At 35.5% G+C, this 57671-nt stretch carries 55 protein-coding genes and 1 pseudogene (1 of these 56 running past the window's edge); 10 read left to right on the top strand and 46 right to left on the bottom strand.

All coding sequences use genetic code 11. The features are described from left to right. Positions 1-45, bottom strand: partial view of a polysaccharide deacetylase family protein gene (locus DBX25_RS08810; protein WP_108670420.1) — the 5' portion only. It extends 1059 nt beyond the left edge of the window; the window shows 45 of its 1104 coding nt (coding positions 1-45); it begins with the start codon at positions 43-45; its stop codon lies beyond the left edge, outside the window. 302 nt (positions 46-347) lie between these two features. Between DBX25_RS08810 and DBX25_RS08805 the strand changes: the two genes are divergently transcribed. Beyond that, positions 348-692, top strand: a complete 345-nt coding sequence (locus tag DBX25_RS08805) for a hypothetical protein (RefSeq protein WP_240620219.1) — start codon at positions 348-350, stop codon at positions 690-692. 268 nt (positions 693-960) lie between these two features. Here DBX25_RS08805 and DBX25_RS08800 read toward each other — a convergent pair whose 3' ends face one another. The 4 genes from DBX25_RS08800 to DBX25_RS08785 form a co-directional block, all read right to left on the bottom strand. Beyond that, on the bottom strand, positions 961-1338 hold the full coding sequence (locus DBX25_RS08800) for a YhfM domain-containing protein (RefSeq protein ID WP_108670419.1): 378 nt from the start codon (positions 1336-1338) through the stop codon (positions 961-963). A gap of 121 nt (positions 1339-1459) precedes the next feature. Beyond that, on the bottom strand, positions 1460-1852 hold the full coding sequence (locus DBX25_RS08795; RefSeq protein WP_108670418.1) for a YhfM domain-containing protein: 393 nt from the start codon (positions 1850-1852) through the stop codon (positions 1460-1462). Positions 1853-1879: 27 nt separating this feature from the next. Then, positions 1880-2149 carry a hypothetical protein gene (locus tag DBX25_RS08790; RefSeq protein ID WP_108670417.1) on the bottom strand — a complete coding sequence of 90 codons (270 nt, stop codon included), beginning with the start codon at positions 2147-2149 and terminating at the stop codon, positions 1880-1882. Positions 2150-2501: 352 nt separating this feature from the next. Continuing rightward, on the bottom strand, positions 2502-3044 hold the full coding sequence (locus DBX25_RS08785; protein ID WP_108670416.1) for a CDI toxin immunity protein: 543 nt from the start codon (positions 3042-3044) through the stop codon (positions 2502-2504). 261 nt (positions 3045-3305) lie between these two features. Here DBX25_RS08785 and DBX25_RS08780 point away from each other — a divergent pair, with 261 nt between their 5' ends. Next, positions 3306-4541, top strand: coding sequence for an IS110 family RNA-guided transposase (locus tag DBX25_RS08780; RefSeq protein ID WP_108670415.1), 1236 nt, complete (start codon positions 3306-3308; stop codon positions 4539-4541). A 292-nt stretch (positions 4542-4833) separates the two neighbouring features. On the opposite strand, the gene DBX25_RS08775 is transcribed toward DBX25_RS08780, so the two are convergent. The 18 genes from DBX25_RS08775 to DBX25_RS08685 form a co-directional block, all read right to left on the bottom strand. Next, positions 4834-5823, bottom strand: a complete 990-nt coding sequence (locus DBX25_RS08775; protein WP_240620218.1) for a DUF4871 domain-containing protein — start codon at positions 5821-5823, stop codon at positions 4834-4836. 34 nt (positions 5824-5857) lie between these two features. Then, entirely contained in the window at positions 5858-6391 is a 534-nt protein-coding gene (locus tag DBX25_RS08770; RefSeq protein WP_240620229.1) for a sigma-70 family RNA polymerase sigma factor, read from the bottom strand. A gap of 210 nt (positions 6392-6601) precedes the next feature. Then, positions 6602-7225 carry an alpha/beta family hydrolase gene (locus DBX25_RS08765; RefSeq protein WP_240620217.1) on the bottom strand — a complete coding sequence of 208 codons (624 nt, stop codon included), beginning with the start codon at positions 7223-7225 and terminating at the stop codon, positions 6602-6604. Positions 7226-7423: 198 nt separating this feature from the next. Continuing rightward, complete coding sequence (locus DBX25_RS08760; RefSeq protein WP_108670413.1) at positions 7424-7786, bottom strand: DUF4181 domain-containing protein; 363 nt, start codon at positions 7784-7786, stop codon at positions 7424-7426. Between the two features lie 255 nt (positions 7787-8041). Further along, positions 8042-8173, bottom strand: a complete 132-nt coding sequence (locus DBX25_RS21630) for a hypothetical protein (RefSeq protein WP_276309599.1) — start codon at positions 8171-8173, stop codon at positions 8042-8044. Positions 8174-8360: 187 nt separating this feature from the next. Then, positions 8361-8630, bottom strand: a complete 270-nt coding sequence (locus DBX25_RS08755; protein WP_108670412.1) for a hypothetical protein — start codon at positions 8628-8630, stop codon at positions 8361-8363. Positions 8631-8837: 207 nt separating this feature from the next. After that, complete coding sequence (locus DBX25_RS08750; RefSeq protein ID WP_108670411.1) at positions 8838-9269, bottom strand: hypothetical protein; 432 nt, start codon at positions 9267-9269, stop codon at positions 8838-8840. Between the two features lie 691 nt (positions 9270-9960). Beyond that, entirely contained in the window at positions 9961-10140 is a 180-nt protein-coding gene (locus DBX25_RS08740; protein ID WP_108670409.1) for a hypothetical protein, read from the bottom strand. 139 nt (positions 10141-10279) lie between these two features. Continuing rightward, positions 10280-10717 (bottom strand): Imm26 family immunity protein, encoded by a 438-nt coding sequence (locus DBX25_RS08735; RefSeq protein WP_108670408.1) that lies wholly within the window; start codon positions 10715-10717, stop codon positions 10280-10282. 102 nt (positions 10718-10819) lie between these two features. Continuing rightward, a complete protein-coding gene (locus tag DBX25_RS08730) occupies positions 10820-11125 on the bottom strand; it encodes an immunity 53 family protein (protein WP_108670407.1) in 306 nt (101 codons plus the stop codon). A gap of 88 nt (positions 11126-11213) precedes the next feature. Then, positions 11214-11558 carry an immunity protein Imm33 domain-containing protein gene (locus DBX25_RS08725; protein ID WP_108670406.1) on the bottom strand — a complete coding sequence of 115 codons (345 nt, stop codon included), beginning with the start codon at positions 11556-11558 and terminating at the stop codon, positions 11214-11216. A 181-nt stretch (positions 11559-11739) separates the two neighbouring features. Beyond that, entirely contained in the window at positions 11740-12183 is a 444-nt protein-coding gene (locus DBX25_RS08720; RefSeq protein WP_108670405.1) for an NUDIX domain-containing protein, read from the bottom strand. A gap of 133 nt (positions 12184-12316) precedes the next feature. Next, positions 12317-12865 carry a histidine phosphatase family protein gene (locus DBX25_RS08715; protein WP_338066675.1) on the bottom strand — a complete coding sequence of 183 codons (549 nt, stop codon included), beginning with the start codon at positions 12863-12865 and terminating at the stop codon, positions 12317-12319. A gap of 56 nt (positions 12866-12921) precedes the next feature. Beyond that, positions 12922-13350 (bottom strand): NUDIX hydrolase, encoded by a 429-nt coding sequence (locus DBX25_RS08710; RefSeq protein ID WP_108670403.1) that lies wholly within the window; start codon positions 13348-13350, stop codon positions 12922-12924. 159 nt (positions 13351-13509) lie between these two features. Next, on the bottom strand, positions 13510-14052 hold the full coding sequence (locus DBX25_RS08705) for a ribonuclease FAU-1 family protein (RefSeq protein WP_108670402.1): 543 nt from the start codon (positions 14050-14052) through the stop codon (positions 13510-13512). Between the two features lie 211 nt (positions 14053-14263). Continuing rightward, entirely contained in the window at positions 14264-16075 is a 1812-nt protein-coding gene (gene ltrA / locus DBX25_RS08700; RefSeq protein WP_476704049.1) for a group II intron reverse transcriptase/maturase, read from the bottom strand. A gap of 827 nt (positions 16076-16902) precedes the next feature. Beyond that, positions 16903-17280, bottom strand: a complete 378-nt coding sequence (locus DBX25_RS08695) for a YciI family protein (protein ID WP_240620216.1) — start codon at positions 17278-17280, stop codon at positions 16903-16905. 357 nt (positions 17281-17637) lie between these two features. Further along, a complete protein-coding gene (locus DBX25_RS08685; RefSeq protein WP_108670399.1) occupies positions 17638-18117 on the bottom strand; it encodes a hypothetical protein in 480 nt (159 codons plus the stop codon). A gap of 244 nt (positions 18118-18361) precedes the next feature. Between DBX25_RS08685 and DBX25_RS08680 the strand changes: the two genes are divergently transcribed. Both DBX25_RS08680 and DBX25_RS08675 read left to right on the top strand, forming a co-directional pair. Next, positions 18362-19579, top strand: a complete 1218-nt coding sequence (locus DBX25_RS08680; protein ID WP_108670398.1) for a methyltransferase domain-containing protein — start codon at positions 18362-18364, stop codon at positions 19577-19579. 118 nt (positions 19580-19697) lie between these two features. After that, the gene (locus DBX25_RS08675) at positions 19698-20993 is read left to right on the top strand and encodes an MFS transporter (RefSeq protein ID WP_108670397.1); all 1296 of its coding nucleotides are present in this window, start codon (positions 19698-19700) and stop codon (positions 20991-20993) included. A gap of 190 nt (positions 20994-21183) precedes the next feature. Here the strand turns inward: DBX25_RS08675 and DBX25_RS08670 are convergent, their stop codons facing one another. The 19 genes and pseudogenes from DBX25_RS08670 to DBX25_RS08580 all read right to left on the bottom strand — a co-directional run bounded on the left by DBX25_RS08670 (position 21184) and on the right by DBX25_RS08580 (position 45521). Further along, entirely contained in the window at positions 21184-22023 is an 840-nt protein-coding gene (locus DBX25_RS08670; RefSeq protein WP_108670396.1) for a tyrosine-type recombinase/integrase, read from the bottom strand. 83 nt (positions 22024-22106) lie between these two features. After that, positions 22107-22334 (bottom strand): annotated as a pseudogene (locus tag DBX25_RS08665) (aminoglycoside phosphotransferase family protein); the annotation flags it as partial. 148 nt (positions 22335-22482) lie between these two features. After that, positions 22483-23547: an S-methyl-5-thioribose-1-phosphate isomerase gene (mtnA, locus tag DBX25_RS08660; protein ID WP_205685200.1), complete on the bottom strand. Its 1065-nt coding sequence runs from the start codon at positions 23545-23547 to the stop codon at positions 22483-22485. A gap of 12 nt (positions 23548-23559) precedes the next feature. After that, the gene (gene mtnK, locus DBX25_RS08655; protein ID WP_108670394.1) at positions 23560-24783 is read right to left on the bottom strand and encodes an S-methyl-5-thioribose kinase; all 1224 of its coding nucleotides are present in this window, start codon (positions 24781-24783) and stop codon (positions 23560-23562) included. Positions 24784-24817: 34 nt separating this feature from the next. Then, positions 24818-25822 carry an ABC transporter permease gene (locus DBX25_RS08650; RefSeq protein ID WP_108670393.1) on the bottom strand — a complete coding sequence of 335 codons (1005 nt, stop codon included), beginning with the start codon at positions 25820-25822 and terminating at the stop codon, positions 24818-24820. 1 nt (position 25823) lies between these two features. Further along, a complete protein-coding gene (locus DBX25_RS08645; RefSeq protein WP_108670567.1) occupies positions 25824-27308 on the bottom strand; it encodes a sugar ABC transporter ATP-binding protein in 1485 nt (494 codons plus the stop codon). 119 nt (positions 27309-27427) lie between these two features. Further along, positions 27428-28549 carry a sugar ABC transporter substrate-binding protein gene (locus DBX25_RS08640; protein WP_108670392.1) on the bottom strand — a complete coding sequence of 374 codons (1122 nt, stop codon included), beginning with the start codon at positions 28547-28549 and terminating at the stop codon, positions 27428-27430. A 367-nt stretch (positions 28550-28916) separates the two neighbouring features. Next, positions 28917-29705, bottom strand: coding sequence for a GNAT family N-acetyltransferase (locus tag DBX25_RS08635; protein ID WP_108670391.1), 789 nt, complete (start codon positions 29703-29705; stop codon positions 28917-28919). 196 nt (positions 29706-29901) lie between these two features. Next, positions 29902-31533, bottom strand: a complete 1632-nt coding sequence (locus tag DBX25_RS08630) for a sensor domain-containing diguanylate cyclase (protein WP_108670390.1) — start codon at positions 31531-31533, stop codon at positions 29902-29904. A gap of 162 nt (positions 31534-31695) precedes the next feature. Continuing rightward, positions 31696-32550, bottom strand: coding sequence for a dimethylarginine dimethylaminohydrolase family protein (locus tag DBX25_RS08625; RefSeq protein WP_108670389.1), 855 nt, complete (start codon positions 32548-32550; stop codon positions 31696-31698). Positions 32551-32584: 34 nt separating this feature from the next. Then, entirely contained in the window at positions 32585-33280 is a 696-nt protein-coding gene (locus DBX25_RS08620) for a YqcI/YcgG family protein (RefSeq protein WP_108670566.1), read from the bottom strand. Positions 33281-33460: 180 nt separating this feature from the next. Next, positions 33461-35599, bottom strand: a complete 2139-nt coding sequence (locus DBX25_RS08615; protein WP_108670388.1) for a YhgE/Pip family protein — start codon at positions 35597-35599, stop codon at positions 33461-33463. A gap of 647 nt (positions 35600-36246) precedes the next feature. After that, positions 36247-37584, bottom strand: a complete 1338-nt coding sequence (locus DBX25_RS08610) for a YjiH family protein (protein ID WP_108670387.1) — start codon at positions 37582-37584, stop codon at positions 36247-36249. Positions 37585-37606: 22 nt separating this feature from the next. Beyond that, the gene (locus DBX25_RS08605) at positions 37607-38593 is read right to left on the bottom strand and encodes an agmatinase family protein (RefSeq protein ID WP_205685196.1); all 987 of its coding nucleotides are present in this window, start codon (positions 38591-38593) and stop codon (positions 37607-37609) included. Further along, positions 38556-39863, bottom strand: a complete 1308-nt coding sequence (gene hutI / locus DBX25_RS08600) for an imidazolonepropionase (protein WP_108670386.1) — start codon at positions 39861-39863, stop codon at positions 38556-38558. Before hutI ends, DBX25_RS08605 begins: the two co-directional genes overlap by 38 nt. Before the next feature lie 21 nt (positions 39864-39884). Beyond that, complete coding sequence (hutU, locus tag DBX25_RS08595) at positions 39885-41552, bottom strand: urocanate hydratase (RefSeq protein WP_108670385.1); 1668 nt, start codon at positions 41550-41552, stop codon at positions 39885-39887. A 258-nt stretch (positions 41553-41810) separates the two neighbouring features. After that, positions 41811-43295: a helix-turn-helix domain-containing protein gene (locus DBX25_RS08590; RefSeq protein ID WP_108670384.1), complete on the bottom strand. Its 1485-nt coding sequence runs from the start codon at positions 43293-43295 to the stop codon at positions 41811-41813. 14 nt (positions 43296-43309) lie between these two features. Beyond that, positions 43310-44815: a histidine ammonia-lyase gene (hutH, locus tag DBX25_RS08585; protein WP_108670564.1), complete on the bottom strand. Its 1506-nt coding sequence runs from the start codon at positions 44813-44815 to the stop codon at positions 43310-43312. A gap of 226 nt (positions 44816-45041) precedes the next feature. Further along, positions 45042-45521, bottom strand: a complete 480-nt coding sequence (locus DBX25_RS08580) for a GNAT family N-acetyltransferase (RefSeq protein WP_108670383.1) — start codon at positions 45519-45521, stop codon at positions 45042-45044. A gap of 170 nt (positions 45522-45691) precedes the next feature. Here DBX25_RS08580 and DBX25_RS08575 point away from each other — a divergent pair, with 170 nt between their 5' ends. Next, entirely contained in the window at positions 45692-46114 is a 423-nt protein-coding gene (locus DBX25_RS08575) for a YkvA family protein (RefSeq protein WP_108670382.1), read from the top strand. A gap of 292 nt (positions 46115-46406) precedes the next feature. On the opposite strand, the gene DBX25_RS08570 is transcribed toward DBX25_RS08575, so the two are convergent. From DBX25_RS08570 to DBX25_RS08555, 4 genes are all read right to left on the bottom strand, one after another. Continuing rightward, positions 46407-46637 carry an excisionase family DNA-binding protein gene (locus DBX25_RS08570; protein ID WP_108670381.1) on the bottom strand — a complete coding sequence of 77 codons (231 nt, stop codon included), beginning with the start codon at positions 46635-46637 and terminating at the stop codon, positions 46407-46409. 75 nt (positions 46638-46712) lie between these two features. After that, positions 46713-47330 (bottom strand): histidine phosphatase family protein, encoded by a 618-nt coding sequence (locus DBX25_RS08565; protein ID WP_108670380.1) that lies wholly within the window; start codon positions 47328-47330, stop codon positions 46713-46715. 390 nt (positions 47331-47720) lie between these two features. Beyond that, entirely contained in the window at positions 47721-48260 is a 540-nt protein-coding gene (locus DBX25_RS08560) for an NADPH-dependent FMN reductase (protein WP_108670379.1), read from the bottom strand. 221 nt (positions 48261-48481) lie between these two features. Continuing rightward, positions 48482-48904, bottom strand: coding sequence for a DUF4395 domain-containing protein (locus DBX25_RS08555; RefSeq protein WP_108670378.1), 423 nt, complete (start codon positions 48902-48904; stop codon positions 48482-48484). 273 nt (positions 48905-49177) lie between these two features. Here DBX25_RS08555 and DBX25_RS08550 point away from each other — a divergent pair, with 273 nt between their 5' ends. The 5 genes from DBX25_RS08550 (at position 49178) to DBX25_RS08530 (ending at position 57571) form a co-directional block, all read left to right on the top strand. Beyond that, positions 49178-49981 (top strand): LysM peptidoglycan-binding domain-containing protein, encoded by an 804-nt coding sequence (locus DBX25_RS08550; protein ID WP_108670377.1) that lies wholly within the window; start codon positions 49178-49180, stop codon positions 49979-49981. Between the two features lie 231 nt (positions 49982-50212). Next, positions 50213-51103: an ABC transporter permease subunit gene (locus DBX25_RS08545; RefSeq protein WP_108670376.1), complete on the top strand. Its 891-nt coding sequence runs from the start codon at positions 50213-50215 to the stop codon at positions 51101-51103. After that, positions 51100-53766, top strand: coding sequence for a M1 family aminopeptidase (locus DBX25_RS08540; RefSeq protein ID WP_108670375.1), 2667 nt, complete (start codon positions 51100-51102; stop codon positions 53764-53766). The genes DBX25_RS08545 and DBX25_RS08540 overlap by 4 nt, the downstream gene beginning before the upstream one ends. 134 nt (positions 53767-53900) lie before the next feature. Beyond that, positions 53901-54788, top strand: coding sequence for an ABC transporter permease subunit (locus tag DBX25_RS08535; RefSeq protein WP_108670374.1), 888 nt, complete (start codon positions 53901-53903; stop codon positions 54786-54788). Beyond that, positions 54785-57571, top strand: coding sequence for a M1 family aminopeptidase (locus DBX25_RS08530; RefSeq protein ID WP_108670373.1), 2787 nt, complete (start codon positions 54785-54787; stop codon positions 57569-57571). The genes DBX25_RS08535 and DBX25_RS08530 overlap by 4 nt, the downstream gene beginning before the upstream one ends. Positions 57572-57671 lie beyond the last annotated feature (100 nt).

Below are 57671 nucleotides of genomic sequence, written 5' to 3'. Positions count from 1 at the left end.
ACAAGTTGTGATTATTTTTAATTTGGAAAAAGCCCCATTCCTCATAATATAAATGTCTCCTTTGTGGTGTTTTTCCAATTTAGGATTCCATTAATATTGTGAAAAAATTAAAGAAATATTTCCCAATACAGAAAAGAAACACTTCAAAATATATGATGTTTTCTTTATATAATGCCTCATTAGTGCAATAAAAAAAGTTTCCTAGATGACAGTTCCGATCTTCAACTCTAGCTCTCTTTACTTTTACATACTAAAAACCCGTTATGCAATAACCATTAATCGAAAGTGAATTGGTATTTTATGTTAAAATAAGTAATGAAGATACTTTTCAAGGGAGTGAAAAAAATATGCCAATGGAGCAGGAAACAATGGGTATGTTGATAGGCGGATTTTCAATCATAATGGGAATAACTTTCATTGTTGTAATACTATTGTTATTTTCGAAAAAACGGAAATCGTATAGAGCCGCTTATGGATTGGTGATAGGGTATTTAGTATTTTTTAGTTGGGCAGTTATCCGAGCATTAGACGCAATCAGTTTTGATGTAAGCCATTCAATGGCTTCTGAAGAAATATCTTTGCGTCTTGGTATCACAGGTGTTCTTTGGGCTATCAGTATGGCTTTTTTAGTGCTTGGATTAATAAAATTTTCGTTTTCTAAAAAAACGAATGTAGAAACATCACACAAATAATAAATGAAAATTCTAATAAGACATTGGTCAGAAACCCACGCCTTTTTTTTGTGCTATTTACTTTGCTAAATAAGGTTCAAATTTTATGCTAATTACATTGTTAATTGTAATGTTTTTTTAAGTTTTGTACTTCTGAACCGAACCCGTTAGTCTCAACGACAACTCCTTTTTCAACAATCCTGACCGTTAGTCAAACAAACAAAAAAACCGCCACAGCGATCACAATCTTTGACTCTTGCCTCCGTTAGCACAGTAAGAGTTTTTACAATTATCTAGGCTTGATTTCTAATAGTAATTCTTTAAGTTGTGTAGTTGACCTTTCTGATAATGTATAAATAGTATGAGTGTCTTTTGTATTCATAATTGTTCCTATTGTTCCATCTGATCTAGCGAGCCAGAGAAAATAAATTTCATCACCCAGATTTATCTTGTATTGTGGGTCTGCCATATCAACAATGCCAGGTTGTTTGTTTGCACCTTTGATTACATCTTTAATTATTTCAATTGACTTTTTGTCTGTCAAAACTACTTTTTCCGAACCATTTACTAAATCATATATCGTTACTTCTTCCAAGTTCTCATTAGAACAAGCAACCAATGATAGACAAACAAAAAGAATAAGCAATTTGAAATACAATTTTATCATTACATATCACCTCATTTATTGTAGACGTTCTATAATGATTTTAGTTTCTTATTTCACTAAACTCCCGTTTGTATAATAAGACAAATACTAAAATGAGTTCTTGATGTTCAATTTGCTTTGGTTATTTTAGTAGGAGTTCTAGAATTTTTTTCATTTGTTTTTCACTAATTTTGTAGTAATCACCCTGATCACTATCAAGAAGAGTAATATCCTTATCAAAATTTTCGATGACATATAAAACTTCCGTACTTTTATCTTTATAGGTTAGTTGAATTTTGTATGTTGGTTTAATTGCAAGTTTGTAAGCTGTATGCGTAATATGATTTGCCCTGTTAAGTATTCCTGTAATAATAGCTATTTTATCTTTGTCAGTGATAACTTTTCCTTCTTGAAATGGTTCGTCTTCCTTTTGAATTGTAATGCTCTCAATTCCCAAGAATCCATTATAAAACATTGTAAATCCTATAAAACATAAGAAAAAGATTACTATTAATACTGTGATCTTTTTTCTCATATTACCACTCCCATCAAATGACAGTATTCATACTTTTATATTTGAACTTGATTTAATGTGGACTATCATTAATGAAATGCCTGAGATAAACCCAACAAGTATGAAAAAAACGCCAGTAACTACAATAGGTCCTCCGTTATATCCATTTTCATTACCAAAATAACAAAGTAGGATTCCTAAAAACACCATTCCCATTGACACAATTTGAGATTTAATTTTCCCAAGAAGAAACGAGATAACATATGAGATCAATAAGGTAATCGGTATTGCTAAAAACAAGATTGAAGACAATGACATCGCTACACTCTCCTTTTGGATAATATTTACATATACAATAACATAATTTAGTTAAGTTATCTTTCTAAAAAATTTTACCGTTACAATAAAAAAGAGCTGCATAAGCTCGTAATCTTAAACTATCCTGCCCCTTAGTTAAATAACTGTCTAATACCCATACAAAAATGCTATTGCATTAGCTGCAATAACACCCAATAAAACTAAGATATATAAAAAAATAAAAATGCCTTCTCCTACGTTAATTTTCATATGTTTACCTCTTTTCTTGTAGCACTATGTAGGGACTACTAAAACAAAGTAGGTTTTCGTTCAACAAATGTTGCCATAATGACAGCATTAAACATTACAATGCTTATACCCACCCAATATTTATGGAATCATCATGGAAAAATTCAATTACAAATCTCTGGTTTGGGCAGAAAATATATAAATCTGTTCCCAGCCAAACAATTTCTTCAATTTTGCTTAACAATGTAGTATTTATTGTAGTTTTAATACAAGGATAACTATCATAACCCCAAAATATAAAGATAGATGTTGATGGATCAAACCCTTTAGACCGCAATATCTCAGGGATATTTTCAATATCCTGTATATTCAATTCAAGTTTATTAACAATGTCATTCTCCCATTCAATCCTGTTCCAAAATGCAATAGGAAAAGTTTCAGAGAAATCATTTATTATTAAATTACTTTTACTGAATTCTAATATTTCCATATCTAAGGAATTCTCATATACTTCTTCAAATAATTCTTTAACTTCATTATGCTTTTGTTTTCTAGATTGAAGAACTTCTTTTTCTTTTCGTTCAGCTAATAATTCGTTTAATCTATTCTGTCTCTCTTCTTTGTTCAAAGCAATATTCACCTTCTTTCTATACAATTTATTTTTCACTAATCTGCCCCTTCGTATTATAAGGTCACCAGATATTTCTGGTTGACCATTTTTTATTTGGTCTTATTATATCAGTGGCCAAGGTAGAACGTAACTGCCCCTGGGGCTTTGACCCCGTTGCTAAAACTGTTCGCCCCCTACTTGTAGAAACATGATTGAGGCTGGTTGGGACTTAGATCTCGTATAACAAGCGAAGCTGTGACACTACATGGAGGAATTAGGGGTTACTGGCTTATTACTAGTTTAGGAGGAGGATTTAGAATGAATCCAGTCGTTGGTCTGGATGTTTCGAAAGGAGAAAGTCAGGTTCAAGCATTTTTGGATAAAGGCAAACCATATCGTAAGAGTTTTAAAGTTTCTCATACTATTGAAGGTCTTGATTTACTTGTTGAGTTTCTAGAGGTCGTAAAGATAGAAACAGGTAAGAAACCACCTATCGTCCTAGAAGCAACGGGACATTATCATTCCTCTGTTGTTCAATACTTGGAGGACAGAGGATATTTATTAATCATCATTAATCCATTGATTTCTTATAAGGCGAAAAGTTCAAGTCTTCGGAAAGTAAAGACAGATGAGGTAGATGCTTACCATCTCTGCGAGCTGTTTTATAAAGAGGATCTTGAGCCGTATAAAAAGCGAGGAGTTCAACTTTTAAACCTTCGGAATCTTACTAGACAGCACGAGAATATAACGGGGGTAATGGTTCAAACAAAACTTCAATTTCAAGCAATTCTGGACCAGGTTTTCCCCGAATACAGAGGTGTTTTTGGTGACTTATATTCGGTAGTATCACTGTTAACTCTTTCAGAGTTTCCCTCATCTGAAGATATATTGGAGGCAAGTGAAGAAACAATAGCCGACAAAATCGCTGAATTATGTAAAAGTCGTTCACATCGATGGGCTAATGAAAAAGCTATTCAGCTCAAGGCTGCAGCAAACCGAAATCCGTTTGAAAAGACGGTTTATCAGAGTCATATTTTAAGTCTTGGTATGTATATAAACATCATTCTTCAATACAAAGAGCATCTATCCAAGTTGGAGTCTGAGATAGATGCTCTCGCTAAAGAAGTTGAAGAATATAATATTATCAAATCTATCCCTGGTATCGGAGAAAAGATCGCGGCAACGATTATTTCTGAAATTGGGGAGATTGATCGTTTTACTCATCCTAAAAAGCTTGTAGCTTTCGCTGGGGTTGATCCGAGTGTATTCGAATCTGGTAAGTTTACAGCCACCAAAAATCGAATCACAAAAAGAGGGTCTAGCAGGCTTCGTCACGCCTTATATATGGCTGTTCGTTGTGCTATACGTGACTGTCGAAAGAGCAAAACAAGTGATGAAATTATTCCTCGTAATAAGAAATTACGAGAGTACTATGATAAAAAACGTGAAGAAGGAAAACCCTTTAAAGTAGCTGTTATTGCATGTGTAAATAAGCTCTTACATTGGATATTTGCCCTTTTAAAGAACAGTTCGACTTTCCAAGATATAGATTAAAACCTATATCTAACTAAATAACACAAAACCTTCCAAAATCAGACTAACGGAAGGTTGTTTGGCATGCCCTTTTTTAGTATAGCATTAGATTTTTATATTTTTTATTGAAAAATATTGACAAACTATTAGCTGGTTTTAGCAACATAACAGTATTTAAATCTTTATTCAATAATATAGAGCGATAATTTAGATCATCCCCCCTTTAGCAAAAGAACAATTCTTCACAAACTATAAGAGTGCTCCTAAAGAAGGACGTTAACAATATTGTTAACGTCCTCCCTTACTTAATTTATTAGTCTTTTATGTTGTAGACTAATACATCGAATAATTTCCCATCTACATAAAGTAAAATCGCCCATTCTCCTGCCGTTGGAATGTTCACGCTTGAAGGTGCGTGGGCATCTGCTCCATTATTCTCTCCTCCAAGACCTATCGTCCAACTTGTGGTTAGTATTTGATGGACAGTTCCCGTTTCTCTGTGAAATCCAACGACCGTTAATTTAGTTTCCTTGCGATTTTCAATGCCCCAAAGGTGCCACATCCACTTTTGGTTGATGTTTATGCTTGGCATATCAGCACCAATAACACCTGATTTATGTTTATTCCCCAAGATATTGTTGTCTATATACACAGCTTTACGGTTCCAATCAATCTTTTCAAAGTCACTTGTTTGAACAAAATTAGGAATATTTTTTGGTAAAATTGTTTCTTTCCCAACTGACAATACTACATCACCATAAAATTTCTTATCAAAATAGACCTCATATTTCCAAAGTCCACCTTTTGGAAGAATTAACATTGTAGTAAACCTTCCTAAACTAGAATAACCAGAGGATGGTTCGGTAACCTTTTTTGAAGGTAATACATTTATACGCTCACCTGTATCTTTATGGGTTGCGTATATTTCTATTTCTTTTCCCTTATAGGCATCAAAAGGTTCCTTGAAACTAAAAATATAACCAAAAGGTTTACCGGCAGACAGATAAGGATCTTCGAAAACATAAAAAAGTACTTTACCATTTCTTGAGTAATCGTTTCTAATTTTCCATTCGCTTTCTAAAGTCTGCTTGGCTCCTTGCTTAACACCATCTTTTAAAGATAAGTTGGCTATTATATCTGTATAAAAGAGTAGAATAAATAAGGATGCTGCCAGCGTGGTGATTAAATAAATATATAAATTTGGTTTTCTAATCATATTTTTTTCTGAATCGTGAAGTGAAGCTCTAATCTTTTTTTTCTGTAAATCTGTAAAGTGTATACCTTTGTGAGTGGAAGAATTCATTGCGTTCCTTAAGTTACTGAGTTCTTTCTCCATTTTACTTCCACCTTTCCATCAATGCTTTTAATTTCATCCTTGCCCTATTCAGTCTAGTTTTTATTGTATTTCTATTTATCTTCAAGATTTCACTTATTTCTTCAATTGATAATTCCTCATAATAATATAGGGTTATAACTTCACGGTATTTAAGGGGTAGTACTAAAATACAAGTAGATAAAAATTCCTCTACGCTACTCTTCATTATGGACATTTCCGGTGACAATTCTGAAGATTTTATAAGTTTAAGTAGGTTAGAGTTCGAAACAACCCTTTTAAAAATCGAACTCTTTAATAAATCTTTACACTTGTTTATTGTGATCCTAAATATCCAAGCTTTAAAAGATACAATCTTATCAATGTTTTCATATTCTTTATAACAAGTAATAAATACATCCTGCACTATATCTTCTGCAAGATTCCAATCCTTTGTATAGTTATAGGAAAGCTTAGTTAACCTGTCACCATATTCATCCATAATTATTTCAAACCACACGTCTTTATTTTCCGGATTAATATTTTCCTTACCAAACACTCTACTCAAGCTTATTCCACCTCATTTCTCACTTAATGCTAAGACGACCGAATTATGTATTAGTTTCATTATTTTTATTTTAACAATAAAAAAGCTACTCATCTGAGTAGCCATAACATTTATTCCTTTTTTCACTAATCTGCCCCTTTTGTTAAAAAGGATATCAACAAAATAGGCCGTTAATCCTCCTAGATCAACGCCCCCGTTAATTTAAAACTCATTAATATCTGAAATTACACTTTTTAGTATTTCAATAGATTTTATTGGTTCTTTATCAAGTTCTAAACTGTGATTTCCACCATCAACCACTTTTAATATAAGATTTTGATTATTTTTCAATTTTTCAAAACGATCCTCAATAAAACAAAAACTATCTTTTTCCCCAAAAATACAAAGTCCTTTATTATCACTGTTAACCATTGTATTAAATACGTCATCATTTTGTAGTAATGGAGTCAACCATACTACTTTTGCAGTTTTCAACATTGTATTATCAAGCAGATAACTCAAAGCTTTTGTTCCAATTGATTTAGCCACAATATAATAATTACTGTATTTCTTGTCCTTGATTGCGTTGTCGATTGCAAGTTGTACATCTCTTGCGAAATCCCTTTCATTTAGAGCAGACATCTCTTGTCTACTAAATGTATAGTTAATATGTAATACATCAAAACATTTATTGTAAAATAACCCTGTTGCAAAGTGTAACAATGGAGCTTGTGATGTGTAACCCGCCCCAGGTAAGACAATAACTAAATTATTTGTTTCTTCTTTTTGTTCAATCAATCTAAAAGGAATACTTTTAGAACCTATAATTTCATTATTAATCATCATTTTCTCACTCCCTAAAATTTTATAGTTGTTATCTATTCTTTGCTATAAACCAATATTCCTTCTTCAAGAAAACTGCCCGATAGTTTAAGTGAATCATTTTACAATCTACAAATGAATCGACCAAAAATAAGGGAGAGGTCTGTTAAAAATTCATCCCCCATCAATTCTTTATAGTATTGTTAGCTACACTTGTATCTATTACAGAAGAATAATTAAGATTATTAACACTTGTATTACATTAATTAATGATAGGTAATAACGCTTTGTTTCTACTTCGTATTTCCATTCCATAAATGCTCGGAGACCAGCAAAAACAAGTAAAAAGATAAACAAAAAATAACTCTTTACGGAAATTCCAAGTGTTAATCCTACCATTATAAATGCAAACCATACTATCAAAAATGATCTTTCCAACCATTTATGAAGGTTATTAACTGGCTTATAATACCAGCCTATTTTTTCATTTATATTGAATTTCTTTTTAATCCATACCATGATGGCAATTGATCCTAATAGCAAGAAAATAATAAAAATGAATTTAATTGTATCTATGATTTTCACCTTCCCTCAGTGAAATTATCGCAGAGTATTATCATCCTGTATATTGGTAACTAGTGGCTTCTTCTAGACCCATTTTTAATAATTATATTCTTTCGTTTTGCCTTTATAAATCAAATTATTTTATTATTATTCACAAACATGCCCCTTTTTTAGATAAAAAAATTACCGCCCTATATGGCAGCACGATCTGGGACTTGCTCCCGTTAATCGAAGATGGATTTTAACGTTTTCGAATAACTTTATATACGATATATATTAATCCAAATAGTAAAAATGATTAGCTATCACCAATGATTCTTCAACTTCTTTAAAGTTATTATTCTTTGTAATGATTAAGAGTATGAATCCTACAATAACCATTACAATCCCAATTAGATATCTTCCCATTCGATGCCTCCAAAAAATGTTGGTAAAATAAATGCTAAATGAACTATTCTTCCCCTTTTTTTCAATAAAGACTTATACAAAAAAGGCGTTAATCCTTCTTGGATCAACGCAGCCGTTAGTTCAACAAGAAAATGAATATTGTTCTTTAACAGAACCTAATGTTTCAACAAGTCTTAATACAACTTTATTACCTAACAGAAGACAGAATACCCTCCACTAAAAAAGCAATCATTAGAATAGCTCCCATTAGAGTCATAAAAATCCCTGCTAAGAACGAACCAACAGTTCCAAGGTTATTACTGGTTAATTCAATTAAAAGAACAAACCATTTGGTATCAGCACGTTCACTTTTTATTACCTCAATAAGCCAACTTAAATGACCCCAAGACAGGACAATGAGTATAGGACCTAAGATTATAACAGAGACCCCTATTATTAATAAATCAAAATCTTTCATTTCATCACCTGAGAAAATTATTATGAATATCAAGTCAATTTCCAATGGAAAAATCAAACAATAAATGATTATATAGCTTTATTCTTCTTATCATTAACGACTTATAGCTCTAGAAAGTTTATTAAACTCTACCTGACCTTTTGTTTAATAAGAAAAAGCATCCCTATTCCAAGCAATGCCCTTTATAGTTAAAGTAGAGACGTATTTCTAATTCAATGATTTTCCACCCTTTGATTGATAAAATTTCAATGATTTTCCCATTTCAGTTCGTGGATAATAATCCACTTCGCAGTAGTAGCTTCCTTCCTTTGCCCCTTGGTAATTCTCAGGAAACATGATGCTATGGTTTTCAAAGTCCACCGAAGTATGTCCTCCTCTCGCACTTTCAAATATCCATATTTCACATTTCCCTTTATATTGTTCCGTTTTATTAGCCAACACGTTAGGTAAATCTAACAAAGAATGAACGAACAGAGACCCTGATAGAAGAATAAAAAAGACCACGGCAAGAATGGACTTGATTTCTATCTTATACGAATCTCCGTTTTTCTTTTTCAGTTTGTAAAAATACCAAAGATAAGCCGACATCCCCACAAGAATTACGAATGATAATATTAATAAATAGAAATACTCCGTCAATGTTACTCAATTCCTTTTTTAGAGTTTCTTTTTATACGTTTCCCAAACCAATGATGTTTCAATTCACTTGCTGCCAAATTAACCCACAATCTTCAACTTATCTGCCCTTTACTACTATAGAAGCACTTAATCATAAATCCATAATAAAGAGCGATAATCCTTTTGGATCACCGCCCAAGTTAAGTCCTCACCTTCAACATGGAATCCTTAAAGAAGTTGCCCATGTAAAATTCGTGACAAAATAAAAACAATTAACCCAATTATCATCAATTTTTTTTGTTTCGATTTGCTTTTCTTTTCATAACACTTCTTATTTTTCATGTCAATGATGTACATATTAATCACACTAATTATCATAACTAAGATTCCTAAGAATGCCATTAAATATAATAATAAATCCTTCATTCCATACTACTCCTGTACAAAGTTATATTAAGTTTCAAATCGCTTTTCTTTTTAAGATTGAAGACTTTTGATTTTAACTATTCTGCTTACTTTAGCTCAGTAAGGATTTCATCAAATAGGATTATCCCACATATCAAGTAGTTTATTATTTCTTTTTATTCCTTCGAGGATGTTTATTGCGTTGATGGTCAATCTCCCACCATGTAATGATCAGTGTTATCACTAACACTGAAACTAAAAGGATAGTCATTCTTCCATTCCTCCAAATAAGTAAATAGACCCCTTATTAATCTATATTTATTATCTTTTTGCCTTCTTCATCTATTTGGGAACTACCCCCACCGAAACTCCATCCCTTACTTTCCATAAATTCAATAAAAGCATCCAAAAATTCATCGTTTTTTAAATCGTCCCCGTTCTTTGCATAAATACTACCTTCTATATGAACTCCAATTGGTCGCTTCACTTCGAACCCCTCCAGCAACTTTTAATTACATTATTTTATCATTTCTTCTTTCACAAACCTGCCCCGTTAGTCAAACAAACAAAAAGACCGCAGCAGTCACCCTCATTAACTTCTGTCCCCATAGTGGAACAATGAAAAATTAAATTTTATCATCTCTGTGCCACTTATCATCACCCATAATCCTATCAATGATGTGATTATCCGCCCAAACTGACGCTACTTCTAATCCTTTACATTCCGATTTAGTTGCACTTCGAATTTCCCCTTTATGGTAAACGGAATATTCACCTGAAATACTATCAATGATACAAGTAGGAGGTGGATATGCTTCATCATCACTTTTAAAAGGGCGATTTTCTACAACTGTCCAATCTCCTGATTTTAGAACATATTCATATACACCAACAATAAATTGGTACTCCTCATCCTTTGGAATGTCTTCAATACTTTCCCCGATATATTTATAAATTCCTATGCCAGCATCTTTAAATATTCTACCGAAAGCATATTTGTCATTAGGCAAAGGTATAGCATATACATCCCCAATTTTGATTCGTTTACGTTTCTTTCCTGTCATTAAAATCACCACATTCTTAGAACATATTGAAAATAAGTTCTACGTTTCGGCTCAACTCTCCTTCTTCAGCTAACCTGACCGTTAGCAAAAATATGAATTTTATTATCTTTCAACCCATTCTTTAAAAATATCTAAAATTTCCTCTAAGTTTTTTGGACCACCATATCCAACAAAGTGAAAACTATCCTGTTTTTGATCATAGTTAGTCTTACAATAAACCCAGTCAGTTTCACTCCGTTCAATATCTATACTTTCAAAGGGTTTATCCTTTACATCAGTATCTTCCACACTAATCATTACACTCCATCCAGGATTATCTATTGTATTAATTCGTATTCCATATCCTTGTTCCCAATCATCATTACATTGTTCTAAATACCATTTTTGAATCCATTTTAATGTCCCCATTACACCCTCCGTAACAAATACATCCATTAACCTACTCGTAACATAGTAGAATAGTATCTTATTTAAACGTTGTAAATACTACCGATAACTATTTTAGAAGTTCTTCATCAAACCATACATCAACATAATCTCCAGCAATTAAAAACCTCCAACCTGGAGCCAGACCAAGATACTTCTTTATATCATCAACCCAATCATTTAAATGCACAGTATGTATAGGTAAAAAGAAATCTGGATCATCAATAAGTTCCTCACCAGCCCAGATAAACCAACCAGTTGTTCCTTCATCTGGAACTAATCTTAAACCATTAATAGGCATTAAATCCCCTTTAACATTATTCGAAATGCCCAATTTTAGATTTTCATCTGCTGGGTAAAAATCTGCTCCAAATTTTTCACATATTTGTTTTTGTTGAATAGTTGTATTTGTCATATAATAACCTCATATTTTCACGATTAAGGATTAATTCAACAAAAGAAATACTATTACCTTCTTAAACTAAACTGACCCTTTAGTCGAACAAACAAAAAGACCGCCGCAGCGATCACCCTCATTAACTCTTGCCCCGTAGTGAAAACCTTCACAATTTTACTGCTACAAAAAACAATATGTATTATTTTAATTGTTTTAGAAAATAATCTTTTGTGTCTGAGTGAGTAAGTATTTCTAGAACGTTTTCTCTTTCAAAGAATTTAATATCACTTATTTCATTATCAATTGGACTTAGTAAGTTCATATTGCCTAAAAACTCAACGAGGAACATGGTGGTTTCCTGTTTTTCATAGCCAATTTTCGATTTAATTTCATCAGGAAATTCAAAGCTAATTTTTTCATTAAATTCTTTTACAACTTTAAAATTTGTGGAACCTGTTTCTTCTTTTAGTTCTCGTAATAGTGAATCTTTTAAATCACTATCGCTCTCTTTTACTCCACCCTTAATAAAATCCCATTCTCCTTTGATACTTTGTTTCCCTACAATGGTATTTATTTTTGTTTTATGTACAATTAAAAACTTATTTTCTTGAAAAATAATTGCGCCCACAGCTCTTCTGATCATGTTACTAAACCTCCCAATGGAATATATCCTCTAACCAGACACTATAGTGACATATCAGCTTATTAAAAGAGCGATAACCCTTCTGGATATCGCTCACTATAGTGTAGTCCTCACTATCTGTCTTCACTTTTTTCTAATCTTGTTTCCATAACCTTGCATAAGTAACATTATCATTTTGAACTTTCAAAAGAAAAACATCGGGGTTAGATAGATTTTTCCAATCATCAAATCCAAATTTTTTATTGACATAATTTAATAATAAAGCCATTAAATTACCGTGTGTAACAATGATTGTATTTTCATTCTCACTTTTAAAAACCTCTTCTACAACCCCTATTATTCGTTTTGCTGCTTCTTGACTTGACTCTCCACCTTCAAATTTCAATTCAAAATCATTAAATGTATTCCTTAGCTTTTCATACCAATCAGAATAATTATTTGTGCTTAGTACACGTTCTGATAATAGGCTATTTAATTCAATCTCAACATTCAATAGATTTGCAAGTGGCTGTATAGATTGAATAGCACGCTTATACGGACTTGAAATAATACGATCTATTTTAGTGTCAAGAAAAAATTCTGCTAATTCTAAAGCTTGTATATCCCCTTTATTCGTAAGCTTTGCTTCGGATGGCTGTCCTTCAGCTTCACAGTGCCTTATAACATATATTTTTTTCATCATTCTTTCTCCACAAAGATAATTATCTTATTAAATTATATAATTGAATAGATACCAGCTTAATATTTATGAAGCAACAAATCTGCTCGTTTGATACTTTCCTTAGTCCAAGTTGGAGCTTTAGAGTGATTAATAACCTCTTCGGTACTCATCCAATAGATATTTGCTACTTCTTTGGGGCTATTTCTAAAAGGTACACCATTTTTATGTTCACAAAGTAAAACTATATCAATAACCTTACATCCATCATCAGCTAAAAATGATGAGCTATGAACATATTTCAAGTTATCCTTTACTTCGATACCAACTTCCTCAAGAATCTCTCGCTTAAGTGTATTTTCAATAATGTCGTATTTATTTCCCTCATCTTCAACTTGCCCACCTACTAAAGAAAGAGTCCCAGCAGCGTGTCCTAGTTCTGAACCTCGTTCTATAATTAGCCATTTCCCATCTTTTAAAATAGCTCCTTCAACATTTACAACAAACATTTGTATCCCCTCCTACTAAACATTGTTTTTTTATTTAATAATTATAGATTATATGGAAAAGTTTTGAATATTTTTTATGATTTATTGTTCTAAGTTCCCTTTACTCCAATAAAAAAGCCACCACATCAGGTGGATCTTTAACTCATGTCCTTTTAATATCTACTTCAGTAAATCAGATAAGCTTTCCTTGTGAGCGTTTGATAATTTTATTAAATCAAAATCCCCACTGCTTAATAGCCTTTTTATATCATTGAATTCGTTCCATGCCATATCGTAGAGACGTTTATCAATAATTCCCGTTGATAAAGCATCCTCAAGTTCCTCCGCATCTTTTTCGATTACTTCACCAGTCGGCAACAAAACAATATCTAAGAATAAGTCATACCACCAAGGAATCCCATTTTCTATTCCATTGCAAAAGCATATATCTATATACCATTGAACAATGTCACCATTAGCATCAAACATTGTCGTTACCGAATGATTTTTTTCCAAAGGAAATTGCTGAAGCCACATATATCCATCATCGACAATGCATACATTTTTCTCGCCATAATTAACAAATGAGGGTTTAGATACCTCAATGGTATGGAGTAAAGTTATATATCCCTTAAAATCCTCCGTATCAAGAAATGATTGGGCATATTGTCTTTGTAAAACTCGTTTCCATTCTGAACGATTCCCATATCTCCTTTTTAACATCGTTATCCCCCAATTACCTTTTTCCCTTATAATACCATTAGAAAGGAGGACAAGGATTTTTCTTCTTAATACAGATAGGTAAGGGTTTGAAGTTATCGCTCCCTTTTCCCCCCGTTCACACCGTACATGAGACTTTCACCTCATACGGCGTTCCAACTAAACCAATTTATTCTTTCTATGTATTAAGCAGACGAGTGCTGTATTTCCAATGTTAGATTATTTCATTTTGACATTTTAATCGAAGTTTATTTACTTTTTCTCTTTGCTTAGAGTTAAGCTTTAAAGTTGCTAGAAGAGTTTCAATTTTAACCTTGTCTTTTAGATGAATCAGTTGGTGAATAGCTTTATCCACAATAATTAAATTTGAATAGCTATCATCTTTTGAAAGGTGAAATGGGGTAATGTGATGACAATGCCATTCATTAATCCCTAACTCTACTCCTAAAATGGCACACTTACCATATTGGGCAATGAACTTACTGATCCTGTTGTCATTATATTCAATAGATCGATTTGGAATGTAGTTTCTCATGATGTAAGAAAGCATAGTTTTATCAATTGCCTTCAGACTATTGTGTATTCTTGCTCTACCTTCGGTAGTATAGTTACAAGTCTGTTGGGAAAAACAAAGTGTATTTTTCCAACGTTGAGCATGGATAGGCACAAAAACCATTCCTTGTATCCTGAATAGTTTAGTCTTGTAATCCTTGTACCTTTTCTGTAAGGTCTTAGTCATATCATGAAAAATTGCCTCTGTTCTAATATTCTTCAGTTGATTATATAACGTTCTGCGTAAATGAGAGTTTAACTCATTAAGATTAATTGTAATTTGAGTAGCGACAGAGTAATAATTTTGAATCCCCATAACTACAGTATTGAAATTCCAAACAGTCTGTATGCTCGGCTTTTTCTTGACTACTTTTATGGCTTCCTTAATCTTCTGGAATGCATTTTCTTTCGCCTTATTAGACATATCAGACCTAGCTACATAGCCAAATCTTGTTTTTCCTTTTCTAATGGCTTTTATTGAAAAACCAAGAAACTCGGAAGAGTTCTTCTTTAAGTTGATAACCCTAGATTTCTCTTCACTCGTTTCTAGATGTAATCTGTTTTTCAAAAAGTCTTTCACTGCATAATTTATTCTAATTGCCTGTGACCTTGTTCGGCACATTACTTTAAAATCGTCCGCATAGCGGACGATAAAGCATTCTTTTAAAGCTGTTTTCTTTAGGAACTGATACTTACTTCCATTGGTTGAGTATGTATATCTACTTTTAAACGTTTCCCATTGGTCACTGACCCACCAATCCATTTCATTTAATACAATGTTGGATAATAAGGGAGACAAAATTCCTCCTTGCGGGGTTCCTCTGCTTGGGATACCCTCTCCTTCTATTTCTGCTTTTAAAAGTCTAGATATAATAGAAAGAAGTGGTTTGTCTTTTATGCCAAGTGACCACATTTGTTTTAGTAACTTACTATGATTCACGTTGTCAAAGAATCCTTTTATATCTACATCGACACAATGGTAAAGTCCAGCTTGATTAATAAGAAATTCAAGCCTGGTTTTGGCATGATGAGTGCTGCGATTCGGTCTGAATCCATAACTATGTTTATGGAATTTAGCTTCACAAATTGGCTCTAAGATTTGAAGAATGCATTGTTGGAAGATTCTATCCCAAATTGTTGGAATCCCCAATGGTCTTGTTTTTCCTTTTCCTTTCGGAATGAAAGCACGCCTTACTGGTTGTGGTTCATACCATTTGAACATAGCTTGAACCTTTTCAATTACATCTTCCACTGACAAATATAGAATATCATCAATTTTTAATTTATCTGTGCCCGCAGTTTTGCTACCTGAATGTCTTTTAATGTTTCGGTAAGCAAGTCGTATATTATCATCAGAACTCATTAATTCCGTTAAGTCATAGAAGTGATAACCACTGACACTTTGAGCGTATAGTTTGTCAAAACAATCTTGCATACTATAATACTCATTGTGTCTCAGTTTCTTCCGTTTCAATAAGTCGGCAACTCCTTTCGGAGTTAAACCTCTTTTAGTCTCACGAGAACCTTATTAATCGTTAAAGAACTGTCTTACATGGTTGAATAAATCTTCATTTAGTCTAGTGGCTATCCCTCCATGTGGATTAGACATTTCATTGGTACTGTACCACCACTTTCACTGATACAAAGGCAAGTTATGCAATAACTACTATCATTAATGGTTTCCTTGCCACCGTTTCATCGGAAGTAAGTCCTCCACGTTATCAGCTTACAACGTTGAATTATATCTATTATAGAATGAACTTAGGTGCTTCCTTTAAGCCTGTTAGTATTCATACGCCTGTAACGTATCATGGATTTTCATATTAGCTATTTTTACTCATCCACATCTAACCTCACAATTTGGTGATATACACATTTCTATGTATCGCAGTTATAGACCCGTACATTCAGAAGTTCGTCAGCTTAACCTTTTATTGTAGGTTTATTCGCATTCTCACCGTATTCATTCAACACAAGCATCATGATTTACACCACCCCCGCGGGTAGGCTTTCGTCAGCCGAACTGGTACGGTAAATTCTCACGCCTTTTCACCGAGCTTATAACACTATCATTCTTACTAAATCCAGTGCCATTCGATTAAGAGAGAACCCTTCAAGGCGTTACCCTATCATTTGATTCTTCGATATAATCCTTCAGTTCCGAAAGGAACTGTCTAGCCTTTATCAGAGTAATGTGACCATCCTCCATTTAAGCTAGAAACATTTCGCACAGCTAACCTGCCCCGTTTGTTCAATAAGAAAAATGCATTCCTTGTTAAATGAATGCAAGGTTTCTATCTTCTATTCGCTCTTTTCGAAGTAATGGACTGGACGAATTTCTATCCTCCAGCCTAACTCCTCACCAGCATCTAACTGTGTGGTGGGATGTAAGGAAGCAATACGAATTGCTTCTTCCATATCATTTGCCTCAATTAGGAACACACTTCCTATCATCTCGTTGGTTTCGACTAATTGGTTGTTCATAACCTTAACCTTCCCATTCTCACGGCGTAAGGATTTGACTACCTTTTCCACACCGACGTCCATCATCACTTGACCGCTGTTATAAAATCGCTGGAGATGGGGGCTGCATTCGCTCATAATAGCTTCGATCTCACCATTGGTACGTTCATTCATTTTCTCTGGTTGAAAGTAACCTATACACAAAAATTTCATCATAAAATCTCCTTTAAATTGGATTATTATTTCATTGACGATTCTTGTCCATTGAGAATTTCTACGAGTATTAAATATTTCCTACTTGAATTATCCTGACCCTTCAGATAAATAAGAATTATACAGTTAGTAATTTCTATTTCTAACCTTTAATTTTTTATAAAGACGGTAATAGAAATCACAACACAATAAGTGAAGAATATCCACACAATCACGGGGAAAATCAAATACAATAAGTTCATTATATTTTGAAATGGAAATGGTAGTTTATCGCCCTTCATAGCAAAAGCATAATCATAAACAAAGCCAAGTGAAACAAAAAATATATATACAGCAAAAACACTTATACTCTTATATCTCTTAGCTATGCCGAGAATGGCACTCAACGTTAAACCCTTCTTCTTCACAATATTCTAAGAACGGCTCTTCCCATCCATTAAAGCCTTCCTCTGCATAATCATAAGGTAATGCATAATTTAGATTACATAACCAAGTATCTTCAGGTTCGTTCCACCTCTCAGTTATACCCCCGAAATTCTGAAGTAAAAGTACATGATCAGGGTGAAGAGACTTCGTATTATCTTTAAGGTAAACCGGTTCTTCACAAAGCCAACCCATTGAATCACCAACATACCCTGTCCAACCAAAGAGTTCATATGTTGTATTTTCATATTGGACCTTCGTTATCCTGGCCTTTTTCAATAAACTAGTTAGTAGTGGAAATGTATTTTCAAATTCTATAGAGCCTTGAAAATGTCTTTCACCAATTACCAATAGTTTTTTAGGTTCTCTAAAAAACCAAGTTATATTTGACAAAAAATCCTGTAGATCTTTAGTCATTGTACGACCTCCAAACATTTTACATGTCTATCCTCAATAGTAATTCAACTTTTTCCCTATCATTCCTTTTGCACTAAGAAAATAAAAAAAGTCACACTAACCCTAGGTAATAAAATCCATCTTAGCCTTTATCTCATACCCGTTACTACTAAATAGTTTTAATTAATATTTCTCATTTTTGTAGGATTTTTTAACTCGGAAAAAGAACTACTCCTTATAAATAATTTGTACTGGTGATGATACGATGAGAATCGGTAAATTTGGAGAAGCGAATAAATTAAGTATTGATACAATTAGACACTATATGGATTTAGGATTAATCGTGCCCGAAAAGAAGGGTGGGCAGTACTATTTTGATGGGCGATGTCAAAATGATTTAGAGCTTATTTTGGAATATAAAGCGATGGGTTTTAGTTTAAATGAGATTAAAATGATCTTTCTTTATAAAAAAATTGGGAAATTTACGGATTATGAAAAAGATACCTACTATCAATCTCTGTTTTTGGATAAATACGAGAAGTTGGAACAGGAAATAAATAATTTAGTAAAAAGTAAAGACAAACTAACGCAGAAATTGGAAGATATATCAGTAAAATCTGCGGAATCTAGCTCAATGATGGGGATTGATTTAAAAGTACTTGATATACTGAAATGCTTAAATTGTAGTGAATCACTCACCCTTCAAGCTGGGATGATCAGTAGGAATCAGATTCTGGAAGGAAAACTAACCTGCAATTGTGGAGAAGAGTATTCTATTGAATCGGGTATATTAAGTATCGGTAAACCATTCCAGTCTATCGCCGGAATTTCTTTTGAAAATAATATTCCCGAATATATTCATGAAACAGACCCAGGTTTTTTAGAAAATCTAAATATAGGACTTCACTGGGCAAAAAGAAAGCTTGGTCAAGTTGATTTGCATAATAAAGTACTACTTGAGTTAGGAACAGGAGCTGGATTCTTTTTGCGAAATATTTATCAAGAATTGCCAGAGGATTGCCTATATATTGCTGTTGATCGCAATTTGGAGCGGCATCGATTTTTAAAAAGTGTGCTTGAAAAGATTGATATCAAAAGAAGGGTTCTTTTTATTTGTACAGACTTTTTAGACATTCCTATACAGAATCATTCTGTCGATATGGTAATCGATCAATCGGGGACAAGCAATTATAGCTTTTCTCATGAGAAGTTTTTGCTTCTTCAAGTGGATTCCCTAGTTAAACCCGACGGATATTTATTGGGGTCCTATTTTGGTTTTGAAAATTTCAGTCACAAAAGCAAAATCGAACCCAAATATAGAGATAACTTTTCAATAAATAAAATTCAGAAAAACATTAGAGAGTTAAAGTACATTATCCTGGAGGACAGGACTTCTGAATCTATTGATAAAGGCGGAAGGTACGAGGATTTCTTTGTACAGGGTGAAGTGATATGTACCTATACGTGTTTTGGAAAAAGGTAGGGTAAACCCTATCTTTTGTATTTTCCCTCTAAAAATTTCATTGAATCTATATATTGATATTGGGTCCACCCTACGACTTAAACTTTATTTTAAAGAAGTGAAGCGAGGTGGATGATTCATGAACGTATTACAAATAAGTATTAGTGGGGAAAAGGACCGAAATGAAATAAAAAACCTATTCCTCTATTCTATAGGGAAGACCGTTTCGATATTTGGTACAGCTATTTATAATTTTGCGTTAGGTTTATATGTATTAAAGCTAACAGGGTCGGCGTTAAGTTTTGCAGTTACCCTCATATTAGGAATTATTCCAATGATTATTATTAATCCGTTTGCTGGAGTGATTGCTGATAAATTCAATAAGAAGACAATAGTTGTTTCGATGGACTTGGCTAACGGAGTGTTGTTAGTTTCTGTTTATGTGTTAAGTAATATATTTGGATTAAATCTATTTCTTATTTATGCTACTACCTTTCTGATGACATTGTTTACTACCTTCTTTGGGGTAGGGCTGGAAGCAGCTAAGCCTAACATTGTATCTGAAAAAATGTTGATGAATATTAATTCCATTAGTAAAATAATTGATTCAGTCTCCTCTATTATGGGTCCAATGCTAGGGGGAATTGTGTTTGCGATTTTCGATATTAGAACTTTTATTATCATAAATGGAATATCCTTTATCTTTTCCGGATTATCGGTGATGTTTATTAATTTCAAGCTTTTCAATTATCATTCAAATGAAGATTCTTCTGGTGGGAAAATTCATATTATTAGAGATATAAAGGATGGATTTCATTATTTGTTAGAAAGAAAGAGTATCATGAATTTGTTTATCCTTTTAATTTCATTAAATTTCTTTCTCGGTTTTGCTGTGACTATTCCATTACCATATATCATTAATACAGTTCTTGAGCTAGGTTCAAAGGAATTTGGTATTATCCAAGGGGCTTTCCCCGTAGGTATGATTTTAGGGGCTGTAATGGTAAAAAAAATCACTAAAAGAATATCCTATTCCTCTCTCTTAAAGTATTTAAGTTTTTCCTTATCGATTTTTATGATCATCACAGGATTCCCAGTCATGCTGGGAGGTTTTCCAATAGATCCTATTTTTTATATCGTTTTTTACAGCGCTGTCATGTTCTTTTTTGGGGCCATCGTGGCGTTAATCGATATACCGATTTCTTATTTCATGCAAAAGGAGATTCCAGATGAATATAGGGGTAGAGTAATCAGCATTGGTATTAGTATAGGGAAAACGATGCTTCCTCTGGCGATGCTTACTTCAGGAGTTCTGTTAAACTTAATTCCATCTTATATCATGCCAATTGCAGGTGGAATGCTATTCCTTCTATTCAATATACGTTCCTCGACTAAGTTAAACATTGAACTTACTTCAGAAAAAACAGGTACTTAATATGTATTTTCCAAAGGAAAAGTGCCAGGTACCTTCCAAATTTCTGATTGGTGGTGTCTGGTACTTAATCTTCATTTCTCAACCTCCTATATTCCTGTTCTATACAATACCTGATGTTTTCGTGTAAGGTTTGTTTGAACAAATCTCCGCTAGTACAATAAAAAATGCTGCCATTACAGCAATTGAGTAATTAAAAAAACTTTTTATACAATTCACGTCTCAGTTGTCCACTTAAATAAGCATACACTCTAGTTGTTTCGCTCTTTTCATGTCCTAATAAATTTTGTATTACTTCTAAAGGTGCTCCATTATTAATTAATGTAGTAGCGTAACTATGTCTTAATTGATGTGGATGAATACACTTATTGATTCCTGCTCTTTTTGAAATCTGTTTTATTACGTATCTCATTTGTGCAATGCTCATCCGATGTGGTGCCCTAATTGTAACAAACAGGGATTGTTGATCATCAGTTCTCTCTTCTAAGTACCTTTTTAACCAAATACTACATCTTGTGTTGAAATATACTTCTCTTTCTTTTTTCCCTTTTCCAAAAACAATAACAGACTGTTCTGAGAAATTAATTGACTGTCTATCTAAGGTTGCAACCTCTCCTATTCGACAACCAGTGGAATACATAAACTCAAATAGCGCTTTCTCAAAAGTAGTATCACAAGCTTCTCGTAGTAATTCAATTTCTTCTTCTGTTAAAAACTTAGGGATCCTAATATCAAGCTTAGGCTCTTTTATTACTGATACTGGATTGGTTACAACATAATTCTCATCTTGAGCCCATTTAAACAGAGATTTAAGAAATCGGATCCGATGGCAAAGACTAGAAGCTTTCAATTCAGTTGCCACTTTTCCAAGATATAGTTTAATAGATTGTGTTGTAAACTCAGTTATTTTTATATCACCAAAATAATTGATTAATAAGGATAATTGGACACTATACGCTTTTAATGTTTGAGTAGAATAGCCTTGAATTTGCTTATCTGCTTTATATAGACTCCAAGCTTCAGATACAATCATAATTAACTACTCCCTGTTCTTTTTACAGGCAGTATTCACATAATAACAAAATTTATACTAGTTAAATATTTTAATATTCACTTAGATCTACCTTTGATAAACTCCATTATGATAGCTTGTTTACCATCTATTTTAGTAACATCTATTATTTTTGGTACAGGAAGCCCAAACGAATAAGCATATTTTTGTTTATCGGCTTCAATTAAAGATACCGTTTCGGTCAAGTAGTCATTAAATATTTTATAGATCCTGTTTTTATAAAGAAATATTTTTGCTGTATTCCCTATTGCTATCGGAGTCCCTAAATTCATTAGTTTATCTCTCCTTCATTTTGACTAAATAACAACAACTGTAATATTTTATTCAACCTCTTTTTTTAGAAACCTTTGTTCAACTCCCTCATCTAAGTACAAAAAAGGATGGCCTGCAATCTCCAAGACCACCCTACATTCTATTAACCTAATTTTTGAACATCTTTGGCAAACTCTCTTCAAACGGAGCATACGCAATCCCATTTTCAGTAATGATTCCAGTGATTAAACTATGGTCAGTCACATCAAAGGCTGGGTTGTATGTTTTGACATCGTTGGGCGCTATTGGCTTTTCATACCATGTTGAAGTAATTTCCGTTGATGGACGCAGTTCGATGTGGATGTCGTCACCGGTCTTACACTCTAAATCTACTGTTGATAGTGGAGCACATACATAGAATGGGACGTTATAATGCTTTGCTAAAATGGCAACTCCCGATGTTCCAATCTTATTGGCAGAATCTCCATTCAACGCTACACGATCACATCCAACTAATACAGCCTGGATCTTCCCTTCCTTCATGACTATAGAAGCCATATTATCACAAATAAGCGTCACATCGACTCCCGCTTCTTGTAGTTCCCAAGCGGTAAGACGGGCACCTTGCAATAATGGTCTCGTTTCATCCGCATAGACCTTAAAGTCATAGCCTTTTTCTTGCCCAAGATAAATCGGAGCCAATGCAGTTCCATATTTAGCAGTCGCAATGGTTCCAGCATTACAGTGAGTCAATATCCCCCAACCAGGTTCAAGGACTGACAAAGCGTATTGTCCAATGGATTCACACACTTTTTCATCCTCGGCACGAATCAACTCCGATTCCTCACGTAAAGCTTCTTTTACGTCTGCTACATTTTTACCTTCTTCTTTTTTAAATCGATTATCCATACGGTCTAGAGCCCAAAATAGGTTCACAGCTGTAGGGCGGGATGACGCAAGATATTCCTTTACCTTTAAGAAATCTTGATATAATTCTTCATACGTAGAAGCAGAAGACTGTTTCGTTCCTAAGTATACTCCATAGGCCGCTGCAATCCCGATGGCTGGTGCACCACGAACCTTTAATAGATATATAGCATCCCAAATATCCTTCATTTCTTTTAGCTCAAGAAACTTCTTTTCATTCGGAAGTAAGGTTTGATCTAGTAAAACGAGCGTATCCCTCTCGTCATCTAGTCTTACGGATTGAATTACGTCAACAGGTTTTCCCATCATGATGCCTCCTTAGAATTGTTGCGAGAACTTACGGATTACCTTAGCAAAATCTTCTCCATCCTTTATGGAATCTCTCTCCAGAATATACGTTTTTCCGATAGATAAACAGATTTTTTCAGCTAGTGTTCTAGATTCAGCGTTTGTAATCGAAGTTATATCCTTAACGTGTGCTAAACCAATGATGCGACGACAAAGCTCTAAGCCTGCAACTGCTGCTGTATCTCGTAAGATGGAATCAAGGTAATATTCCTTAAATCCTTCAGATTTAGCAGTTCGGTCTAATACATTCTCATCAAACAATGTATTGAACTTCACTTTATATAAATCAACAACATCTATGATCGTATTTTCCAAATACTCTAACTGATCCATTTTCTCTTGGTCATCAGAAATCATAAACTTTGCATTCGCATGGGCAAAAATCAGATTAGCAATTACATTCCCTATGTCATAGCCCGCTGGACCATAGAATGCAAACTCAGGATCGATGACCTTAGTAGAATCTTCCTTGATAAAAATTGAACCTGTATGCAGATCGCCATGTAATAGAGACTGTGCATGGGTCATAAATTCAAATTTTAATTTTGCCGTTTCCAAGGCTAGAGCTTTATCTGCCCAAATCTGTTCTTTAACAAAATCAAGTGTACCTTCAAACACGTCATTTCGAGGGCAATCATAGAATGGCTCTGTATAAACGAGATCTTCAGTGATTTCACAAAGCTCTGGATTGATGAAGCTTTTTACTAATTCTTTCTTTTGCTTATGCTCCATGACAACATCACTTGTTAATAAAAGTGTTTTCGCCATAAATGTTGAAATATGATCAGCAAAAAGTGGGAACTTCTTATGCTTCAACAATGCCGTCCTCATAATTTCATGGTCAGATAAATCATCCATTACACAGCAATTCATGATTGGATCGTAGTGATAGACCTTGGGAACAAAGCCGGGAGCAATATCGAATTGCAGCTTAAGAATTTCACTCTCGATACGATTGCGATCCGGAGATAGTTTGAATTCATCAGAGATCCTAGCTACAGGTCCAGCTTGCTTAATGATGATAGATTTACCATTTTTTTCATCAATGACCTTAAACACATAGTTCAAGTTGCCGTCCCCAATTTCTTTACAGCTTAACTCCGCATCCTCTGCAAAAATATCGAGCTTCGTTGTCGCATATAAAATTGCATCTTCTTCTTTCATGGTAAAATACTCTTTTGTAAAAACTGACATCATCTATCCCTCCATGAATGTATCTGATTGTTCATTAATGTTTTTGTTTGTAATACGTTAAGGCTAGTGCAAAAGCTAAAACAGTTCCTTTCACAATATCCATCGCATAATACGGGACAGACATCATGACGAGTCCATTTTGAAGAATTCCGATCAACACAGCACCTACAAAAGTTCCAAACGCATTGGGCTTACCTGCTCCTAAAACGGAAAAACCAATAAACGCTGCCGCTACTGAATCCATTAAATAAGGTGCTCCTGCATTGATTTCAGCCGTCATTACACGAGAAGCAAGCACGATACCGCCTATGGCTGCAAAGAAAGCAGATAGCAAGTACGCAGCTACTTTATATTTATTGACTGGAATACCTGAAAGTCTTGCAGCTTCAATATTCCCACCGATTACATACATATATCTTCCATGCTTTGTATAGGTTAGGAACACATGCACGACTGCAACAACGAAAATCATGATGATAATAATCCAAGGTACTTGACCAATTTTTGAAAACATTTGGCTTATGACTCCGGTAGAGAAGGTTCCGTCTGGCATTACCATGTTTTGAGATACAGATGCACCTTTTGTATAGGTCAATGAAATACCTTGAATGATGAACATCATCGCTAACGTCATCAGCATATCCGGTATCTTCATTTTGACAATCATAAATGAATTAAGGGCACCTACAATCAGAGCAGCAACGATAGCAGAAAATATGGCTACAGCGGTGTTTTGGGAAAACCATACGAACATTGAAATGACAACAGCATTAGAAAGACTCGCTACTGAACCAACCGATAAATCAAAACCATTTACTGATAATGAAATCGTAATGCCAATTGCAATTATGGTTACAATCGAAATCGAACGAAGAATATTGACGATATTATTTCCTTGTATAAAAGATGGATTAGATAAAGCAAACACCGCTATCAAAACGATAATTGTAATAATCGTTCCGTATTTATATAGAAAATCAAACAAATCAAATGATTTTTTTTGTGGGATGTTGGTTGGTACAGGATTCGACACGTTCATCCTATTTACCTCCTGTTGAATAGAATAGAAGTTCTTCTTCTTTTGTTTCGCTAGTTACTAGTTCTTTTGAAACTTGTCCATCATATATGACATATACACGATCAGTAATCCCGATGATTTCTGAGAGTTCACAGGAAGCATACAAGATACCCTTTCTGCGTTCCGCAAGTCCTGCAATCAATTCGAAAATGTCCTTTTTGGCCCCAACATCCACCCCTTTAGTTGGTTCATCAAAAATATAGACGTCAGCATCGGCAACTAGCCATTTTCCTATCGCTACCTTTTGTTGATTTCCACCGGATAGGTTTTTCACCCGCGTTTCTTCAGATGGCGTTTTAATTCCAAGACTTCCAATGATTTCTTTCGCTTTTTTCTTTTCGCCTTTAAAATCTAGGAATCCAAATAGCCTTGTAAAAACCGTTAAGTTCGCAGCAGAAAGGTTTGAAGTCACCGTCTCTTCTACTAAAATGCCTTCTTTCCTTCTCTCTTCAGGAACTAAAGCGATCCCATGTCTCACTGCATCATGCGGGCCACTAATTTTTAATTTTTTCCCTCTTAATCGGATTTCACCTGATGAGATTTTGGAAGCACCAAATAATGCTTTACAAATTTCCGTCTTACCGGCCCCAACAAGACCAGCAAGTCCCACGATTTCACCTTCACGGACATTCATGCTAATCTGGTGTATTTTTTCTTCGTCATGTAAATCAATCACCTCATGAATGGTTTCTCCAGGTATTACGTTAGATTTCGGAAATTGCTCCTCTAACTTTTGACCAAGCATTTGTTCAACTACACGACTCGGATTGCTAATTGCTATTTTTTCTTTTATTACAAATTCACCATTTCTCATTACGGTAATGGCATCACAGATTTCGAATAGCTCTGGAAGCCTATGTGAGATAAATATGATTCCAACATTTTTATTCTTTAATTCTCTAACTATACGAAACAACTCATTCGTCTCTGAATGACTAAGTGGTGCAGTTGGCTCATCCAAAATTAAGTAACGACATTGCCTTGATACAGATCTAGCTATTAAGACCATTTGTTTTTCAGCTAGAGTTAACTGGCTTACAAGTTTTTTAGAAGGCACGTGAACATTCATACTCGATAGAATGGCCGTGGCTTTACGGTGAATTTCATTCCAAGAAATAAATTGTTTCCTGCCCATTTCATTAACCGTCTCACTGAGCATAATATTCTCACCAACAGTTAAATTGGGGACCAATGCTGTGTCCACTTCTTGGTAAACAATTTGAATTCCGAGATTTTGGGCATCCTTTGGCGAACGAATATCTACTTGATGACCATCCAAGAAAATATCTCCTGTATAATGTGTATACGCTCCAGAAAGTACCTTCATTAAAGTGGACTTCCCTGCACCATTCGCACCAATCAGCGCATGTGCCGTACCGGTTTCTGTAGTAAAGGAAACATTGTCTAATGCTTTAACTCCAGGAAATTCAATGGATATATCTTTCATTTCTAGATTATGCTTCTCCACACCATTCCCCACCTTTTAGAAGGAATATACAATCAAAGGAAACACCCTCTTACCGAAAAAATAAGAGAGTGTTTCCGATTTTTCTATCAAACTAGTATCTATTTCTTCGTATAATGTTCTTTTAATACTTTCATCCATTCTTCTTCAAACTCTGAAGATTTTCCCCAGCCTTCGATGATATTTGCCAAGTTCACCATATTGACAGGTTCTTTTGATTCTTGCAGTTTTTCACCAGATACTAGAGCAGCTTCTAAGTCATACGTTTGTGGAGTTTCTTCACCAGCAAGCTTTTTAGCTAAAAGTCTCATGTTGATTTCACCAATCAGTTTCGGATCAACAGCTGCTGTGTATTTCCATGGACTATTTTCTTCTTGAATTAATTGAAGGTCAGCATTAGATACATCAATTCCATAAATCTTGATTTCATCTCTGCCAGCTTCTTTAATGGCACGAGCAGCACCAATTGCAAACGCATCCCAAGTAGCAAAAATTGCATCGATACTTCCTTTTGGATGTTTATTTAACATTGCTGCTACCGCATTTTGCGTTTGTACGGATGTATCAGCAGCCGCCACACCAAAGCGCTCTACTTCTTTTATTTCTGGATTTGCCGCTAATACTTCTTTATATACATTGTTACGTCTTACCATTGGTGGGAATCCATCTACCCAAAGGTAAACGATATTCGCTTTGCCATTATGATCCTTCACTAATTGATCAAGCGCTAAGGTTGCTAGTGCTTCATCGTCTTGGGAAGTTAAGGTTACCCCTTCAACTTGTGCTAAATCGCCATTAGAATCAAAGGTGACTACACTTTTCCCTGCTTCAGTTAGTTTCTTAACATCCTCCACAGTGGCTGCATCATCACCATGAGAAATAATGAACCCGTCATAATCTTCTTGAAGTCCTTGTGCAATCGCATCATGGAACTTTGCTGTATCACCATTAGCCGTAAACACGTCAACTGTAAATCCTAGCGCTTCCCCTTCCGCTTTAGCTCCAGCTAGGAATTGAGCAGTATGATCATCTCCACCAATCTTGCGGATTACTTTAATCTTTGCACCTTCGCCATTAGCAAAGCGCTCAGGCACGTTTTCAAACGAGACTTTCTCTTCTCCTTTTGTAGGAGAGGAGGATCCCGATCCCCCTGCACAGCCAGTTAACAATAAAGTAGCTGCTATTGCTGAAACAAAGGTGCTTTTAAAAAAGTTCTTTTTCATACTACTTCCCCCTTTTTTAAGCATATGGATGCCTGTATCTTTTTTGGTTTTCATCAGAAAAGGTAAACGCTTCCATTTTGTATATTTTAAATTATCTAAATATTAGCATGTAAAAATAGCATCATACAATGATTATTTTGTATTCAACACCTTTGTCATGTTTTTTATTTTGGATTTTTTGGTTTTAATCTTTGTCTTATGTGGGATTTCACTAACATTATATGTTTTACCATAATTCTCTAGAATGAACGGAGTAAATTATTCATCATCCAAATAAAAAAAGACTGACTCAATCACTAGATTTAGTACCTTATCTTGAGAAAAAGGTAATTTTCTAGTGATTGAAGTCAGCCTAAATTTGTAAGATTTAACGAAACATCGTCCACATTCCTATATCCCTAAATCCTAAACGCTTATAGATTCTTCCTGCTTCGGGATTGTCATAAAATAAACAAAGAACTTTATCTTCCTCCAAAACGTCTTGAACAAGCTGTTGCATAACGACGCTAGCCAATCCTTGTCTTCGATAATCCTTAGAGGTACATACCCCTACAATCATGGCTGAGATTGAGTTTTCAGCAGTCGTGGACGCTGTTGCTGCCATTTTATTGTTTACTTCTATATAGTAAGTACGACCTGTGTGAGATTCTATCCCTTTAACAATCATTTCTTTCGCCCTTGGATTGGGAATAAACTCATCGATGGATGCTCGAAGTGCAATCAATTCATCGACACGATCCAAACTTAAGAGTTTAACCTCATCATGTTTTTGGGAAGCACCAGTAAAGTCATCCTTTGTACATTCACAAAAATACGTGACTTGTTTTTTTCCCACTTTTCCTTCTAGGTATGGTTCTAATTTTTCAACTACCTTAGAAACACCTGAAAGAGCTGCATATTCTGGATCGTTTAATATGATTTCTGCAAAAGCTAAGGCATTAAAATCTCCCTTAGCATATGGAATATAAGAATTGTAGTAGCGCAAAAGAACAGCTATTAACTCATCTTTTTCATTGAACTCTCCCCATAAATCTTGGTTTTCGTTATCATACCCTAACGCTTCAATGTCCCCGATGATAAACAGATTTAATGAAGGCTCTTCCTTCAAGTACTCGATAATCATATTATGATCGTTGTTTCTTAGCTTTCTCATCATCTAATCTCCACTCCTACCCTATCCCAAAAGATGTTCCATTATTATACATCCCTTAATGTCAGAAATAAACAAATTTTTAGAATCTATTATGATCTAATTGCTTAGAAATATATTTTTAAATTCGCTTCGCTCATAAACTAAAAAAACATGCCACAGTCATATCGGCATGCTTTTTTTCGATAGCATCTTTTATTATTCAGTATTCACTGTCTTTCATATTCTGATTGTGGTATGTTACTTTATTTTTACCTGAGTTTTTAGAGGCGTACAGTGCCTTATCCGCAAGTTGCAAAACATGGTCTGGGTTAGAATGATCAACAGACCATAACGCCCCGCCTATACTACAGCTTATAGTAATAGTATATTTGGACAGATTGAAAGGCGTGTTCAAATTTCGAATAATGGTCGAAACGATCTCACTATGATTATCAGCTGAGTCGAGTACGATAACAAATTCATCCCCTCCCAACCTTGCCAAAAAAGCATGATCAGGAATTGCCTCTTTAATCCTCTGTCCAACATGAATCAATAGCTGATCCCCCATATGGTGGCCATACTCATCATTGACACGTTTGAACCCATCCAAATCCATAAATAACATCATATATGACTTTCCACTACGATTCTCTTTCATTAGAAAATCTTGAATATATTGATTTAGAGCCATTCGATTCGGCAGCCCAGTCAATTCATCATGATGGGCTATGGTTTGCATTTTTCCTAGTGCACTCTCTGTCTTGGTCAATTCACTTACCAGTTCCCTCAAAGTTGATGATAATACTTCAATATCTTTTATCCCTGTCTCCACTGGTATAGTAGCAATCTTCCCTGTTTTTAAAAGTCTTGCTGCCTGTTCAATATTAAAAAGTGGCTTTGAAATCCTAGAGGATACAATCCAACCAATGAAGGCAAAAATGATGGATGAGATAATTCCAATCGTCAAGATAAACCTTTGTAGATTTTTAGAATCAACAAATGCGAGTTCCTCTGGTTGTCTTACAATAACTGTCCAACCTAATCCATTATAATCCTTGTATCCTGTACCATATGCAAATCCTGTCACATAATCATTCCCATCTGGCCAAGTCACCAAATCCCAACTATTCTTTTGCATATCAAAGTCTATACCCTCTAGCTTCAACGGTTTGCCGATTAAATCTTTTGGTCCTAAAATGACGGTCTTATCTTTTTTACTGACAATGAAAACCTCAACGTCCTCTCTAGTCCCTTTTAACGGTTCTAAAATGGATTTCTTGATTTCCTCTGTCCATTCCCAACTGAAATGGGCAGCCAACACACCTATAAATTGATTCTCGTTATTCATAATTGGAGTACTTATATCCACGAACTGTAACGGTTCTCCCGTTGGATTAGGAAGTAGTTTTGATAAAAGGACCGCATCGTGTACATCACCAATAAAAGGTTTGGAAAGAGCATTTTGAAATACTGGTCTTTCTGAAATATCGGCTCCTTTTAATATTCCATCTGTTGCAACTAAAACCTGACCCTTTTCATTTGTAAAACCCACCCATGAAAAGGATGGAATACTCGTTTTCAAATGGTTTAGTATCTGTTGTATCTCCTGTGGATTTTCTGGATTCTTGAACGTTTCTAATTCACCTAATATTTGTATTTCACTATAACGTGACCACATAAAGTAATCCAATTTATCTACCATTTGATAGGCTACTTCCGAAAGAGAACCACCTACCTCTCTTTTCAGTACAGAAGTAGAAAAACTTCCGATTGCATAGCTCAAGATTGCGGTTAAAATAAAAACACCTATCGCAAAACAAATTGCAAAATAAGCTCTTAATCTAATAGACACTAAATTCTCCCCAATTCCCTTACTTAAGAGTCATTCTTATTAAGTACAAAAAATTCCCATAAAACCATTTAACAATTCATTTTATCAAAGAATGAAAACCTTTTCAGCATAAAAAACAACGGTGTTCTACCGTTGTTAAGACAAATCAATGAAGTTTTTTTACTACTTTCTGACGAGTGGCATACTACAACATCTAAATGAACCACCTGACTTTATGATTTCAGAGAAGTCCACTTCAATAATTTTAAATCCTCTTTGTGAAAGCTTTCTATTTATTTCTCGATTCTGAGGTAAGCTACATATTACTTTATTGCCTAAAGAAAGTATGTTGGTGCCTAGAGAAAACTGTTCACTCTCACTCAATTCAATCAAATCGTAGTGGGAGGCTAACAACTGAAGTTCCTTGTTTGAAAAAGCCTTCGAATATACCAAAGCTTCATCTGGTGAAACAATGTTGAACACACAATCTAAATGTAAATATTCTTTTTTAAATGGAATTCGGTGTAAACGATAGTCTGGTAAAAATGTCTGTAATTGAGTAATAGCTGCTTGTGACGTCCGATTACTAACACCTATGTAGAGATTCTTTCCATCTACCAAAACATCACCGCCTTCAATTCTTTCCTTAGTTAATTCTAAATGAGAGAATTTATACTGTTTTAGCCATTTTTTTAGGATAAGTTCTTCTCCTTTTCTTATGTTGCATCCCATCTCCGAAACAAACACCTTTTTGCCTATCGTAAATCCAATATCTCTTGTAAAAACTTGCTCAGGGTAATCGGGCAATGCTGGTAAAAAGAAAACTTCAACTTGATGCTCCTTCAAGACATTGACGAATTCATCATGCTGCTTTAAAGCTATTTCAACGTTGATATTTTCCTGAACATAGTGCTTTTGTGTTTCATTGATCACTTCAGAAATTTGCATAAATACGGGTGGACAGAGCAACACTTTTTTCAGCTGACCATATTCGCTTTCGCATGATAATGTGAAAGATGATGGTAAAATGAAAGACATTTCTTACCTCCTGCTTGATTGGTTTCTAATTAGCCTACATAGTCTTATGGGAAAAAGGACATTTGCCTTCAATTGGTTTAATATCATCACCTATAAAATATTGTTTCCACTCTCTATGCTCTGGATCTCCATAGTGACTGATGTTAGGATGCTTAGGGAGACCATCCCACTTCTCCACGCGTTCACGCACTTTCTCTCGCGACATGATTCCACCTTTGCTTGTACCTTCTAGACCCTCAAAAATTCTACGTGGCTGAAAACCTAAGATAAGGCTTTTTCCTAAATCTCTCGTTTTACGTTGTTTATAGGCAGGAGCATTCCCAAACACGAAAAACGCCTCTTCTGCGAAAGAAAAAGCCCAAAGGTGGTGATCTGGATCTGTAGGATAGTCCTTTGGCCATGGACAATCATCCTGTTCATGCAAATACTGAAGGACATTCCAAAAACATAGTCTGTAATGTTCAAGGTCCTTCTCTTCTGATTCAGGTTCAACAAACAAAAAGAAGCCATGACGAATTAACGGTTGATCTGTTTCAAATAGATCAATGAATTCCTTTAATGTTTGAGGTAAGTGTGACCAATCATTTCTACTAATATAGGAATATCTTAATTCACCTTTATTTTCAGCAGCCATCCCAAAATAACAGGGAAAAGTCCGGTCGGTAACGACTTCATGGAATCTCTCATACTCTTTTAATACCCACTCAGGAACCAATTTAGGATTTCTCATATCTTCCTTTGTAAACAAATAACTTTTAGTTGCTTCCAACAGTATTCACCTCAAAGATTCTTAGTTTCCCCTCTCTTTCCCTAGACGTCATCGAAATAAACTCAATAAAGACAAATTACAAAGTCTAAACAAAAAAGAGGCATCCAAAAGATTGAAAAATCTTTTAGACACCTCTTACTATTATGCTGCTAAAGAAAGCTCAGCTTTACTCTTCTTGAAACTGAAAAGAAAGACACCTAGAGACAATACCGCAAAGCCTACTAGGTAGAAGAACAATACTGTAGCATTGGATGCTAAGAAGCTAGTATCACCTAAAGAAATAATGGACTTAAATCCTGTATTCGAATAGGTCAATGGCAAGAATTTACTTAGTACTTGAAGATTCTCTGGTAGCATCGGGATTGGAAGGTTCGATCCTGTTGTAGATAATTGCAATACGATGAATGCAAGAGCAACAAATCGTCCGATATTTCCTCCCAACGTAACTAAGAAGAAGACCATGGACATGAATGCTAGACTTGTAAAAACAGAGAAGCCAACAAATAAGAAAGCGTTTTCAACTTTTAATTGCAAGAATAAAAGAGAGAAAAGAGAAACTAGCACTCCTTGTGCAACTGCAAATAAAGATACTTTCATAAGCTTGCTTACGTACCAACTCATCGCTGAACTCGGTAAACCAGCTGGTTTTTTGAAATCGATAATGAAAGAAAGAATTAAAGCTCCTACAAACAGTGCAAGTGACAATACGTAAGGGGCAGTTGAATCACGATAGAATTCAAACCCATTTACTTTTTCACCTGTCAAATTCACTGGAGATGAGAACATACTGATGTTCGCATCACTTACTTGAATTTTGCTCATTTCATCCGCTCCACCAGCTAAACCATCAGACAATTGCTGACTTCCAGATTGCAGCTGTTTTGCTCCGCTATCCAGTGTAGTTACGCCCTCGGTCATGACTTGCCAACCTGAAGCAACTGTCTCGTTACCTGAACTGATTTGTGATAGTCCATTTTGCAGGCTAGCAACTGCACTAGTCATTTTAACCCAGGAATTAGCAACAGAAGCATTCCCATTAGCAACTTGAGAAGCACCAGCTTTTAAGTCAGAGATACCATTGCCAATTGCCTTCTGCCCTACAACTAACTCTGACAACCCAGAGGCCAATTTTTTCGAGCCTGGAACTGCTTCTTTGGCAATCCCTGCAGCTAAACTATCTGCTCCTGCTTTTAATTGATTTGCTCCATCCACTAGACCAGGCATTTTCCCGGATATCGCTTCACTAGTTCCTACAATTCTTAGAAACTCTGGATCTGTAAGGAGTTCAGGATGCTTTGCCAAATACCCCTTTAATAAAGCAGTGAGACCTTGTGAGCCATCTGACAATTGTTTTGCACCAGTAGCCAAGTCACCCGTTTTTGATGCTAGTAGAGCACTACCAGGCATAATTTTAGATTCTAATCCTGTAGCTAACGCCTTTCCTCCCGTTTCGGCTGACTGTAGACCAGCTAAAACCTTGGCCGATCCTTCCTGTAATTGTCCAGCCCCTTGGTCAATTTGTTTGGAACCAGCGGCCAATTTATTGATATCCCCCGTTCCACCTTTAATGGAACTCAATAGCTGCCCTGCCCCATTTTCTGCTTTTTGCGAACCATCCGCAAGTTTTTGAATATCAGCTGATTTATCTGTTAATGATTGCAATAATTTCCCTGTACCATCTGATAATTGTGTTGTACCATCATAAATTTTCTGAGAACCCTCTGCTCCCGTTTTGAACCCATTCGAGATATCACCAAATCTGGTAAATAAATTATTTGCATATGTTTCTGTAATTTTATTACCTAATTGCTCACGAATTTTTTCGGTAGCACTTCGTGTGACCTGTGCTGCCATGAAATTTAATCCTTCATTTTGGACATACTTTAATTCCGGAACTTGTGGATTTGCATCCAAAACAGTAGTGACCTTTTGTGAAAAATCTTCTGGAATTTCAATGACCATGTAATACTTTTGACTATCTAATCCCTTTTGAGCTTCTTCTTCCGAGACAAACTCCCATCCCAAGGTATTCGTCTTCTTTAAATCTGCTACTAAATCTTCTCCCACATTGATTGGCTTATCCCCTGATGTACCACCTTGATCCTTATTGACAACTGCTACAGGCAAGTTGTTCAAGTAATCGTATGGACCCCAAGTTGAAGACAGCAATATAGCTGCATACACCAATGGAATCAACAAGACCCCCAACAATGAGAACAGCAACCCTTTTTGCTCCTTGAGCTTCGAAAGCTCCATCCCTAACAAGCGAAAAGCGTTCATACATAACCCCCGTATCATTATATATTTTGCAAGAAGAAAATGAATGGTTATTCAGTTTCTTCTTAATCTATAATATTCGGAATTTTAGGACAAAATTCCTGCTACGATAGTTACATGGGTGATTGTACTAGAAAAAGATTTTTCGACACTAACTAAGATTTAGATTCCTCCCACTGTTGTAAGTCTTGTTATATCTTAAATAATCTTACTTATGCTCACAATAAATTCTACGAAGGATTGAATTTCTTCCCGGAAAACAAGCGTTAGCTCCCAAACATAATCAATTTACTATTGTATACTCTGGATTAAGTATCATTTCCCCCTCCCTTTTCTGATAAATTAATGTTTTGTGAATCATAATGAAACTTTCCGCTTGTTTTTACAGATTTTCGTTTTTTATGGGGAATTTTCGCTTCTTCTACAAAATTTTCGTTTTTCACGGAAGATATTTGCTTTTTTAGATTAATTTATGATTTTAAATATCCTGATTCATTTTTTAGAAAGTAATCCGTAACACCGCATTTTTGTACCGATAAATGATTCTTCCCTTGTAATATTGTGGTCTTGCAGGAAATAACCCACACGTATACCCCCAAAAAAAGAAAATGACCCAAAGCAAGTTGTTTGAGTCATTCTCTTAAAATTTTTTATAAAAGTAGATAGGCAATTGGAGCAGTTAATAGAATTGTTAAAACAACCCTTTCGAACCAAATCACTACTAATTTACCGATAGATAACGGAATTTCTGTTGATAAGATACATGGAACCAAGGCAGAAAAGAAAATAATAGAAGATACTGACACGACTGCCATAACAAATTTCGTCACTAAAGCTGCTTCCGTTACTAGTAAGGCAGGTAGAAACATTTCTGCAATGGATACAGCACTCGCTTTAGCTGCTAACATGGGTTCAGGTAGTTGAACAAGAGCGGTGAATGGATAAAATACATATCCTAAAATATCAAAAACCGGCGTGAACTCAGCTAAGATCAAACCAAGTAGACCAACGGACATGATGGATGGAAGAATTCCCATAGTCATAATAAATCCGTCTTTTAGGTTATCCCAAATATTTTTCTGAAGACTTGGTGCATTTTCTGCAGTAATCATCGCTTCCTTCCAAGCATGCTTCACTCGGTCTTTTTTAATGATGACTTCCTTGTCACCCTCCATGCCCTGATAGTACTCATCGCTCATTTTGGAAAGTGGCCAGATGCGAGTGGTAATTGCTGTTACGATGAACGTTACCACGAAGGTTACCCAGAAATATGTGTTCCACATTTCCATCAAGTTCAATGTTTTTGCTACAACAATCATAAAGGTAGCCGAAACGGTAGAAAAACCCGTTGCAATTATCGCTGCTTCTTTAATAGAATATTTTCCTTCTTTGAAAACACGGTTTGTGATAAGTAAACCTAATGAATAGCTACCAACAAAGGAAGCTACTGCATCAATGGCAGATCGTCCTGGAGTCTTCCAAATCGGACGCATAACAGGCTGCATAAAAATTCCGATGAACTCTAATAATCCATAGCCTACAAGTAATGCAAGGAAAACAGATCCGATTGGAACGAGTAAACCTACTGATATGACTAGTTTATTGTATAAAAATGGTGCCATATTCGGAGCGAAAAACCACTCTGGACCTACATTAAATACAAGCATAATAGCAGCAACAAGACCAAATACCTTTAATACAGAAAAGACAATAGTGACCTTATCTTTCTTCCAGGTTTTAGCTACGAATGGATATAATGCACCCATTAATATGACAATTAAAGCATAGTATGGAAGTACACTAGGCACCTTTAGCTGGATAAAGCTTACGATATGATCCAGCATAATCGATGATTTTCCGTTTAATGTGATTGGAATAAAAAACATAAAAATTCCGATAGCGCTAAAAATGAAAAACTTCGTGATATTACTTGCACTCGTTTTTGGTGCCAATTCGTGTTGTAGGTTTCTTACAGGTTGATTTTCCATCCCTATTCCCCCTTAATCCTACTTACCTTTTTGCCAATCCAGTCAAAAATGTTAAAAACACGTGAGTTCCCATCTTTACAGTAGGCTGTGCCGCTAAATCGCGAAGTGGATCCAAGCAGACGATATCCATGGCCTTTACCTTAGGATGTCGACCTGCCAGCCAAACAGCCTCCAGAAGTTCCCCTGATGTCATCCCTCCAGGCGTAGACGCCGGAACACCAGGAGCATAGGCAATATCCAATACATCCATATCGACCGTTACATAAATCCGGTCTACCTTACTCTCTAATTCTTCTAAACATTGTGCAACAGTTTCTACAATACCTTTACGTCTTGTTTCACGTAGAGTGTAATAGTTTACACCTTTTTCATCTGCATACACTTTTAGATCCTTATTATTGAAAAAACCATGTAGTCCAATATTATACATATTGGCTCCTTCCACTACGTTACTTTCAATCAGATTACGCATTGGTGTTCCGTTAGAAGGGCCATTGTCTGTTAAATCTCGTAAGTCAAAGTGAGTATCAAATTGTAAGATTCCAATTTTCTCAGTAGGGTTGGCATCATGCATGCCTTTTACGAGCATAGCCGTAATCGAATGGTCCCCTCCAATAGAACAAATCATAGATTGAGAGAATTCCTGGTGTACTTTCAAGGAGGCTTCCCTAATATTTTGGTGGCAAGCCGAGATGTCTGTAACATGCATCGGAACATCCCCTGCATCGACAATCTTCATCGTATTAAGATCTACGTCATGATCGATATTGTAGGTAGCAAATCCTTTCCAAGCTCTACGAAAGTATTCCGGGAACTCGGAAGCACCAGACGCCGAGATGGACGACCTGGATAAAGGAACACCCAGCATTACGATATCTGGGTAAGTCCCTTCCTCCGGTTTTTCCTGTATTGGTTTAATCCATTCATTTACCCTTTGTGGATGATCGGGGTATCCTCCATTCCATACAAAACTAGGAGGAATAAGATGTGGATAAAGAAAGCTCTTCAATTAGCTTCCCTCCTTCTACCACTACACGGCCTTTTTTGATTACTGTATCTGTATGGTTCACACCATAAGAGTATTGTAGTTTCATATAATTTGGGCTATTAAAAATGGTTACGTCCGCTTGTTTCCCAACTTCAAGACTACCGATTCTATCTCCTCGATTAATGGCATGTGCTGCATTAATGGTTGCTGCTGCAAGTACCTCAGCTGGTGTCATTCCCATCTTCAAGCATCCTAGATTCATAATGAATGGTAGGGAAACCGTCGGCGAAGATCCCGGATTACAATCTGTAGAAAGTGCTACAGGGACACCTAAATCAATCATTTTTCTTCCATTCGCAGACTCAGCCATTAAAAAGTACGCCGTTCCTGGAAGTAGTACTCCTACCACCCCAGCTTCGGCCATCATCTTCATCCCATGTTCAGAAGCCTTTAATAAATGGTCCGCTGAAATGGCTCCAACCTCCGCTGCCAATTCTGCTCCTTCATAAGGCTCAATTTCATCCGCATGAATTTTAGGAGTCAGCCCATATTTTTTACCAGCTTCTAGAATCTTTTTCGATTGCTCAGGAGTAAAAACGCCATGCTCACAGAACACATCATTGAATTCTGCCAACTCTAGTTCTGCGACTTGGGGAATCATGTCTTCAATAAGGTGTTGGACGAATTCATCAGGATTGCTTTTATATTCCTTTGGTACAGCATGTGCACCCATAAATGTACTGACGATATCCACTACGTGTTTTTTATTTAATTCTTTTGCGACCTCAAGCTGTTTTTTCTCCGTCTCCCATTCCATTCCGTACCCGCTTTTAGCTTCGACAGTAGTTACGCCATGGATCAGGAATCCATTTAAGCGCTCAATGCTTTCATTAAATAACTCTTCATGTGTAGCCGATTTTGTCCGACTGGTAGTCGCATGGATACCCCCACCGTTATTCATAATTTCCATATACGTAGCTCCTTGGAGACGCATATTGAACTCATTTTCACGACTACCCGCGAAAACTAGATGTGTATGAGGATCAACTAAACCAGGAGTTACTAGCTTACCAGTAGCATCGATAATTTGAGCTTCACCCAATCGGTCTTTAAATAATTGGTAAAGTTCCTCATCCGTTCCGACAGCCTGGATTACCCCTTGTTCAATCCACAAGCTGCCATTTTCTATTGCCTTTAAATCAGACATGGCATCTTTAACAAGGGGAGCTTTAGAGCTCCCCTCCAATGTTACAAGCTGTGAAGCATTTCGTATAAAAATTGGAGCAGTCATTTAATGGACCTCCTTTTGGTCTTATGGAAGCATTGGCATGTTGATGCCTTTATCTTTTGCTGTTTTAATGGCCAAGTCATATCCTGCATCTGCGTGACGGACAACACCCATTCCCGGATCTGTCGTCAACACTCTCTCTAAACGTTTCTCTGCTTCTTTCGTACCATCTGCCACAATAACCATCCCAGAATGCAGAGAGTAACCCATACCTACTCCACCACCATGGTGAAGAGATACCCAACTAGCTCCACCTACTGCATTGACTAAAGCATTTAGGATTGGCCAATCTGCTACCGCGTCACTACCATCCTTCATAGCTTCAGTTTCACGGTTTGGAGATGCTACCGAACCTGCGTCAAGGTGGTCACGTCCGATAACGATAGGTGCCTTCAACTCTCCACGTCCTACCATATCATTGATGATTTTCCCAAATCTTGCACGGTCTCCGTATCCTAACCAACAAATCCTTGCAGGCAACCCTTGGAAGCTGATTTTCTCTTGTGCCATCTTAATCCATTTGCATAAGTGCTCATTTTCTTTGAATTCTTCTAAAAGGACCTCATCAATTTTGCGGATATCTTCAGGGTCTCCTGACAATGCCGCCCAACGGAATGGACCTTTTCCTTCACAGAACAATGGACGAATATAAGCTGGAACGAAGCCTGGGAAATCGAAGGCATTTTCTACCCCTTCATCCTTCGCCACTTGACGGATGTTATTTCCATAATCGAACGTCACTGCACCTTTTTCCTGCATGGATAACATTGCTTTAACATGAGTTGCCATACTTTGCTTCGATAATTTCACGTATTGATCTGGGTCATCCTTACGAAGCTTTGCAGCCTCTTCTAATGAGTATCCAACAGGGACATAACCATTTAATGGGTCATGAGCGGACGTTTGGTCTGTTAGAACATCTGGGGTAAAGCCTTTCTCTAACATAAGCGGAAGTATTTCAGCTGCATTCCCTACTAAACCAATGGATAATGCTTTTCCTTCTAGTTTTGCTTGTTTTGCCATAGAGATTGCTTCATCCAGTTCATAACACTTTACATCAAGGTAAGCGGTTTCAATTCGACGATCGATTCTTGTCTCATCCACATCAATTGCTAAACATACTCCATCATTCATTGTAACTGCCAATGATTGTGCTCCACCCATACCGCCCATTCCAGCAGTAAGCGTAATCGTATGCTTTAATGTTCCACCATAATGCTGACGTGCTAGCTCTGCGAATGTTTCATACGTTCCTTGAACAATCCCTTGGCTTCCGATATAAATCCAGCTACCAGCAGTCATTTGACCGTACATCATTAAGCCTTTTTTATCTAGTTCATGGAAATGATCCCAATTTGCCCATTTAGGAACTAAATTTGAATTTGCAAGCAAAACTCTAGGAGCATCACTGTGTGTTTTGAAAACTGCAACAGGTTTTCCAGATTGAATTAACAGCGTTTCATCACTTTCTAATTCATGAAGTGTTTTAATAATGGCATCATAAGACTCCCAGTTACGAGCAGCCTTTCCAATTCCTCCATATACCACTAAATCTTCAGGACGTTCTGCCACTTCTTGATCAAGATTATTCATCAGCATTCTTAGTGCAGCTTCTTGAACCCATCCCTTTGCATGAAGTTCGGAACCTTTATAGTTTTGAATTGTACGCTTTTCTGCAGATTTCGTTTCCATGAAAATACCTCCTCATTGATTCTATTTTCATTTTATTATGTAAAAATTCTGAATTATATTAAATAAAAAATTGAATAAGGATAAATTTTCACTATAAATGACACCTAAAGAAAAAAATCAACAAAATTAATTATACTATTTTTATATTTATATATTATTTTTAGGTCTATAAGAATAGTATTTCGGTATTCTATGATTTTTTAAAAAACTAACACAAATAGCCATGAGGCAATTTTCTCATGGCTTTGTACTAACGATTTATTTAACTATACCGGTTCGAAATTCTCTCGGTGTCACTCCAACCAACTCTCGAAATACTCGGCTGAAATAATTGGGATTTGGATACCCAATGGAAAGTGCTATTTCTTTTACAGGCTGATCTGATTCACTAAGTAACCGTTTTGCTTCATTGATTCGGATGCTTGAAACGATTTCAGTAAAACTTTGTCCAGTTTTTTGTTGTAGCAGATAGCTAAAATAAGATGGACTCCGATTCACATGATTAGCCACATCTACTAACTTCAGATCCCGTTTCCTAAAATTTTTTTCAAGAAAAGAAATCCCCTTCTCGATAGGGTCGTTATGATAGTTACGATTTCCAGCTGCTACTTTCAAGAATAACTTCTGAGCAAAGAGAATTAAATTTTGAACAGTTCTATATAACACCGCATCATACAAAATAGAATTAAAGATATAACGGTATTCCGCTTCTAATTCCGTTTTTTTCTCCAATCCATTCGTTTTCATAAACCGTCTCATTTGAGCTAAAATGCTGGTTAACCTAATTCGAACTAGCCCAGGTTCTGGATACGGCTCCGTCAAGGATACGAATTCAGCATATAGCCATTCTTTTATATTCTGAAGTTCATGATTCGCCAACATCTCAATCCATCTTCTTTGCTCAGGGGGTGTTAAAAAGGAATCTATATGCGCCCATGCTGGTGATGATTGCAATTGGATAACCTGTCTATAGCCACGATAGTAAGTTAATTCAAGCATTTTTCTAACTTCTAAATACTTATGATGTATAGACGGAGACGTTCCTTTCCCGATATGAACTGCTATAGATATGGCATCTGAGTATTCTTCTTCCCATTTATGCATGGCTTTTTGACATTGTTCTGAAGGACGTGGTGATGTTTGTTTAAATAATATGACCACCATATCACTCAACACAAAGATACTTTGATAGCTTTGGAAAGGAAATTCAATGAGAAATGCATGTAATGTAGGAATCATTTCCTTGGTTTCTGTTTGAAAGACCGCAATATAATAATCCTCAATGCTCATTCTGTTTGGAAGGAACAATAATTCGTATAAACCTTCTCTAGTTGCATAAGAGTTTGAATTTGTCTCCGTTTGATTTCTCGCTGTCAAAAGCCTGGATGCTTTTTTATAGACAGTCTTCAATTTTGAAGATGAAAGCGGTTTTATCATAAGCTCTAATGCTTGAATTTCTATAGCAAGGCTCGCCTTTTCAAAAGTCGCTTCCGCACTCGTCAAAATAAGAATTGGTTCATAAATCATGACTAATTCTTTTAGCGAATGCCACTGATCATTGGAAAGCATATCTAGCTCCAACACTAAAACATCGGGCGTTTCTTTCTCAAACTGAAGGATCAGTTCTTGAAAGTTGGAGGCTACATGAATATGGGTTATTGGTACTGATGTTGTTTTCAATAACCATTTCAGCCCTTCTCTTTCATTGCTATCACGGTCCCCAATCAGCCATTTCCCCTCCATGTCGAAGCCCTCCTTTATTGATTCTGTAGAACTTGTTCAAGTGAAATGGTTCTTAACCATTCTGCACAAGCTTCAATATCATTCGAAAACACACGGTCCTGAGTAATGGACGGAACAACATTTCTTGCATGTTCATAAAAAGCTTTTGTTCTTTTTGCCATTCTATCTTTACCTCTATATTCAACCGCCTGTAATGCACATATTAATTCGATTGCTAACACTCGTCTTACATTTTGAATAATTTGATACGCATGGCGGGCACCAATCGTTCCCATACTTACATGGTCCTCTTGATTCGCGGAAGAAGGAATGGAATCCACACTCGCAGGATGTGCAAGTGTTTTGTTTTCAGAAACAAGAGCTGCTGCACAATACTGCATAATCATCGCTCCTGATTGCAAGCCTGGTTCTGGACTTAAAAAAGCTGGAAGATCATTTAACTGTGGGTTTACAAGACGCTCTACCCTTCTCTCAGAAATGTTGGCTAACTCAGCTGTTCCGATTTTTAGAAAGTCCATCGCAAAGGCTATAGGCTGTCCATGGAAGTTACCTCCAGATAAAACCTTTCTTCCTTCATCAAAAATCAATGGATTATCAGTGGCCGCATTCATCTCAATTTCTAGCTTTTCCTTCACATAATCAAACACTTGCCAAGATGCTCCATGAACTTGTGGAATGCAACGAAGTGAATATGCATCTTGGACACGCAATTCTCCTTGACGAGTCGTAAGGTTGCTTCCTTCTAGCCATTCTCTCATTCTATAAGCAACATCTCTTTGTTGTTGGTATCCTCTAACCATATGAATATCGTCATCTAGAACATCCGTGATGCCTTGCAATCCTTCCATCGTAATCGATGCGATTACCTCGGATAAATATCCTATTTTCTCAGCTTCTAGGTAGGCAATTACACCAACTGCTGTCATGGCTTGGGTCCCATTGATTAAAGCTAAGCCTTCTTTAGCTTCTAATTCGACTGGAACAATACCTTCAGCCTTTAGTGCTTCAGATGCTTCCATTCTTTTTCCTTGATAAAATACCTCTCCCTCTCCCATTAATGGAAGGACAAGATGAGATAAAGGCGCTAAATCCCCGCTCGCCCCAAGAGATCCCTGCTGTGGAACGACTGGGTGGATTTTAGAATTCAATAAACTCAAAATCGTTTCGATAACAACAGGGCGAATCCCTGAAAAACCTTTCAACAAAGCATTCGCACGAAGTAAAAGCATCGCTCGTGAAACAGATTCAGCAAATGGTTCACCAACCCCACAAGCATGTGAACGAATAAGATTCGTTTGAAGTTCTTTTACATAATCAGCAGAAATGAACACATCACTGAATTTTCCAAAACCTGTGGTGATACCATATACCACTTGTTGATCATCCACAATTTTATCTACAGCTTCTCTACTCTTTTTTACTTTTGCCATTGCCTCATCACTTGCTGTTACATAAGCTCCATGCAAAATAACTTGCTCAGCATCTTTAAGCGTCAGTTGTTCACCGGTCAAAATAATCATATTCTCCACCCCATTAGCATAGTAAAGGGGCTGCCCAGAATCTTCATTTGATCCAAAACAGCCCCTGTTTTTTATTAAATTGGAGATAGGTGATCCTATTTTTACCATATCCATCAGTCTCCGTTAATTTTTTTAAAATTCTTATATTTCTTTTATTTTAAAAAAATTAACGAGAAATAGTCAACATATTTTAAAAATTTTACTATACTAACGTAGTATTTCACTATCAGACTAAAGACTTTTCTAACAAGAGTTCATCACGTATTGGAATACCATTTTCACTGACAAGAGGAATTTCAGGCTTTATTTTCCTTGCTTCCTTTACTACATCAGGATAAAGTTTTGTCAAAACATACCCTCGCTTTTGATAAAACCCGAGTGCATGTAGGTTGTCATTAGTCGTAATTAGTTTTATAGACCTACAGCCTTTTGTACGCGCATGTCCCTCAACCTTGTGCATCAATCTGGAACCGATGCCTTTTCCTTCTATTACACTATCAAGAGATACAATTTCACATTCCTTATCTTTCATGATAAAAGTCAATAATCCAACCAAACTTTGATATTCATCTTGTACTGCAAAACCTTCTAATTTCAAACAATCATAAACACCGGTTGATAGGACCATCTCAGTACTTCCCCAATATTGAATAAAAAATTCCTTTATCTGTTCTTCCCTAAGCTCAGATAATGGTAGTAAGTCCATGTTATCCTCTCCCTTTACTTCTTTCCCTACTCTATTAAATATTGTATCATTCAGATAATAGCTTCGGTGAAAGCGCGACGTTTGCGTTTGGCAAGAACAAATGCGAAGATCGGCACTAGTAACATTTATGAATCAATACTTTTTAAACGTACAAAGAAAGGGATGATAAAATGAAAGAACCATTATTAGAAGAAACTGCAGAACAACAAGTGGAAACGTTGCAGTATGCAGAAAAAGCGTATTCTGATGACAAACTTTGGAGTAAGTTAGTAAAATTTGGCAAGAAAGCAGGCTCGTCTGTTGTATATGCCTGTTTATTATTGTTCTATACATTACAGAAGCCCGAAGTACCTATGAAAACAAAAACAATTATTATAGGGGCTCTTGGATACTTTATTTTACCTCTTGATTTAATTCCTGACTTTGCTGCTGGAATCGGTTTTACGGACGACCTTGGAGCATTAGGAGTTGCTTTAATCCAAGTAGCTATGCATATTGATGATGATATTAAGGTAAAAGCGAGAGGTAAACTACAGGAATGGTTTGGTACATCGGTAGACACTAGTGAAATTGACCAGAAAATTGGAATGTAAAAAATTGGATGCTTCCAACTATGTTGTTGGAGCATCTTATTTTTTGAAATTTTCTCCTGCTTGCTGTGCTTTTTTTGTCGAAAAATCGATAAAATTTATTTTTCATTTTTATTTTCTTGGTATCGATTTAATTTTTCGTGTTTTCGAATTTATTTTGGAGGTTTCGATTTTATTTTTATGGGTTTCAATGATAAAAAGTTTACTCGTCTCAATCACCACTTAATAATCCTTAAAAACATAAAAAAACGACATTAAAAGGTTACTTTCAGCCTTTCGTGCCGCCACTTTTCTTCTAATCCTCATCCTTCACATCAAAATCTTCAGGAATCGGTTCATTATAGTATTCTTCCACTACCTTTTTATATTTCTCAAGCTTTTCAAAATGGTTATTAAACTGATCTTGGTAAATCATATATTGCTCACCGTCAAATAAGGCACGGATTTTCTTATTACGTATCAAACTCATTATGGTTTCTTCGGGCAAAGAAAGATACTCTGCTGTTTCCTCAATTGTTAAATACATGATAGACTCACTTCCGAATAGTAGTATAGCGTGATTGTACTATCCCTATGCAATTCTGGCAACAAAGTACAGTCCTTATCGAACCGTGTATTCTTCTAAATGTCCGATGTCTGCTTCCAAAATCACCATCCATTCATCACTCCACTCCAAAACCGTCAAGCTCGTATCATAGATATATGGTGGGTCCCAAAGCCTTGAGATTGGCAGCCCTTTGCAATATGCCAAAAGTGTTTTGATGAATACCGTATGTGTCACTAATAATACCGTTTCCTCTTGATGTTCTTGCTTTATTTTATGTACAAATCTTTCGACCCTCTCATAAAGCTGTTGGAATGTTTCACCATTAGATGACTCGTATAGATGAGGAGTATTCCAAAAGCTATGAAATGCATCAGGATAGCTAGCTTGTATATCTTCCTGCTTTTGACCTTCCCAATCCCCCATACCAATTTCTCGTAAATCATCGTCAATCCTTATTTCCGTGGTTTCCCCCACTATAGTTTGAGCCGTTTGAAATGCCCTGTTTGAAGGACTTGAATATACAGTATTAAAATGAATATTTTGAAGTCTATCACCTAACTGAAGGGCATTTTTCACACCCTTTTGTGTTAGCGGTGAATCTTTCCATCCTTGCATTCTTTTTTCAAGATTCCATTCTGTCTCCCCATGTCTTGTCACATATAACTTTATCATTGAAAAACCCCTCCCTATTTCAATTATTCTACCAAATTGTCGAAAGACTGTGTCATATTACCTGGGAAATTGTAGAAATTTTTGTTGTTTTAATAGGGACAAATGACGGTATTTAAATAATACAAATCATGGATTTCTTAGGAGGATCATTTATGAAAATCAAAGCTGGAAACTGGACGATGCTAACCGTTCATGAAAAACTATTCATCTTACAAGCAGTTAGTCTTAGTTCAAGATTAAAAATTCGTGGACAATGAAAATCACATGCAAAAGATGAGCTGAACAATGTCGATAGCTCTTCAATACCAAAATTTAGCTCTTACACATTCTCACAGAAAAAGAACCAAGCATCCGGTTCCATGAAGAAAACAGTTCTTGGTTCTTTCATTTTTATTTAGCTAAAGATGCTTTAATTGTTTCATAAGCCTTCACATATAACAGTAACTCTTCTACTAAAGCTTTTACTAAAATAGCTGGATCAGGATTTAAACCATCATTATCATAATCGAAGCAATGTGGATCAAGAACTAGTTGTTTTGGGATGACATTCGCATACAATCCACGTCCAATGATTCGCATATTGTTTAATGCATTAATTCCCCCTTTACCTCCACCTGCAACTGCCAATAATGCCACTGGTTTATGGGCAAATTGTTCGTTACTTAAGAAATCTAGCGCATTCTTTAAGGCCCCACTCATTCCACTATGATATTCAGGTGTAGCTAAAATAATCCCATCCGCTTCTTGGACTGACTTCTTTAGTTTTTGAACTTCTTTTTCTTCGGCTTGAGAAGCTTCTCCGTTATATAATGGGAGAACCGTTTCGCTTAGATCAATCAATTCTGCTCCAAATTCTTTTGCAATATATCGAGAAGCTATGCCAGTACGCCCCTTCGTTCTTGGTGAACCACTAAGAATAACTAACTTCATTTTTTATTCCTCCATGCCGGTTATTTATGGGTAAGTATCAAAATTCGAATTCCGGTACACTGATAGTATAAACAATACTTGATTCAGACAAAAATAATATGGCCTAAGAACCCGAAAACTATCATTACGAGACGTCACTTTTATATGATCGTTTGTCTAAAAAAGTTAATAAAAGGTCTGACACTCCATTGTAAGAGTCAGACCTTTTTGTTAGAAATCATTTAATTGGCACGTCTATAGGTATATTGTTTCCACTGATAATGCATAAAGCAACCGATACAAAAACCTAATAAAGCAACGGAAGCCGCCAATGCTACCATGATTGAGAATATATAACCGACAGCATTCCAACCTAACAAGAATGAAACAAAAGCAATGAACAAACAACTAACCGCTATTTTTTGGTTAAACTGCTGTTGCTCCCAATCTTCAGGAATATAAGAGTTAGGTTCTTTTCTAAGCATTTTTTTAGCAAGCTCCATAACTGGATTGTATCCAAATAAAAGTCCTAGAAGACCTGAAATTAAAGGAATTAATAAAATCCATACCATACCGGAAGTCCACGTTAAAATTACACTCAAGACAATAGTCCATTGGTTAACTCTAACAAGAGGTCGAGGAATTGAACGAATTGTTTCTGTCATACAAATCCAACCTTTCATATAGGAATTATTGTTATTGTATGTTGTTTTACTGGATTTGTATAGATAAAAGTCTTGGAAAAGTTAAGTTCATTTTTACCGATTGTTATTAAGGGTCATTTCTCATAGTTTGTAGTTTTCATCTAGATTTTTACTTTTAAAATTTTCAAAAAAGATTTTTGTTGAATTACAGCCAAAAAATGCTTCCCAGCTTCGTAATCCTGTATAGGGTTCTAATCGACATCGACATGCGGGGATGCAGGGGGATTATGGTCAATGAATACTGTTACACTAAAGAGAAAACAAAGGATTTCAGAACTACGTAAGACAAAAATGAAAGCTCGTAATAAAAAGGTAGCAGCAGCTTCGATTGCCGGAGCGATTACTGCAATTCTGTTTTTCAATGGTAAAGTAGGAGCAAGTGGAACGCAGTATACGATTAAAAAGAACGACAATCTATATAGTCTATCTAAAAAATATCGAGTAAGTGTTGATCAACTAATGAAAGTTAATGGTTTAACAACAGATAAAATCGTAATTGGTCAACAGCTTTTGGTCCCTACTGAAACAACGGTTTCACAAACAGAGGATTACTCTAACGTACATACTGTTCAAAAAGGGGAAACACTGTCCTTCATAGCAAAAATGTACGGCACTTCTATAATGGAATTGAAAAAGGAAAATAATTTTCAAGAAGATCGTATTTATCCAGGTCAAAAAATCATAGTGCCACTAGAAAATCCCTCAAACGAAGAGGAACAAATGTATACCGTTTTCCCTGGAGATTCTTTATGGGGAATTGCTAAACGATTTGGGGTGAAAGTGGAAGATCTTGTGAAAGAAAATGGTTTAAATAAGGAAATGGTTCTTATTGGTCAACGTCTTTCCATACCTGGAGTAGCAAATTATTCAGAAGCGACAGTGATCGGTGCTGCTGATAGTTTTACGGTTGAATTCGAACAACATGGTAAGACATTTGTTTTAACCGTACCATATGGCGCAGCCTCAAAATACCAAGACAAATCAGGACAAAAAGTAACTGTATTACATAAGAACGGTGCCGTTATATCGGTTTTCTAAATAACATACCAAGACTGTCAAAAGGCAGTCTTTTTTTATTTTCCAATAAAATTCTGAAGGATAATTAAATATGAAATACAAGTGATTGCAACATAACATTACTTTTTCAAATCGGATGTCCCTTTTTTGGGGACTTTTTTTATTACTATTTTTAACTTTTTTTACATATATTTGAAACCTGTTTGTAATATATCTCGTCAAATATTAAATACCATACTTTTTGGAGGAAATATGAGAAAAATTATACATTATCCTTTAATAACCCTTACGGGAATGTTAGGGTTCGTAGTATTTCTTGCTTTTCCAAAGCTATTTGCTTTCCCAACGACAGGAGATCAAGAGCATTTGGTCCTTAATTCTGGTTTTATCTTATCTTCTTTCCTAAAAACATTAAAAGCCTTAACGACCCCTTCTGATTGGACTTTTATTGAAGGCTGGATGAAGGATGTAGTCATTGAAAGATACATTTATTCATTACAGATTATGGGCATTTCTTTACTTTTTACTATTCTTATAGGTTGCATGATTGCATGTTTTATTATTTTTATTCCATTAAAAATGAGGTCACCTTTCAAAATCGCTTTGAATTTTTTGGAAGGATTACCTGATCTTTTTATTTTGTTCCTGCTTCAAATGGGACTTTTAAAACTGTATAAAGATTACGGAATTAAGATTTTCTCTTTATATGGAATTGCCGAAACAAAGCCATACGTTTTTCCGATGATCATTAATTCAATCCTTCCATCCTTATTCTTTGCCCAATACTTATTAAAGGTCATGGAAGAAGAAATGGAAAAGCATTATATTCTATTAGGAAAAGCAAAGGGATTATCAAGAGTATATATTTTTCAAAATTATCTTCTACGTAATATTTTTCCAGTGGTTATGATTCATTTCAAAACAATTATTTTCATGGTATTAACCAATTTAGTGTTGGTTGAACACATGTTTGTATTAGACGGTTACATACACGAGCTATACGTAATATTAAGCTTTAACAGTCATAACCCGTTGGCCATTGTCTTTTATGTACTAATGTTAATGATTCCTATTTTTGTATTTGAATTACTATTAATCCTTTCTGCTAAATCCATTGGAAAGATTAGAGGGCTACAGCTATGAAAAGAAAATGGTATTGGAAAACCCTTATTAGCTTATCCATACTAGTAGCTCTATTCATAATAAGTGTAAATACAGAGCCACAGCCTGAAAATACTAAACTGTTACTCTATGATGAAAATGGAAAATTTATAGGAGCTCCTCCAGCAGGACCTTCAAAGACCTTTCCTCTAGGTACCGACACAGCTTCAAGAAGCATGCTCCATTTAGTATTAGAAGGTTTAAAGTACACAATTGCGATATCCGTCGGTATTGCCGTACTAAGGGTTTTGATTGGAGGAACGTTAGGAATCATCTCAGCTATATGGCTTCCAAACTTTAAATATTATTTCAAAGCTTTGTTTCTACCTTTTCAATACATACCTGCACTATTAATAGGAATTATTCTACTTACTCCTATAGCTGCAAGCTATCGTGGGATACCTTATATGATGATTGTGGAATATCAAGCTATTGTTCTTTTAGTGGTAGGACTGCCTTCTGTCTTCATTTTCATGAATGAGCTTGTTGAAGATATAAAAAAACAGCCATTTATTTTAAGCTCGTCACTAATGGGAGCCAGTAAATATCGTTTATTGACTAAACATATTATGCCCTTCTTAAAGTCCCATTTAACGTTATTAACCGTACAGCAAGTCCTTCAAGTGTTACAGCTTTTAATGTTTCTTGGGATATTTTCAATCTATCTTGGCGGAGCTCATCCAACACCGATTAGTGATCATCCAAGAGTAATATATCGGTCAATCACTAGTGAATTGGCTGGTATGACCGGACAAAATTATTGGTTAATGCTTCGAGCTCCTTGGATGCCTATGGCTCCAATTATTGGGGTAGTGTTTTTAGTTCTATTGATTAATACCATTAAAAAAGAATTAGAAGAAAATCTAGTCTGGAATCCCATTGTTCCAAGTAGAAAAAAGGCTTTTAAATGGCTAGCCTTTAAAAAGGGTAAATATGTTAGATATGCTCCTGCACCGACTAATAGTTTTATTCTAATTGGACTTCCCTCTTCAAATGAGAGCGAAGATTACTTACCTCAGAAATATAAATCAGACATGTTACGTGCGCTATTTCGTAGGATACTGAAAAAGATTTACAAAACAAAGGTTTATCAAGTAATGAATAGTTGGTTAAAACGTTTACTTTTTCAAAAAGAAAGAGGAATGCCTTTTAAATGGATATTACTAATAGTCCCACTCGTGATCGTTACAACTTTATTTATTACAAGATTAGATACTCCGAAAACTGCAAGCACTACTCAAAAAGAAAAACCTATTATTAGCCCTATATACGAAAAAAGTTATACCAACCGAAATGCCGTACCAGTGAACTACAAAGCAGATGTTACCTTTAATGATACAAAATCTACCTTAGATGGCACCTTAGATATAGAATCCACTAATTTCTCTGAAAAAAAGAATGATCATATATACTTTCATCTTTACCCTAATCAATTTAGAGAGAAATTAACCGATGAGAAATGGATTACATCCCTAGGCGAAGAACAGGAAACTGGCTGGGTCGATATTTATGAGGTTTTAGTGGACGGCAGTAAGGCTAGCTTTGAAGTGAAAGGAACCCTTTTAGATATACAGATGGAGGGCTGGGATAAAAACGAGGTAGCAAAGATCAAAATCAAATTTGAAATCAAAATTCCTAAAAACAACGGCCACTCCAGTTATGACCATGCAGGAACATGGTTAGGAAATTGGCTTCCTGTGCAAGCCGTACATGACCAGAATGGTTGGAACCTTCATTCATATTCACCATTTGGAACACCGTTCTACAGTGAAGCCGGAAATTACGATGTTACGCTCCGGGTGCCTGAAAAATACAAGGTTATTACTAATGGAAATGATCAGAAAGCCGTTGTACATACTTCAAATGGCAGTACAGTCAATCAAGTACAAGTAGAGAATGTAAGGGATTTCTCTGCTGCATTTCTGGATATCAATTATTACGAGGTCATGATCTATATGGTTGGGGACACAATGATCAATACTTGGTACCGAAAAAATGATGATTCAAATATCATACATTATGATACAAAAACAGTAAGTCAAGCCCTAGAACACTACAGTAATCTTTACGGTAAATATCCCTTTACAGAATTTGATATCGTACGAACAGGCGATAATTCCTTGCCTGCAAGCTCTACTGGCATGCTATTCTCACCTGGCTATAACTTTAAAGAGTATTATGGAGCATTTAATCTTGTAGAAGAAACAGCTAGACAATGGTGGGGTGGAATGGTTGGAAGTAACGGAGCAAAAGAACCTTGGCTTTCCGAAAGCTTAACCAGCTACAGTTCCAAGAAAGTCATGAGAATGGTGGGTGGACCACAAGAAGAACGCACCGAGGAGCTAAAAACGAATATAAATTTGGCAGAAGCTGAAAAGCAATATATTAGCAGTACATTGGAAGAATTCAAATCAGCTACTAACCACCGCTTAATCCTTTTCTTGAAAGGCTCTGACATGTTAGTCGAGCTAGAAAAACAAATTGGAGAGGATAAAATGATGGAAGTTCTTCAAAAGTTTTCAACCGAGTACCAAAACAAAAATGCCTCAGGGCAAGATTTCATAACCACTTTCTCCTATGTAGCCGGACCAGAAACCGAACAGTACTTTGAGAAATGGCTTTCTAAAAAAGAACAATCTAAATAATAGAACATTCCGTTCTACACACTCAATGAATATATCTGTTCAACTTGCAAGTTTTAAAATATTGAAGGCTATCTCTTTTGGAACCCTTCAGGGAGAATAGCCTTTTATGTATCTAGTCTAAAACAGGAGGTTCTATGAAAAATATTATTATTTATCCATTTTTATTTATCATCGGTATGCTTGGTTTTGTTTTCTTTATTTCATTTCCAAAGCTTTTTGTTTTTAAATGGACAACCGAACCTGAGCATTTAGTTATCAGTTCAGAAAGTTTCTTTTCTGCCTTTAGTGATTCCTATAAAGTTTTAACAACACCTACTAAATGGACCTTTATCGATAGTTGGATGAAAGATGAAGTTATGGAACGATACATTTATTCGTTACAGATCATGGGGTTATCGATACTATTTACTATTTTCATTGGTTGCATAATTGCTTGTTTCATCATTTTTATTCCATATAAGTGGAAAGCCCCGTTAAAGGACGGATTAAACTTTCTCGAAGGTTTACCTGACCTGTTCATTTTATTTCTTCTACAAATGGGAATTTTCACATTGTATAAAGAATTTGGCATCAAATTATTTTATATGTATGGGCTATTTGGTGCGAAGCCATATTTTTTCCCAATGGTTGTTATTTCAATTCTTCCTTCTTTATTCTTTGCACAATATCTATTGAAAGTTATGGAAGAAGAAATGGACAAACAATACATCCTTTTAGGGAGAGCAAAAGGGCTTTCAAACCTACACTTATTCAAAAATCATCTCATACGCAATATTTATCCTGTCGTCATGATTTACTTTAAAACCATCATATTCATGGTATTAACTAATCTAGTGCTTGTTGAACACATGTTTATATTAGATGGATACGTAAATGAGCTGTATAACGTTTTAACCACAAAAAGAAATGTATTAGATATCGTTTTTTATACTCTCATGTTATTGACACCTATCCTCTTCTTAGAATTTATCCTAAACATTTCTGCAAAATCACTTAGAAAGATAAGAGGGGTTCAGCTATGAATACCTTACGAAACCTGAAAAATCTGTATTACATAAAGAAATTACAAAACTACAAGATTATACAATATCTAAAGAATACCCGATATCCCAAAACTCTTATTAGTCTATCAATTATAATCCTACTATTGGTCATCAGTTTTTTTACAGAACCACAGCCTGAAAGTAGTACGCTTTTAATCTATGATAAAAATGGCAGATTTATTGGTGCACCGCCTGCTGGACCTTCATGGACCTTTCCGCTAGGTACTGACACAGGCTCAAGAAGCATTTTGCATTTAATGCTTGAAGGTTTCAAATATACAATTGCTATATCTATAGGGATTGCATTACTAAGAGTTTTCATCGGAGGATTATTGGGAATCATTTCTGCCATTTGGTTTCCATTCTTTAAAAAATGTTTTCAAGCTTTTTTTCTACCCTTTCAATTCATCCCTTCCTTACTTATTGGAATAATATTATTGGCACCAATAGCTGGAGGTTATAAGGGAATATCTCAACTGATGATTATTGAATACGAAGTAATTATTTTGTTTATGGTTGGCCTTCCATCTTTGTTTTTCTTTATGAACGAAATGGTCAGCGATGTAAAAAAACAACCATTCATTTTAAGCTCTTCTCTTATGGGAGCAAGTAGATTTCGTATATTAACAAAGCATATCATGCCATTTATTAAGTCTCATTTGGTTTTATTAACCGTGCAACAAATCTTACAGATATTACAATTACTCACCTTCCTGGGTATCTTTTCTATTTATATAGGGGGATCACATCCAGTGGCATTAACAGATGAGCCAAGAACGGTTTATAGATCGCTGACGAGTGAGTTAGCAGGAATGACTGGCCAGAATTTCTGGATGATGAGAATTGCACCTTGGATGCCTATGGGCCCGATTATTGGAGTTGTATTCCTTGTATTATTAGTGAATGGAATTAAAAAAGAAATAGAAGTTAATTCAAAATGGAACTCTCTGGTTCCTATAAGAAGTAAACGCTTTTCATGGTTCTTCCGGTGGTTTAATCGCCTTGTGAAGAAGACTGCAGTAACGGAAGATAGCAGATTTAATCCTGTTAATGGTAAAAATCCTGTATTATCTGTTACTCAGGAGAGATTGGTGTTAATCAAGAAAAATGTATATGAAGATGAAATCTATAACCATAAAGTATATATATCAGACATGATTCGTTCTAAATTAAATCAATTTGTTTATCAGACAGTTTTTTATAAATCCTGCAAGAAAATTGTAGAATCTTTACTTTCCTTACCTCGTCGGGTGAGTATAAATCAATTAAAAGCTTTAAAATGGGCAGCTATCCTACTCCCCATTTTGATTATTGCCACATATGTAGTCACAATTAAAGATTTAACTCTTAAAGCAGTTAGTGAAAAAAACAGCACTCCAGAAATATATGAAAAAAGCTATACGAATACAGTATCTACCCCTGTTTCATATAAGGTAGAACTAACCTATACCGATCAAAATCCTAAGTTCCAAGGGACCATGAACGTAACAACTACCAATACCACAGGTAAAACCCAGGATAAAGTATATTTTCATCTATACCCTAATCAATTTAACCAAGAAAATGCTGAACCATTATGGGTTGAGATTTTAGGGAAATCACAAGATCCTGGCTCGTTTAACATCAGCAATTTGACAGTCAATAATAAAGCAGTAGATTTTAAAATACTCGGCACATTATTGGAAATTCCCATGAAAAATTGGAATGATAATACTACAGCTGAGATAATGATGGATTTTATTTACGAAGTACCTAAACACAACGGACATACTAGTTATGACGAAAATGGGGTGTGGTTAGGAAATTGGCTTCCAATCCAAGCTATGTATGATAAAAATGGATGGAATCTTGACCCTTACTCTCCTGTCGGAAGGCCTTTTTATAGCGAATTTGGCAAATACGATGTAACCATACATGCTCCGGCCAAATATCAATTCATATCTAATATTGATGATTCTAATACCGTTATCACGAGAAAATATGAAAACACAACTCACCAATTTATTGGAGATCAGTTACAAGATTTCACTCTTGCAATCCTAAATCCACAAAAATATCTGCAGATTACAGAAAACGTAGGGAATACGAAAATCAATGTTTGGTTTAAACCTACTGAAATGTTCCCTGATGCTAATGATGATTTAGAAATCGCAACTAAAGCGTTAGCCTATTTTAATGATCAATACGGGACATATCCATATACTGAATTAGATATTGTTGAGACTAGTCCCTATACCGCCACATCAAGTCAACAAGGTATGATTTTCTTATCTACTAATCTATTTATTCATGATGATGAAGGAAAAGTTTTTTTGCCACCCGAAATCGCGCGTCAATGGTGGTCTGGAATGATTGGAATTAATGCTTACAAAGAGCCATGGCTTTCAGAGAGCTTATCGAACTATGCAGCAAGAAAATTTTTTACATTTGCACAGATTCCTTACCAAAGATATGAAGCATTAAATGAAGGGATTGAATTTGCTGAGAGGGAAAATATGTTTATTAGGAGCGATGCCTACGAGCTACATGACTTGGCTACTTACTTCCTCATGCTTAACTTAAAAGGTTCAGATATGTTTATTGAACTTGATAAACAGATTGGCGAAGAAAAAATGAAGCAAGCCCTTTCAGAATATGCAGAGAAATATCAACACAAGCATGCATCTGGAAATGACCTTATAACAATCTTTTCTGAAGCTGAAGGACCTAAAACCAAAAAGTTCTTCAAAAGATGGTTAGAAAATAAAGAAAAAGATAAATAAGTAAAAGGCAACCAAGTGTGATATGCTCCCCTAAAGGTAGACAGATGAAATAAAAAATCTGTTTTCCTTTGGGGGAGTTTTTATTATGGCTAAAAGTAAA

The organism is Peribacillus acanthi (assembly GCF_003073175.1).
GTDB lineage: Bacteria > Bacillota > Bacilli > Bacillales > DSM-1321 > Bacillus_BN > Bacillus_BN acanthi.
The sequence above is the reverse complement of the archived record's forward strand: the minus strand, read 5'-3'. Positions and strand labels throughout refer to the sequence as shown.

Bases quoted from the DNA above. Each gene is read 5' to 3' on its own strand.
- DBX25_RS08805 (WP_240620219.1), top strand. From the start codon at position 348: ATGCCAATGGAGCAGGAAACAATGGGTATGTTGATAGGCGGATTTTCA.
- DBX25_RS08800 (WP_108670419.1), bottom strand. From the start codon at position 1,338: ATGATAAAATTGTATTTCAAATTGCTTATTCTTTTTGTTTGTCTATCA.
- DBX25_RS08795 (WP_108670418.1), bottom strand. From the start codon at position 1,852: ATGAGAAAAAAGATCACAGTATTAATAGTAATCTTTTTCTTATGTTTT.
- DBX25_RS08790 (WP_108670417.1), bottom strand. From the start codon at position 2,149: ATGTCATTGTCTTCAATCTTGTTTTTAGCAATACCGATTACCTTATTG.
- DBX25_RS08780 (WP_108670415.1), top strand. From the start codon at position 3,306: ATGAATCCAGTCGTTGGTCTGGATGTTTCGAAAGGAGAAAGTCAGGTT.
- DBX25_RS08775 (WP_240620218.1), bottom strand. From the start codon at position 5,823: ATGAATTCTTCCACTCACAAAGGTATACACTTTACAGATTTACAGAAA.
- DBX25_RS08765 (WP_240620217.1), bottom strand. From the start codon at position 7,225: ATGATGATTAATAATGAAATTATAGGTTCTAAAAGTATTCCTTTTAGA.
- DBX25_RS21630 (WP_276309599.1), bottom strand. From the start codon at position 8,173: ATGGGAAGATATCTAATTGGGATTGTAATGGTTATTGTAGGATTCATA.
- DBX25_RS08755 (WP_108670412.1), bottom strand. From the start codon at position 8,630: ATGAAAGATTTTGATTTATTAATAATAGGGGTCTCTGTTATAATCTTA.
- DBX25_RS08735 (WP_108670408.1), bottom strand. From the start codon at position 10,717: ATGACAGGAAAGAAACGTAAACGAATCAAAATTGGGGATGTATATGCT.
- DBX25_RS08730 (WP_108670407.1), bottom strand. From the start codon at position 11,125: ATGGGGACATTAAAATGGATTCAAAAATGGTATTTAGAACAATGTAAT.
- DBX25_RS08725 (WP_108670406.1), bottom strand. From the start codon at position 11,558: ATGACAAATACAACTATTCAACAAAAACAAATATGTGAAAAATTTGGA.
- DBX25_RS08720 (WP_108670405.1), bottom strand. From the start codon at position 12,183: ATGATCAGAAGAGCTGTGGGCGCAATTATTTTTCAAGAAAATAAGTTT.
- DBX25_RS08715 (WP_338066675.1), bottom strand. From the start codon at position 12,865: ATGATGAAAAAAATATATGTTATAAGGCACTGTGAAGCTGAAGGACAG.
- DBX25_RS08710 (WP_108670403.1), bottom strand. From the start codon at position 13,350: ATGTTTGTTGTAAATGTTGAAGGAGCTATTTTAAAAGATGGGAAATGG.
- DBX25_RS08705 (WP_108670402.1), bottom strand. From the start codon at position 14,052: ATGTTAAAAAGGAGATATGGGAATCGTTCAGAATGGAAACGAGTTTTA.
- DBX25_RS08695 (WP_240620216.1), bottom strand. From the start codon at position 17,280: ATGATGAAATTTTTGTGTATAGGTTACTTTCAACCAGAGAAAATGAAT.
- DBX25_RS08685 (WP_108670399.1), bottom strand. From the start codon at position 18,117: ATGACTAAAGATCTACAGGATTTTTTGTCAAATATAACTTGGTTTTTT.
- DBX25_RS08680 (WP_108670398.1), top strand. From the start codon at position 18,362: ATGAGAATCGGTAAATTTGGAGAAGCGAATAAATTAAGTATTGATACA.
- DBX25_RS08675 (WP_108670397.1), top strand. From the start codon at position 19,698: ATGAACGTATTACAAATAAGTATTAGTGGGGAAAAGGACCGAAATGAA.
- DBX25_RS08670 (WP_108670396.1), bottom strand. From the start codon at position 22,023: ATGATTGTATCTGAAGCTTGGAGTCTATATAAAGCAGATAAGCAAATT.
- mtnA (WP_205685200.1), bottom strand. From the start codon at position 23,547: ATGGGAAAACCTGTTGACGTAATTCAATCCGTAAGACTAGATGACGAG.
- mtnK (WP_108670394.1), bottom strand. From the start codon at position 24,783: ATGTCAGTTTTTACAAAAGAGTATTTTACCATGAAAGAAGAAGATGCA.
- DBX25_RS08650 (WP_108670393.1), bottom strand. From the start codon at position 25,822: ATGAACGTGTCGAATCCTGTACCAACCAACATCCCACAAAAAAAATCA.
- DBX25_RS08645 (WP_108670567.1), bottom strand. From the start codon at position 27,308: ATGAAAGATATATCCATTGAATTTCCTGGAGTTAAAGCATTAGACAAT.
- DBX25_RS08640 (WP_108670392.1), bottom strand. From the start codon at position 28,549: ATGAAAAAGAACTTTTTTAAAAGCACCTTTGTTTCAGCAATAGCAGCT.
- DBX25_RS08635 (WP_108670391.1), bottom strand. From the start codon at position 29,705: ATGATGAGAAAGCTAAGAAACAACGATCATAATATGATTATCGAGTAC.
- DBX25_RS08625 (WP_108670389.1), bottom strand. From the start codon at position 32,550: ATGTCTTTCATTTTACCATCATCTTTCACATTATCATGCGAAAGCGAA.
- DBX25_RS08620 (WP_108670566.1), bottom strand. From the start codon at position 33,280: ATGAGAAATCCTAAATTGGTTCCTGAGTGGGTATTAAAAGAGTATGAG.
- DBX25_RS08615 (WP_108670388.1), bottom strand. From the start codon at position 35,599: ATGAACGCTTTTCGCTTGTTAGGGATGGAGCTTTCGAAGCTCAAGGAG.
- DBX25_RS08610 (WP_108670387.1), bottom strand. From the start codon at position 37,584: ATGGAAAATCAACCTGTAAGAAACCTACAACACGAATTGGCACCAAAA.
- hutI (WP_108670386.1), bottom strand. From the start codon at position 39,863: ATGACTGCTCCAATTTTTATACGAAATGCTTCACAGCTTGTAACATTG.
- hutU (WP_108670385.1), bottom strand. From the start codon at position 41,552: ATGGAAACGAAATCTGCAGAAAAGCGTACAATTCAAAACTATAAAGGT.
- DBX25_RS08590 (WP_108670384.1), bottom strand. From the start codon at position 43,295: ATGGAGGGGAAATGGCTGATTGGGGACCGTGATAGCAATGAAAGAGAA.
- hutH (WP_108670564.1), bottom strand. From the start codon at position 44,815: ATGATTATTTTGACCGGTGAACAACTGACGCTTAAAGATGCTGAGCAA.
- DBX25_RS08580 (WP_108670383.1), bottom strand. From the start codon at position 45,521: ATGGACTTACTACCATTATCTGAGCTTAGGGAAGAACAGATAAAGGAA.
- DBX25_RS08575 (WP_108670382.1), top strand. From the start codon at position 45,692: ATGAAAGAACCATTATTAGAAGAAACTGCAGAACAACAAGTGGAAACG.
- DBX25_RS08570 (WP_108670381.1), bottom strand. From the start codon at position 46,637: ATGTATTTAACAATTGAGGAAACAGCAGAGTATCTTTCTTTGCCCGAA.
- DBX25_RS08565 (WP_108670380.1), bottom strand. From the start codon at position 47,330: ATGATAAAGTTATATGTGACAAGACATGGGGAGACAGAATGGAATCTT.
- DBX25_RS08560 (WP_108670379.1), bottom strand. From the start codon at position 48,260: ATGAAGTTAGTTATTCTTAGTGGTTCACCAAGAACGAAGGGGCGTACT.
- DBX25_RS08555 (WP_108670378.1), bottom strand. From the start codon at position 48,904: ATGACAGAAACAATTCGTTCAATTCCTCGACCTCTTGTTAGAGTTAAC.
- DBX25_RS08550 (WP_108670377.1), top strand. From the start codon at position 49,178: ATGAATACTGTTACACTAAAGAGAAAACAAAGGATTTCAGAACTACGT.
- DBX25_RS08545 (WP_108670376.1), top strand. From the start codon at position 50,213: ATGAGAAAAATTATACATTATCCTTTAATAACCCTTACGGGAATGTTA.
- DBX25_RS08540 (WP_108670375.1), top strand. From the start codon at position 51,100: ATGAAAAGAAAATGGTATTGGAAAACCCTTATTAGCTTATCCATACTA.
- DBX25_RS08535 (WP_108670374.1), top strand. From the start codon at position 53,901: ATGAAAAATATTATTATTTATCCATTTTTATTTATCATCGGTATGCTT.
- DBX25_RS08530 (WP_108670373.1), top strand. From the start codon at position 54,785: ATGAATACCTTACGAAACCTGAAAAATCTGTATTACATAAAGAAATTA.